Source organism: Nisaea sp. (assembly GCF_017640745.1).
Lineage (GTDB): Bacteria > Pseudomonadota > Alphaproteobacteria > Thalassobaculales > Thalassobaculaceae > Nisaea.
Window position 1 is genome coordinate 47,587 of record NZ_JAEPQA010000010.1, and the last position, 57,009, is coordinate 104,595.

Here is a 57,009-nt window from a genome sequence, read left to right on the forward strand (position 1 = left end):
CATTCAGCGGAGTCCGGAATTCATGGCTCACGTTCGCCAGCAGGACGCTCTTGGCGCGATCCATCTGCTCGATACGATGCGCGCGCGCCTGGGATTCGATCCGGGCACGCACCGCCTCGCCCACCTGCTCCGCCATGGTGTCTATGGCACTGGCAACGCGATCAAGCTCGACCGGCAGGATGACGCTTCGTGTCGCGACCGGTTCGTCAAAATCTCCGTCTGCGATCCGTGCCGCCGTCTCTTCGATCGGACGCACCCCGCGGGAGATCAGGCCGGCAATGAACCAAGCGGCAACCGTGATGAAGATCCCGACAGCGAGCGCCAGCCCGACGATCGCCTTCAGAAGTTCGTTCAAGGGGGCCACGATCTCTGAACGCGGCTGCGGCACCATCACGCCCCACCCTGGTCCGGAGACAGACGCGAATCCAGCCACCATTTCTGTATCCATTGCGGGCGAATAGAATTTCCCGATGCCGCTTTCACCCCGCGACATTGCCTGGACAACAGAGATCTCCGAGAGGTCCTTCCGCTCCCTCACCCAGTCGTCCAGCGGATGCGCGAGAACGCGCCCCTCTCGGTCCACGACCGCCGCGTGGCCTTTCTGACCGAATCTGATTGGTGACTGCAGTTCTTGAATGTAGCTGGCCGTCACCGATGCAACCGCGACGCCTTCGGCTCCAAGATCCTTCAGGAGAAAAAGTGTCGGGACGCCACCGGCAGCCTCGAGCACACCGGTCCAGACCCAATCCGGAGATCGAGCGGCCGTCTCGGACAGATAGGGTTTCAGGGCAGCACGCAAGCCGGGATCGATTTGGCCGACCGCGACGCAATCCGCTGCACAAAAGACGGAGCGAACATTTTCCGCGTCAGGCTCCAGTAATGCGACCGAACGGATTCTATGATCATCAAGCAGCGGCGAAATATCCAGCTTCAGAGCGGGCGCTTCGGTCAGACCGTTCCGGTTCGAGACGATGAATTCCGCGGCGCTGACCGCGTCGGCAGCAAATCTCTCAAGGGCGAGCGCAAGCGGCTGTGACAGCGCCCTGAGCCTGTCTCGCACCTCGTCCTCGATCCGGTCGCTCGCCGTCACGTAGGCCCATCCCGCGAATATCGCGATGGGGAACCAGGAAACGACGGCGAAGCCGACAAACAACCAGGTCCGAAGTGATAACGACCGCAGCATTTACGATTTGATTCCGAATCTTTTCCGCCTCTTTCCCATGAAGCGCGAACCGGTTTAAAAACTGATTAACTTTGATGCGTAATTCAGCGGCGCGTGACTACCGAATGGTGACCTCAGCCAGACATCGTCACCAAGACCTCGGCTATCTCCGGGGCCTTACCGCTTTCTCGCCGCATGAATGCAGCCGATCAATCGAGGCACAGAGAGGCGATGCGCTCCGGTTTGCCGCCGCCCGCCGCCGCGTCAAAATAACCTAGGAGTATCCGTTCAATTCCTCTGGTATTTTGTATCCCAGAGAGGCCATAATCCCCCGCGAAACGTCACCGGAAGCATTCGCCGCGCCACGAGAAGCGCGCTAGTCTCGGTGCATTGGGAGGAGTGAAGCAATGGGCAATCGCATCGAAACGGATCTTCCGTCAGATCTTGAAAAGGCAACGCTGCTCGGCCGCGTCGCGACTCCGGACGGACCGGCCGTCTGCACGGTTCGCGGCGACGAGGTGATCGATATCACCCACCGCCTCCCGACAATCACTCATGCACTGAAGGCGAACTGCCCGGCAAGCATCGTCCGGGGCTGCGAGGGCACTCCGCTCGGGAAGCTCACCGATATTCTCGATGCCAGTTTCGACTCGGCGGCGACCGGTCCGCGGCTGTTGTCGCCGATCGACCTGCAGGCGATCAAGGCCGCCGGCGTTACCTTCGCCAACAGTCTGATCGAGCGCGTCGTCGAGGAGATGACGAAAGGCAATCCGCTGAAGGCTGAAGAGGCGCGCCAGCAGCTTGCCCGCGATATCGGCGACGACGTCTTCTCAATTGTGCCGGGCTCGGAAGAGGCGATGAAGCTGCGCGAGACGCTGCTGGAGAAGGACCTCTGGTCGCCTTATCTCGAGGTCGGGTTCGGCGTCGACGCCGAGATCTTCACCAAGGCCCAGCCGATGTCCTCTGTCGGCCACGGCGCCCGGATCGGCCTGCACCCGCGCTCCGACTGGAACAATCCGGAGCCCGAGGTCGTGCTGGTCTGCGCTCCCGACGGCCGCATCGTCGGCGCGACCCTCGGCAACGACGTGAACCTGCGCGATTTCGAAGGCCGGAGCGCGTTGCTGCTTGGCCGTGCCAAGGACAACAACGCGTCGGCCAGCCTCGGCCCGTTCATCCGGCTGCTGGACGAGAATTTCACCATGACCGAGATCCGCAACGCGGATCTCTCTCTGGAGGTGACCGGCCCCGACGGGTATGTCCTGAGCGGCTCCAGCACCATGCGGGTGATCAGCCGTGACCCGGAAGATCTCGCCAACCAGCTGTTCGACAGCCACCAGTATCCGGACGGCGCCGTGCTCTATACCGGCACCCTCTTCGCGCCGACCGAGGACCGGGATGAGAACCGCCCGGGCGAGGGTTTCACGCACAAGCTGGGAGACCGGGTGCGGATCGCAAGTTCGCGCCTCGGTGCGCTGGAGAACGTGGTCGGCCGGTCGGATCAGCTGCCCGCGTGGGAAGACGGCGCCCTCGCCCTCTTCCGCTCGCTCTCCAAGCGCGGGATTTCGATCTGAGGCTTATTTCCCGAACGGAACAGGTCTTCGGGCCGCGACGGCCTTGCGCCACGCCGTATCCCGCGTAAGCTCCCTCCCCGGATCAAGGCCGGCGCGCACGGCACCGGCAGAAGAGAGGGAACACCCATGACACTGCACCGCAACCTTATTGGCGGCGAATGGGTCGAAGGCAGCAATGCCAGCGACAACATCAACCCGTCCAACACCAACGACGTGGTCGGCCAGTTCGCAATGGCGGATGCCGCCGCCACCGAGCAGGCGATCGACGCCGCCGTCGCCGCCTCGCACGCCTGGGCCCGCAGCCCGATCCAGCAGCGCCACGACATCCTCGCCGCCGCCTCGGCCGAGATCATGGCGCGCAAGGACGAGCTCGGCCGCCTGCTCTCCCGCGAGGAAGGCAAGACGCTGGCCGAGGGCATCGGCGAGACCATCCGAGCCGCGCAGATCTTCGATTTCTTCGCCGGCGAATGCCTGCGCCTCTCCGGCGAGAAGCTCGCATCGACCCGTCCGGGCCTGGATGTCGAGATCACCCGCGAGCCGGTCGGCGTGGTCGGCATCATCACGCCCTGGAACTTCCCGATCGCGATCCCGGCCTGGAAGATCGCGCCGGCGCTCTGCTACGGCAACACGGTGGTGTTCAAGCCGGCAGGCCTGGTGCCGGGTTGCGCCTGGGCCCTCGTCGAGATTCTGAAGAAGGCGGGCCTGCCGGACGGCGTTCTGAACCTCGTCATGGGCAGCGGCGGTACGGTCGGCGAGGCGATCCTGTCCAGCACGAAGATCCATGCCGTGACCTTCACCGGCTCGGTCTCGACCGGCGCCCATGTCGCGGCGAAATGCTCGGCGACGATGAAGAAGTACCAGCTCGAGATGGGCGGCAAGAACCCGATGGTGGTGCTTGACGACGCCGATCTCGCGACTGCGGTCGACGTTTCCGTAAACGGCGCCTTCTTCTCCACCGGCCAGCGCTGCACCGCCTCCTCGCGCCTGATCGTCACGGAAGGTATCCACGACAGGTTCGTCGCCGCCTGCATCGAGAAACTGCAGAGCCTGAATGTCGACGACGCGCTCAAGGCCGGGACCCATATTGGCCCTGTTGTGGACGAAAGCCAGCTGGCGCAGGACGAGAAATACATCCAGATCGGCAAGGACGAAGGCGCCAAGCTGGCCTGGGGTGGCGAACGGCTGAACCGCGAGACGCCGGGCTTCTATCTGCAGCCTGCCCTCTTCACCGAGACCACCAATTCCATGCGAATCAACCGCGAGGAAGTGTTCGGCCCGGTGGCGAGCGTCATCAAGGTGAAGGATTACGACGAGGCCCTCGCGGTCGCCAACGACACGACGTTCGGCCTCTCCTCGGGCATCTGCACATCGAGCCTCAAATATGCGAGCCACTTCAAGCGCAATTCGGAGGCCGGCATGGTCATGGTCAACCTGCCGACGGCGGGCGTAGACTATCATGTGCCGTTCGGCGGCCGGAAGGGCTCCAGCTACGGTTCGCGCGAGCAGGGCAGGTATGCAGCCGAGTTCTACACAACGGTGAAGACCGCCTATACACTTCCAATCTGACGCAGTTACGCGTCCAATCGCGCGGCCGGCACATCCCCGTGCCGGCCGTTCGTATTTCAGGAGAGAAGTCCCATGTACGTGCCGCCGCATTTCCGCGAACAGAGTCTCGACGTGCTGCATGAGACGATCCGACGAATTGCCCTCGGCACCGTCGTCACGCTCGGCCCGGACGGGCTGATCGGCAGCCATGTGCCGATGCTGCTCGACCCGACGAAGGGCGAGTTCGGCACCCTAACCGGCCATCTGGCGAAAGCGAACCTGCAGGCCAAGGGCGCAGACGAAAGCGTCGAGGCCTTGGCCATGTTCCTTGGGCCGGAGGCCTACATCACGCCGAACTGGTATGCGACCAAGCAGGAAAGCGGCAAGGTCGTACCGACATGGAACTACATCGCCGTCCATGCCTACGGCCCGATCACCTATCACGACGACGCGGATTGGCTGCGCGGCATGGTCTCGCGGCTGACGGACGTGCACGAAGCCTCGAACGCACAGCCCTGGGAAGTCTCGGACGCGCCGGAGCCTTTCATCCAGTCCCAGCTCAAAGGCATCATCGGTTTCGAGATCCCGATCACGCGGATCGAGGGCAAGTGGAAGCTGAGCCAGAACCGGCCGGCCGCCGACAAGGAGGGTGTCATGTCCGGACTCGAGGCTCGCGACGGCGCCGATGCTGAGATCACCAAGGTCACGCACGAACGCCTCAAGGCCTGAGCGGACAAAAAAGAACGGCCGCCTAGGGGGAAGCGGCCGTTCTATGGGGGAACGTCGGGTTGGGGGAGGTCGACGCTCTCGGTAGAACTCTCTGTCAGTTGTCGACGAGGTATGCGGTTCCGGCACCAACACCAGTACCGGCACCGACACCGCAAGACACACATCCGTCGGTCAGCGACGTACTCGGGCCAAGGCCGGAGCCGATAGCACCACCGTTCAGCACATAGCTCTCTGTCGCGCCCCCACCGACACAGGCGGAAAGCAACAGCATGCCTCCGGCAATGGCCGGCAGGATCAGAATGCGTCGCATGTCTTTGCTCCTCTCCTGTTTCGGGGGAGGCATCTCGCCTCGCTTGTATGGACAATGCGGCAGGACGGAAAAGGTTCCATGCAGGAAGAAATTATTCCGGCCCCCGAATGCACGAACGGCCGCCTGAGGGATGGCGGCCGTTCATCCGGAGGATGTCGGGAGATTGGAGAACTGTCGCTCTCCCGGACCTCAATCCGCTCCCTTCTCCTCGTTCTTGATCTTGTCGTGAATATAGCCCGCACCGGCACCGACGCCGGCACCGATCGCCGCTCCGCAGGAGACGCAACCGCCGGTCATCAGCGTACCGACGGCGCCGACACCCGCGCCGATCGCGCCGCCTGACAGCGTGCTCTGCTCCGTCGAATTCATGCCGGTACAGCCGGAGGCCAGGAGGCCGCCGGCAACCACCGCCGGTAGGATCATGGTGCGTCGCATTTCTCGTCTCCTCGAAGCAATCCAGAGGGAGGCATCCCGCCTCACTTGGAAGAGAACGGCTCTGGCGACAGATTGTTCCAGGACTGGCGGTGCTGCGTATGCAGGGCGCGGAACGATTATCGGGCGTCCAGCTTCCGCACGGAGCCCGCAACCTGTTCGATCTGGCGAGCCGTCGTATCCGTGCCGGAAACCCTGATCACCGGGCAAGGCAGCCTTGCCATCCACGTCTCATGCGCCCGCCGGCTGCGGGTTTCCAGTCCGGCCGTGTCGTAGGACGCCGCCCACTCGATGAAGGCCATATGCGCGTCATAATGCGCCCCGCCGGGTTGCAGCGCCTCGGCGCCGTAGCGCTCCTCCTCGCGCGCGATCAGGCGGTCCATGCGCAGATCGAAGGGCGTGTAGACGAAGACCACGAGATCGAACCGCTCGACCAGCGGCTCGCCCCAGGACACAAGCGAGCCGGTCAGGACCCAGCGTTCCGCCGCGTCCACCGCCTCCGTCAGCAGGCGGAGTCTCTCCGGCATCGGGCGTTTCTCGAGGAACCGCGGCTCGGTCGGCAGCCAGTAGAAATCGTCCGTATCAAGATGCAGATGGCCGAAACGCTCCGCCCAGGCCCGCCCGAAGGTTGACGTGCCGGAGCCCGAGGCGCCGAGCACGTGGACGCGCTGCGGAAGCGATGACGGATCCGTCACGGCCTCACGCGGATTTCGCGAGACGCGTCTCGACGAGACGGGACCAGTAGCTGGCACCGACGGTCAGCGCCTCGTCGTTGAAATCGTATTCCGGATGATGCAGGCCCGCCGTATCTCCGTTGCCGCACCAGATATAGGCGCCCGGCTTTTCCTGCAGCATGTAGGAGAAGTCCTCCGCGCCCATGCTCGGCGGCAGATCGCGGTCGACCTTGCCCGTACCGCCCGCGACCTCGGCGCAGATCCCGGCCGCGAAATCCGCTTCCTTCGACGTGTTCACCGTAGCCGGATATCCGGTAATGTAATTCAGCTCCGCCGTCGCGCCGTAGGTCGCCGCGATGCCGTTCGCGACCCGCCGGATCTGGTCCGGCAGACCGGCCTGGATCTCCGGGTTGAACACCCGGCAGGTGCCCCGCAGGATGATCTCGTCCGGAATGACGTTGAAGGCGTCGCCCGCATGGAACTGGGTGGCGCTGATCACGAGCGCCTCGGCCGGATCGGTGTTACGGCTGGTGATGGTCTGCAGCGCCATGACGATGTTCGCCCCGACGACGACCGGATCGATGCCCTGGTGCGGCATCGCCGCATGCGCGCCGCGGCCCTTGATGGCGATCTCCCAGTTGTCGCGGGCCGCCATGACCGGCCCCGCTGAGACGCCGAAACAGCCGACCGGCATTTCTGGCCGGTTGTGCATGCCGTAGACCTCGTCCACCGGAAACAGCTTGAAGAGACCGTCCTCGATCATCTTCTTGCCGCCGCCCTTGCCTTCCTCGGCAGGCTGGAAGATCAGGTGCACGGTGCCGGCGAAGTTTCGCGTCTCCGAGAGGTACTTCGCCGCGCCGAGCAGCATCGTGGTGTGCCCGTCATGACCGCAGGCATGCATCTTTCCGTCGTTTTTCGAGCGGTGCTTGGGCGTACCCTTCTCCTGGATCGGCAGCGCATCCATGTCCGCGCGCAGCCCGATCGCCGGACCGTCGCCGCCATTGCCCTTGATGGTCGCGACGACCCCCGTACCGCCGAGCCCGCGATGGATCTCAATGCCCATCTCCGTCAGCCGGGCGGCAACGAAATCGGCGGTCTCGAATTCCTCGAAGCCAAGCTCCGGGTTCTGATGGATGTGCCGCCGCCATCCCGTCAGCTCTGCATGGAAGTCGGCGATGCGATTGACGATAGGCATGGAAAGGCTCCTGGCGGGCGGATGATTTTAGGGATTAGGAAACGAGCCCACGATGGCGTGCTGCGCGATCCTGTCAAGTGCCGAGCGGGCGCGATTGACTTGGCTTCAGAGAACCAACCGGAAATGGCCATTTTCAAAGGCCATGGGCTATCCTCTCCGGCAAAATGGGGAGGACTTCAATGACCGACAAGACGCCACTGCTGTTCCAGCCGATCCAGCTCCGGGGCATCACCCTGCCGAACCGCATCGTGATCCCGCCGATGTGCATGTATTCGGCCGAGGACGGTTTCCCGACCGACTTCCATATGGCGCATCTCGGCAAGTTCGCCATCGGCGGCGCCGGCATGGTGATCCTGGAAGTGACGGCGGTCACCCGCGACGGACGGATCACCCATGGCGATCTCGGTATCTGGGACGATGAGCATGCGGCGAAGCTCGCTCCGCTTGCCGCCTTCCTGAAATCGGAAGGCTCGGTCCCGGCGATCCAGCTCGGCCATTCCGGGCGCAAGGGCAGCATGCAGCGCCCCTGGAAAGGCAACGGTCCCCTTACCCCGGAGGATATTGCCGGCGGCGATACGCCCTGGCAGCCGGAAGCGCCGAGCGCGGTGCCGCTGGCCGACGGCTGGCTCACCCCGCGCGAGCTCGACCTCTCTGACATGAAGCGCGTGCGGCAGGCTTTCGCCGACGCGACCAAGCGTTCGGTCGATGCCGGCTTCGAGTCCGTCGAGATCCATTGTGCGCACGGCTATCTGCTGCAGACCTTCCTCTCCCCGCTCGGCAACTTCCGCACTGATGCCTATGGCGGGGATCTTCAGGGACGCATGCGGCTGCCGCTGGAGATCGCCGAGGATGTCCGCGCCGCCCTGCCGGACAATCTCCCGCTTTTCGTACGCATCTCCGCAGTCGACGCCATCGACGGCGGTTGGGAGATGGAGGACAGCCTCGTCTTCGCCAAGGAACTGAAGGACCGCGGCGTCGACGTGATCGACTGCTCCTCCGGCGGACAGACGCCGAAGGGCGCGACCAACTTCAAGCTGAACCGCTCACCCGGCTACCAGGTGCCCTACGCCGCCGAGATCCGCCGCGATGTCGGGATCATGACCCAGGCGGTCGGCCTGATCACCGACCCGCACCATGCCGAGGAGATCCTCGAGGCCGGCGACGCCGACCTGATCGCGATCGGCCGCGAGGCGCTCTACAATCCGTTCTGGCCGCGCCACGCGGCGGACGCCTTCAAGCTCGACGAGGATTTCGAGAGCTGGCCGCCGCAATATGGCTGGTGGCTGCAGAAGCGGGCGCAGGGCCAGAGGGCGCAGGCAAAGGACTGACGCGTGCTCAGCCGCCTTTGGCGGCTTGCGCGTTGATCATGTCGTGACGCTGCCGGATTTCCGCCGGCCAGGTGCTCTTGATGAAGGAGAGCACGGCGAGGATTTCCCGGTCGCTGAGCACACCCTCGTAGCCCGGCATGTCGCTCTCGTAGCCGTTGCCGACGATCCGTGCCGGGCCGAACTTGGTAAGCGCGAAGAGCTGCTCGTCCGGATGGTGCCAGGTATGCCCGCTCGGATCGTGCGGCGGCGCCGGCAGACGTCCGTCCGGTTTGCGCTCGCGCCAGTTCGGCTGACCGTCGAGATTGAGCCCGTGACAGGCTGCGCATTCGCTCGCATAGACCTTTTTGCCCTCGGCGACGAGCCCGGTATCTCCGGGGCGGAGCCGGATCGCGGCCGATTTCTCCGCCTCGGCTGCGCCCGGGAGCACGCGGGAAAGGATCGACGGCCTCTCCGGATCCTGGATCCGGGAATAGCCGGCCAGCGCGAAAAGCAGCAGGACGGCTCCTCCGGAGAGCAGGATCTTCCAGTTCATTGCGAACCACCCGCGAGATCGTCGAGGATCGGGCAATCGGGGCGGTCATCGCCGTGGCAGGCACGCACCAGATGAGCGAGCGTGCCGCGCAGGCTCTGCAACTCGCGGATCTTGCGGTCGATCTCCTCCAGATGCGCCTCGGCAATGGCCCGGACATCCGCGCTTTCCCGCCCCTTCTCGTCATAGAGAGACAGCAGAGCGCGACAATCCTCTATGGAGAAGCCGAGCCCCCGTGCCCGCTGGAGGAAGCGGAGACGGTGAATATCCTCGTCCGAATAGTCACGATACCCATTCTCCCGGCGCTCCGGATGCACGAGGCCGATTTCCTCGTAATAGCGGATCGTCTTGGCCGGCAGCCCGGCGCTTTCGGCGACATCCCTGATCTGCATGACGCGTCTCCCCGTTAGAGCTTCGCGGTCCGCAAGCGCAGCGCGTTGCTGATGACCGAAACGGAACTGAGGCTCATCGCCGCCGCCGCCAGCATCGGGCTCAGGGTCATCCCCAGGAAGGGATAGAGCACGCCTGCCGCCACCGGCACGCCGAGCGCGTTGTAGATGAAGGCGAAGAACAGGTTCTGACGGATATTGCGCATGGTAGCCCGGCTGAGATGCCGCGCCTTCACCAGTCCGCGGATATCACCCTTCACCAGCGTCACCGCCGCGCTTTCCTTGGCGATGTCGGTGCCGGTGCCCATGGCGATACCGATATCGGCAAGCGCCAGCGCCGGCGCGTCGTTGATGCCGTCCCCGGCCATCGCCACCGTCCGCCCTTCGGCTTTCAGGTCGGCGATCAGGTCCGCCTTGTCTGCCGGCATCAGGCCGCCGCGCACTTCCTTGATCCCGAGCTCCCGGCCGATCGCGGCCGCCGCTTTCGGATTGTCGCCGGAGGCCATAACCACCCGGATCCCGTCCTTCTGCAGATCTGCAACCGCTTCCTTGGCGCCGTCCTTCACCCGATCACGCACCGCGAGCAGCCCGACGAGGCTGTCGCCTTTCGCGATATAGAGCAGCGTCGCACCGGAATTGGAGAAGCGATCGGCCTGCTCCGCGAGCGCCGCGATATCGACCCCGAGCGTTTCCATGAAGCGGGCGGAACCGGCGGCAACGATCTCTCCGTCGACCGTTCCCTTGAGCCCCATCCCGGTTTCGGCGGTCACGCCGCTCGCGGGCTTGTAGGTGACCGAACGCTTCTCGGCTGCCCGCAGCACTGCCGCAGACAAGGGATGCTCGCTGCCGCTTTCTACCGCCGCGGCAAGACGCAGGATTTCTTCCGCATCGGGACCGGCACTCGCCATATCGACCATTTCCGGGCGCCCCTCGGTCAGCGTTCCGGTCTTGTCGACCACCAGCGTGTCAACTTTCTCGAAGCCCTCGATCGCCTCGGCGTCGCGGATCAGGATACCTGCCGCGGCCCCGCGCCCCGCCCCGACCATGATCGACATCGGCGTCGCCAGACCGAGCGCGCAGGGACAGGCGATGATGAGAACCGAAACGGCGGCGATCACGCCGTGCGCAAGCGCCGGCTCAGGACCGATCAGCGCCCAGACTGCGAAAGCGGCGATCGCCGAGAGCACTACCGCCGGGACGAAATAGCCCGCCACCGCATCAGCCACCTTCTGCACCGGCGCACGGCTGCGCTGCGCGTCGGCAACCATCGCGACGATATGGGACAGCATGGTGTCGCGGCCGACCCGCTCCGCCTCCATGATCAGTGTCGCGTTACCGTTGAGCGTCCCGCCGACGAGGGCATCTCCTTCGCTTTTTTCGACCGGAAGCGGTTCCCCGGTCAGCATGGATTCATCCACCGACCCGGTCCCTTCGAGCAGGCGCCCGTCGACCGGGACACGCTCGCCCGGACGGATGCGCAGCCGGTCGCCGACTTCGATCGCCTCGATCTCGATCTCCTCGTCGCCTCCGTCGGCGGTAAGCCGCCGGGCCGTGAGCGGCGCAAGGCCAAGCAGGGCCTTTAGCGCATCCGACGTCTTCTCCCGCGCCCCGAGTTCCAGCACCTGCCCGAGCGCGACCAGTGTGATGATGACGGCCGCGGATTCGAAATAAAGCCCGACCGTTCCGTCGGCGCCGCGGAACCCTTCCGGGAACAGATCCGGCAGCAGCAGCGCCGCGACGCTGTAGAGCCAGGCCGCGCCGGTGCCGAGGGCAATCAGCGTGAACATGTTGAAATGTCCGCTCTTCAGCGAGTTCCAGCCGCGCTCGAAGAACGGGAAGCCGACCCAGAGCACAACCGGCGTCGCGAGCAGTGCCTGCACCCAAGGGTTCCAGGCTCCGGCGACCAGACGGTCAAGGCCCGGCACCATTTCCCCCATCGCCAGGATGAAGGCCGGCAGGGTCAGAACCGCGCCGACGGCAAAGCGGCGGCGCATGTCGATATATTCCGGATTGGGCGGCGTATCCCGGGTGATCATTTCCGGTTCGAGCGCCATGCCGCAGATCGGGCAATTGTCGGGTTCCGGGCTCCAGACGCTCGGGCACATCGGGCAGATATAACCGGGACCGGCGCCTTCGGGCTTGCCGGTCGTCACCGCCATGCCCGAGCTCTTCCCGCCGCCATGGCCGCAGCACGAATGCGCGGCGGGCTCGGCTTTCGCATGTCCGCAACAGGCGCTCGCAGCAGGTGCCGGAGCGGAATGTCCGCAGCAGGACGTCTCCGCCGGCTTGGCTTCGCCGTGGCAGCAGGAACTCTTGGTCTCGATTTTCTCATGCGCGTGACAGGACATGCGCGGGCTCCATCGGAACGGTAAAAACGGCCGAAAAACGGCCACTACCCCCCTTGATAAAGCCTCCAGTCACTAGAAGGTCAAGCGACAAACCTGCCGGACCTTCGGCCTTAATCTCCAAGCAGGTGGAGGACGATTTCCCGGCGGTGCGGCGCCCGGCGATGCTCGATCAGATAGATCCCCTGCCATGTCCCGAGCAACGGACGCCCGCCCCCGACGGGGATCGAGAGCGAAGTCTGCGTCAGCATGGTGCGAATATGCGCCGGCATGTCGTCCGGCCCCTCGATGCCGTGACGGTAACGGGCGGGATCCTCGGGAGCGATCTCTGCGAGATAGTCGGCGAGATCCGCCCGAACGTCCGGGTCGGCATTCTCCTGTATCGTGAGCGAGGCCGAGGTATGGCGCAGAAACAGGGTCAGCAGCCCGGTTCCGATTCTGGTAGCGCCGACCCAGTCACAGATCTCTCCGGTGACATCGTAGAAACCTCTGCCGCGGCTCTGCACCGGCAGGATGTCCTGTTCCTGTCTGGATACGTTCATGGTCGCCCCTTACCTGTCCGCCGCGGGCAAACTATGCTCGCCCGGCGGAGATTGGAACAGCGGGAAGCAGCGAATGAGCGGCAGCACGGAGCATGACGAAGGCCTGACCGCGGCGGTCGTGAAATTGGCGGCATGCGATGCCGATCTCCGTGCGGTCTATGAGCGGCTCGGCCCTCCGCCATCGCGCCGTGAGCCGCCGGGCTTCGCCTCGCTGATCCGCATTCTGACGGCGCAGCAGGTCTCCCTCGCCTCCGCGAGCGCGATCTGGACACGCCTGAACCAGGTCCTCGAGGTCACACCGCAGGCCATCGCCGGAGCAACCGACGAGGACTTCCGGGCTGTCGGCTTCAGCCGTCCAAAAGTCCGTTATGCACGAGCGCTTGCAGACCATGTCGTCTCCGGCCGGCTCGACCTCGATGCACTCCCCGAACTGCCCGACGATCAGGTGAGGATCGCGCTTACGGCAGTGCCGGGGATCGGCCGCTGGACCGCCGACATCTATCTCCTGTTCTGCCTCGGACGCCTCGACACCTGGCCGGGCGGCGATCTGGCGATCCAGGAGGCCCTGCGCGACGTCAAGCGGCTGGAAGCAAGACCGAACGAAAAGCAGGCCCGGCTGCTGGCGGAGAACTGGCAGCCATACCGCGGCGCAGCGGCACAGCTTCTGTGGCAGCATTACCGCCATCTGAAGTTCGGCAATAAATCCGGAGAAAATGCTGTCTTTCCCGTGACAGACGCAACATCGCCCTGATATCCTTTGAAAAATCGAAACGAAATCAGTGGCCAGTGCTGTTCCGGTTGGGTCATCTCCTGACCGACGATCGGCGGCATCACGATCGAGAATTCTAGCGGGACGGAGAGCCGGATTGACATCAAAGAGCCCGACGAAGTCTCGCCGCAGTGGCCAGACCGGGCAGCGAAACGACGCCACTGAAATGACCGCACTGGCCACCCTCCACAATGACCCCACCGAACTGCTCAAAGCACTCGAACAGCTCGAAGTCGGGCTTTGCCATTACGACAGGAATGGCCGGCTGACCTCGTGGAACCAGCAGTTCCTAAACCTCTATCCCGAGCTTGATGCGAACGAGATTTCCGGCAAAACGCTGGAGGAAATTCTCACTGCCGAACCGGTCCTCGCCCGCTGGGTGACGGATCCTGAGACCGAATGCGCGGAGAAATGGATTGAACGGCGCCTGTCACGGCATCGCGATCCGGGCGCTCCGGTTCTGATCCACGACAGCCGCGACCGCTGGGTCGAGGTCACCGAGTTCCGGACCGCCGGCGGCGGCCTGCTGAGTTTCCACCGCGATATCACGGAGGCGAAGGAGCAGCGCAAGCACGCCGAGGATCAGACCCTGCTCCTGCGCGCCACGCTCGACAGCATGGACCAGGCGATCGCGGTGTTCGATATGCGCATGACGCTCCGGGTCTGGAACGCCCGGCTGATCGAGCTGTTCGACTTCCCGGAACATCTGATGCGGGTCGGGACTCCTGTGTCCGAACTGGTCGATTTCATGCTGGCACGCGGAGATTTTGTCGAGCGCGACCGCGAGACCATTCTGAACGAGGTGATCGGTTATCTTCGCCTCGAGCGGTCGATGATCAGCAATCACAGGCTCTCGTCGGGCCGCATCCTCGAATACACCTTCACGCCGATGGCGAACGGCGACGTGATCCTGGCGGCGACCGACGTGACCTTGACCGAGACCGCGCGCCAGGGGCTGGCCGAAAGCGAGGAACGCTACGCGCTTTCCGCGGCCGGATCGAATGACGGGCTCTGGGACTGGGACCTGAGGCGGGAACGGATCTATCTCTCTCCGCGCTGGCGCGAAATGCTCGGCCTTGCCCATGAGGATGTCACCGACAATCCGGCCGAATGGTTCAGCCGCATCCATCCCGAAGACGTCGCCCGTGTAACCAAGCAGATAGACGCTCATCTATCCGGAACCCTGCCACATTTCGAATGCGAGTTTCGCGTCCGGCACGCCGACGGCAGCTATCTCTGGATGCTGACGCGCGGACTCGCGGTCCGCAGCGAGGATGGAACGGCGCTCCGCTTTGCCGGGAGCCAGACTGACATCACAGGACGCAAGCGGGCAGAGCAGCAGCTGGTGCATGACGCGTTGCACGATGCGCTCACCGGGTTGCCGAACCGCACGCTTTTCCTCGACCTGGTGCGCAAGGCACTGGCAAGACTACGGCGTGAGCCAGACGCCCGCTTCGCCGTCGCCTTCCTCGATCTAGACCGTTTCAAGATCGTGAACGAAAGCCTTGGCCACGTGCATGGCGACGACCTCATCGTCGCGACCGCGCGGCGCTTCGAAAACGCGCTCCGGGAAAGCGACACGGTCGCGCGGCTCGGCGGCGACGAATTCGCGATCCTGCTGGAGGAGATCGAGACGACGGAGGAGGCGACCCGGCTTTCCGAGAGCCTGCACCAGTCCCTCGCCTCCCCATTCCGCCTCGGCGGCAAGGAGATCTTCGTCTCCGCATCGCTCGGCGTGGCGCATTCGGATCAGGGATACGAGCGCCCGGAAGATATCCTGCGCGATGCCGAACTCGCGATGTATCAGGCGAAGGAGCGCGGCAAGGCGCAAAGCATCGCCTTCGACAATGAGATGCGCGTCTGGCCGGTGACGCCGCTGGATCTCGATTCCGATCTCCGGCGCGCGCTGGAACGCGACGAGATGCGGCTGCACTACCAGCCGATCATCGACATTCGGAGGGGTAAGCTCGCCGGATTCGAGGCGCTTCTGCGCTGGTTCCATGCCGAGCGCGGCGAGATTTCACCGGTCGAATTCATCCCGGTCGCTGAGGAGACCGGGACCATTTTCGCGCTCAGCCAGTGGGCGCTACGAACCGCGGCACAGCAGATGGCCGAGTGGAACGCAGCCCGTCCGTCAAACGAGAGACTGGAGATCAGCGTCAACCTCTCCGGCCGTCAGTTCGCCCGGCCTGATGCGGTCTCCGGGATCATAGAGTGCCTCGAAGGCGTGGGCCTCCCGGCCAGCCTGCTCAAGATCGAAATCACAGAAAGCACACTGATGGCGGATGTCGACCGGTCGACACAAATGCTCGACCGCCTGAAGGCCGCGGACATCAAGATCTGCGTCGACGATTTCGGAACCGGCTACTCGTCCCTTTCCTATCTGCACACCTTTCCGATCGACACCCTCAAGATCGACAAGTCCTTTATTCAGGACATGACAAGCAACTATCAGAACCTCGAGATCGTCCGGACGATTACCATGCTGGGACAGAACCTGCGGCTGGACGTGATCGCGGAGGGCGTCGAGACGCCGGAACAACTCGGACAGCTGCGCGCGCTTGACTGTCAGTATGCGCAAGGGTTCCTTTTCTCAAAGCCCATGAGCGCGGCGGACGCAACCGCGTTTCTTGCGGAAGACAAGTCCTGGTAGGCTAGGTATCATCACCCCGTCATGAAGCGATACGCGCATTATTTCCTCCAGTCCCGCCCCGCCACTGCACGCGGGGGACACTGGGAAACTCTCGAACAGGCCCGTGCCTATTCCGTCCTCAAATCCGGCCTCCTGCGCGAGATCGCGAACGATCGCGGCGCGGAGATCCGCTTGGTCGGCGCCTATCACGACGATGCGACCGGCGAATGGCAGTACGCGCAGCTTTTCTATCTCGATCAGAGCTCGGTGGAGCTGCCCGGCGCCGATGATGACGACTATGACGAGTACGACCGGGAGGAAGACGAGGACCGGGGCGGGTTCGACGACGATGCCGTAGACGGCTTCGGTACCGGATCGTCCCATGAGGATACGATCCAGGAAACGCAATACGAGGCGGAACCCGACAGCGAACCGCTGGAGACGGAGGCCGAAACCGGGACCGCGGATGGCGTGCCGTGGGCGTCGCGCGGCCGCGACAGTTCCGATGCCGATCGCTATGACGAACTTCCGCCGGTATTTCACAAACCGGTGCCGAAGCGGCGTTCGCCCGTAAAGGGTCTCGTTCTGCTGCTCCTGGTCCTGGTCCTGATCGGCGGCCTCGCCGCTTCGGTGCTGCTCTATCTGCAGCACCCGGCGATCCTCTCCCTCGCGGACAGAACCGGGCTCGGCGACTATGCGCGGATGTTCCCGCACGCCTCCGCCCCCGGAGAGACCGGGATGCCGGCGCCGACGGAAGAGCCGGTCGTGATGCCGCTGACGACAGGCAATGTCATAAACTACCGGGGCGTCGCACCGACTCTGGTCGGACGCTGGTCGCCGGACAATTGCATCGACAGCTATGTCGTCTTCACTGACGATGGGTATACCGTCACGCGCGATGGGAAAACGTCGCCGGAGACCGTCGAGGTCACCGAGACCATGGAAGACGATTTCCAGTACTATCTGAGGCGCTCGCCGTCTCTGGTGGAGCACCTGCAGAAACTGGGGCCGAACGACATCCAGATGGCCGGCTCGACGGGGACCGGCGGTTTCATGCCGAGCGGTAATTCGATCCAGATCCTGAGCCGCTGCCCGGCGCAGTAACCGCCCTAGAAGAGCGACCCCTGGCGCGGGGCCGGCATTTCATCTTCTTGCACGGCCGGCTCTTCCGGTTCCTCGACCGACTGCAGAAGTCCGGCATCGTCGTTGCGGACATTGCCGACCCGGCTTGAGACCGGCGTGAAGACAAGATCCTCGCCGTCATAAGCTTTCAGGACGGACTCACGTTCCGCAGCATCTCCCTCAAGCCAAGACGCGAACGCCGCGACCTCGGCCAGCATCACCGGCATGCGGTGATGAATATGCGCGATGCGCGGATCCGCGTCTGTCGTCAGCAAAATGAAGGTCTCGACCGGCTCCGCCCCCCTGCTCCAGCGCTCCCAGAGACCGGCGAAGGCAAAGGGCCGGTTGCCCTCGAGCGAGACCCGATAGGGCTGCTTGTCCCGGCCGAGCTTGCGCCATTCGTAAAACCCGTCCGCCGGCACGAGGCAGCGCCGTTTCTGGTAGGCGTCCCGAAAGGCGGGTTTCTCCGCGACGGTCTCCGAGCGGGCGTTGATCAGCGAGGCCGCACGGCTTTCGTCCGGCGCCCAGGACGGCACCAGGCCCCAGCGCAGCATGTCCATATGGCGGGCGCCGTCGCGCTCGCGGATCACCGGAGCGGACTGCATCGGCGCCATGTTGTAGCGCGGCTCCAGGTTGATCATGTCCGAGACCGCGAAGAGCCGCCGGATCGCTTCCGGCGCCGTGGTGATGCTGTAGCGTCCGCACATGCCTGTTCAAACCCGCCCGTTTCCAGTATTCAGGGACTGCCCGTGCGCCGAGCCTACGACCCGGCGGTACACATCTTCAACTCATCTCCCGGACCGGTCATGGACAAACAGTCGCTTCTTAACGAGATCATCCTGATTGCGCGCGAGGCCTCAACGCTGATCCTCAAATATTACGACGGTGAGATTGCGGTCGACGACAAGGCGGATGGATCGCCGGTGACCGCCGCCGACAGAGCCGCGGATAAGCTGATTGTCGCGGGACTCAAGAAGCTGACGCCGGAGATCCCGATCATCTCCGAGGAAGGCTTCGCCGCCGGCGCCAATCCGGACATCTCGGGCGGCACCTACTGGCTGGTCGATCCGCTCGACGGCACTAAGGAATTCATCAAGCGCAATGGCGACTTCACCGTGAATATCGCGCTGCTGGAAAAGTTCGAGCCGGTGCTTGGCGTCGTGCTCGCGCCGGTGACCGGGCTGGCTTCCGCCGGTGTCGTCGGCGAAGGTGCGTTCGACGAGGACGCGGACGGTAACCGGAAAAAGATCTCCGTGCGTCAGGCGAACCCGGAGAAGCTGACCGTGGTCGCCAGCCGCTCGCACCGCTCGCCGGAGCTGGAGGAGTATCTCGCCAAGCTGAAACCGGCGGAATCGATCTCCCGCGGTTCGGCATTGAAATTCTGCCTCGTCGCCCGCGGAGAAGCCGACCTCTATCCGCGCGTCGGCCCGACCTGCGAGTGGGATACGGCCGCCGGCCAGGCGGTCCTGATGGCCGCCGGCGGGATCATGACGGCGTTCGACGGCACGCCGTTCCGCTACGGCAAGGCCAGCGAGCGCTTCCTCAACGGAATGTTCATCGCCAAGGCGCCGGGCGCCTGATCGACAGCTGTTAGCCAGCCGCCTTCAGGGCGGCCTTTGCAAGGGCGGTGATCTCCTGCGCGGCGACGCTTCGCTTGGCCGCCTCGACCACGCCGAGACCGTCGGCCATGCTGCTTGCGAGGGCAACCCGGTTGCCGATCGTCACCTTCGAAAGCGGAACGTTGAGCTCGGCAATTGCGGCGCTCATCCGCTCGGTCAGGTTGGCGCGCGGCGGGACCCGGTTCAGCACCAGCAGTACCGGCGTCTTTTCGGCTGCGGCTATTTCGAGAGTCGGTTTGGTCGCCCAGACGTCCATAGGGCTCGGCTGCACCGGAAGCAGAGCCAGATGGGCGTTGCGGATCGCGATTTTCGCCTCCGTCTCCGCGTGCGGCGGGGAGTCGACAATGACCACGTCATGCTCCTTCGCCTGTCTCTCGATCTCGGCGGCGGCACGCCAGCCGGTGATCTGGACGATCTCAAGCGCCCCCTTGCCTTTGTAGGCGATCTCGCCATTGAGGGAGTTGCGCATCGCGAACCAGGTCGCGAGGCTCATCTGCGGGTCGATGTCGATCGCCGCAACCCGCTTGCCGGAATGCGCGAGCGCGACGGCAAGCTGGGCCGCGAGCGTCGTCTTGCCGGCCCCGCCCTTCTGCTGTGCGATGGTAATGATGGTTCCCGTCATGGCGGCACTCCCCGGCTGCATCACGACTGCGATTTCCCGTTCACGTTATCATCAATTTTGTGCGCCGCAACACGCGTCCGCCGCTTGACCCGCCCGATCCGACGGCCGATAAGCGGCAGCCATGACCGAGACCCGGATATTGAAACCGTCCGACGACGCCATCCGCGAGGCCGCAGACGCCCTTCGCCGAGGCGAACTCGTCGCCTTTCCGACGGAGACCGTCTACGGGCTCGGTGGCGACGCAACCGACGACCGGGCGGTGGCGAAGATCTTCGAGGCAAAGGCGCGGCCGAGTTTCAATCCGCTGATCTCGCACCTCCCCGATCCGGAATCCGCCTTTGATCACGGGATGTTCGACGATCGCGCCCGTATGGTTGCGAAGGCCTTCTGGCCGGGCCCGCTGACCCTCGTGGTCCCAAGGCGGAACGATTGCCGGATCTCGCTGCTTGCCAGCGCCGGGCTCGATACCGTCGCGCTTCGGGTTCCGTCGCACCCGATCGCCTCCGCTCTCCTTGCCGCCACAGGGCGGCCGATCGCCGCGCCCAGTGCCAATCCGTCCGGACGCGTCAGCCCGACGACGGCGGAGCACGTTCAGGCCGGTCTGAGCGGCCGCGTTTCCATCATTCTCGACGGTGGCCCCTGCTCCGTCGGCCTCGAATCGACGGTGCTCGACCTCTCCGGCGGAGCTCCGACGATCCTCCGCCCCGGTGCAGTGACCGCGGACATGCTGGAACCGCTGATCGGCCCGGTCGGATCTGCCGGACACGGAGCGAAGATCGCTGCTCCGGGCATGCTCGAAAGTCATTACGCGCCGGCCCTTCCCGTGCGCCTCGACGCGACGGCACCGGAGCCGGGGGAACTCTTCCTCGGTTTCGGCGCGGTCTCCGGCCCGGCAGGTTCGGAGACGCTCAGCGCGCGCGGCGACCTGACCGAAGCTGCCGCCAGGCTTTTCGCCCTGCTGCGCAGCCTCGACAGGCCGGGCGCCACAGGGATCGCCGTTGCGCCGATCCCAGAAACCGGCCTCGGCATCGCCATCAACGACCGTCTGCGGCGGGCTGCTGCGCCGCGCGCATAGGTGCCTTCGCTCATGAGCGGGTTGCCGTTCCGGTTTCCCTCACTAATATTGCCGCCTCGTTCGCTGCTATTGCCGATCTGGAGACACCGCCCATGTCCGCCCCGCGCACAACGGCCCTTTCCGATGCGCCCTATGTTCCGAGCCAGCAGGAATCTGCCGCCATCGCTCGGATCAAGGAACTTCTGGGTCCGAAAGGCTGGATCGACGATCCCGCCGACATGGAAGGGAACCTGATCGAGGATCGCGGTATCTATCACGGCCGCGCCATGCTGGTAGCGAAACCGGCGACGACCGAGGAAGTCTCCGGTGTCCTGAAGCTCTGCCACGAGGCCGGCATCCCGGTCGTACCCCAGGGCGGCAATACCAGCCTCTGCGGAGCATCCGTGCCCTACGAGACCGGAAACGAGATCGTCCTCTCGCTCGCCCGGATGAACCGGATCCGCTCGATCGATCCGCTGAATTACACGATGACGGTCGAGGCCGGCTGCGTGCTGCAGACGCTGCAGGAAGAAGCCGCCAAGGCCGACCGCTATTTCCCGCTCAGCCTCGCCGCCGAAGGGAGCTGCATGATCGGCGGCAATCTCGGCACCAATGCCGGCGGCACCAACGTGCTGCGCTACGGCAACGCGCGCGAACTGACGCTCGGCATTGAAGTGGTGCTGCCGGACGGGCGGATCTGGAACGGGCTCGGCAGCCTGCGCAAGGACAATACCGGCTACGACCTGAAGGATCTCTTCATCGGCTCCGAGGGCACGCTCGGCGTGATCACTGCGGCCGTCCTCAAACTGTTCCCGAAACCGCGCGACATCCGCACCGCCTTCTGCGCGGTCCGCGACATCGACGCGGCGCTGGAACTCCTGAAGCGGGCGCGGACGGAGAGCGGCGACAGCGTGGAAACCTTCGAGCTGATCCCGCGGCTGGTCATCGATCTCGTGCTGAAGCACATGCCGGACTGCGAGGATCCGCTCGAGACCCGCTACGACATGTACACGCTGATCGAACTGGTCACGACGCGGGACAATGACGACGGCATCGAGGAGCGCTTCGAGAGCATCCTCGGCCAGGCGATGGAAGACGGCCTGATCCTCGACGCGGCGCTGGCCCAGAACGAGCATCAGAGGCAGGAAATCTGGAAGCTGCGCGAGAACGCCTCGGAATCCCAGAAGATCGAGGGCGCCTCGATCAAGCACGACGTCTCCGTGCCGGTGGCGAGCGTTCCCGCCTTCTACAAGGCCGCCGCCGACGCGGTCTACAAGGTGAACCCGGACGCCCGCATCGTCGCCTTCGGCCATATGGGCGACGGCAACCTGCACTACAACGTGCAGGAGCCGGAAGGCGGCGACACCAAGGCCTTCGTCGAGAACTGGGACGCCTATAACCGCGCCGTGCACGACGTCGTCGTCTCTTTCGGCGGCTCGATCAGCGCCGAGCACGGCATCGGCCGGCTGAAGCGCGAGGAACTGGCGCACTACAAGAACCCGGTCGCACTCGACCTCATGCGCACAATCAAGGCCGCGATCGACCCGAAGGGGATCATGAACCCGGGCAAGGTGATCTGATAAGGCTGGCGTCCGGCGGCCGCTAGGACGCACCTTCCTTCTCGTCCTCGCGCAGGTCGCCCTGTTTGAAATAGTGGCTCGCCGACTGATACCAGGCGATCGCGTCGGCGATCAGGTCGTCGTCCGATTTCAACGGCCCGGATCCGGTGGCCACTGGGAGCCCGTCGGCAACCTCCGGCGCGCGGTTGACGTCGAGGATGACCAGACGGCCGTCGCTCAGATACCCGAGTTTCTGGTAGGTGCTGATGAAGGCGCGCTCGCGGCCTTCCTCCAGCGCGAAAATATCGTAGCCGAAAAAGCGGCTCGAATAGGACATCCCGAGCCAACCCATCAGGCTCGGACCGATATCGATCTGGCTCATCAGACGGTCCATCCGCGACGGCTCGATGATCTTCGGCGCGTACCAGATCATCGGGATGTGGTAGCGGTCGAGCGGCAGGTCGGTCTTGCCGGCGGCCTTCGAGGTGTGATCCGCCGTGATGATGAACAGCGTGTTGTCGAACCACGGCTTCGACGCGCTGCGGCGGATGAAATCGCCGATCGCCCAGTCGGTATATTTGACCGCGCCCTCGCGCTTGCCCTGCGGCAGGTCGATACGATCCTCCGGGAAAGTATAGGGACGGTGATTGGATGTGGTCATGACATGGGCGAAGAACCTCTGCCCCTCGGCATGCGCGCGATCGAGCGTCGCGATGGTGAGGGAAAAGAGGTCCTCGTCGGCGATCCCCCAGATGTTCTCCGCATGAGGCGTCAGCCCCGCCGCCTCCAGGTCGGTCCGGTCGACGACCTTGTAACCGTTGCTGCCGAAATAGGCGTTCATGTTGTCGAAGAAGCCGTAGCCGCCGTAGATCCAGTATGGCGTCCACCCGTTCTCGCCGAGTTCCTCGCCAAGATTTTCGAGGCTGTTGTTGTTCGGCCTGCGGACGATGCTCTGGCCCGGTGTCGGAGGCGTGCCGATTGACAGCGCCTCGAGCCCGCGGACGGTTCGGGTCCCGGTAGCGTAGAGGTGCGTGAACTCGAGCCCTGATGCGGCCAGCCGGTCGAGTTCGGGCGTAAGATTCTGGCTGTTCCCGAACCGGCCGAGGAACTCCGCCGAGAGGCTTTCGACGGACACCAGAACGACATTCAGATCCTTGCCGGCGACGCGCGCGCTCACCTCGCGCTCGATGCCCGTTTCCTGCTTGAAGGATGCGTTCGGCTGCGCGACCAGACGGCGGATCCGGCTGTCCGCCTCAGCAAGCGGGAGCGAGGGATAATACTTGTCGTAGTCCAGCTGATTGTGCCGGTAGGCATGCCCGAGAGAATAGATCCCGTTGCTGGAGAGCTGCGCGACGAACACATTCGGAGCGGCGTCGGCCAGATCCGTATCCAGGAAGACCGCCCCGGCGCCGGCCGCCGCCGAGAGAGCCGCCAAGATCCCGAGGCGCGGCCCCCAGCCAGACCGGGCCGGTCGTGCCATGCGGGGCCAGCTGAACCAGGTCACAATCCCCGCCCCTCCGGTAATGATCGCGAACCACAGGGCCACCGGGTAGCTTTCGCGGATATTGCCGATCACCTCGTGGGTATAGATCAGGTAGTCGACAGCGATGAAATCGAACCGGCTCGCAAACTCGGCCCAGAAGGCGAATTCCGCGATCGAAATCACGGCGAACAGGCTGAGATAGAGACCGGCCCAGGCCATGGCCCAGATCGCTTCCCAGCGCGCAAGGCGGCCGGAACGGGCAAGATCCGGCATGATCGCATCGTAGAGCGCCCAGGGCAGAAGCAGCCAGGGTGCGATCGCCAGATCGTAGATCGATCCGACCAAGACGATCCTGACCCATTGCCCGGCCTCGAAAGGCTGCCCGGAGAATATGGCGAGGCCGATCCGCGTCGTCAGGGACACAAGGAGAAATGCCGCGCCGATCCAAATCAGGCGCCTCATACCTCTGGTCACGGTGATTGCTTCCGATGTCGGTTGGTCCAGAGAACGGCTGGTACCGTTCGTCTGCACAGCATACCCCAAAGCCACGCGCGATGCCCGATGATGCGACCGATAGCGCGGGGCAGATCGTCGCATGGTTCCAAGCGATGTGCTGTCCACAATAGCTGAGTCAGCTTGACCCAGCTCAATGCATGAGCGCTGAGGCCTTCCTATATTTCCTTCATGAGTGTGCAACCGCCAGACTCATTGGAGGAAATCATGGGCGAAGTCACAGAGAAGAAAGCCACCGAACCCGCGCGCACATACACCGATCCCTTTGCCGCCTTCCGGGCGGAGATGGACCGGATGTTCCATAACTTTCTGCAGACACCGACCTTCTCGCTGCCCTTCGCAGGAGGCAACGGGATGGTTGTCCCGAGCGCCGACATGAAGGAAGGCGATAACGAGTATACGCTGAGCGCCGAGTTGCCGGGCATGGCCGAGGACGATATCGATCTGTCGGTCGCCAACGGCATGATCACGATCAAGGGCGAGAAGACCGAAGAGAAGAAGGACGAGAAGGAAAACTACCACCTGACGGAACGCCGCTACGGCTCGTTCCAGCGCTCCTTCCGCCTGCCGGACAATGTCGACGAGGCGAAGATCAAGGCAAGCTTCGACAAGGGCGTACTCACCGTCTCGATGCCGAAAAGCAAGGACGGCAAGCACCAGGAACGCAAGATCAAGATCGGCAGCTGAAAACCCGAGACACACCTCGCCCGGCCCCCCTCCAGGGGCCGGGCTTTGCATGCTCTTTTCCCGCCTCAACACGGCTCTATTTGGATTGCAACACCGGCGCCACGGACTAGACTGCGCCGAACAATGAAACCGTCCGTGAACCGCAATCCGGACGGCCAGTCGAGAGGAAACCCATGACCGTCTATTCCGCCCCCCTCGAGGATATGCGCTTCACGTTGCGCGACATTGTCGGCTTCGACAGGATCGCCGCCCTGCCCGGCTTCAGTGGTTCCGACGACGAGATCATGGAACAGGTCCTGGAAGAGGCCGGCAAGCTGGCGCGCGACGTGCTGGCGCCGCTGAACCCGGTTGGCGACAAAGAGAAGGCCAGGCTCGAGAACGGTGTTGTTCGCCCCGTCCCCGGCTTTGCCGATGCCTATGCGCAATTCTGGCAGGGCGGCTGGAACGCCATGCCGTTCGAGGAGGAATATGGCGGCCAGAACCTGCCGATCTCGCTGACCACCGCGGTCTGGGAGATGTGGAACGCCTCCAACCTCGCCTTCACGCTCTGCCCGCTTCTGACGCAGGCCGGCATCGAGGCGCTCTCGAAGCATGCGAGCCCGGAGCAGAAGGAAAAGTACCTGCACAAGCTGGTCTCCGGCGAATGGACCGGGACCATGAACCTGACCGAGCCGCAGTCCGGGACCGATCTCGGAGCGATCCGCACCAGTTCCCGGCGCAATGGTGACCACTATCTGCTCAAGGGCCAGAAAATCTACATCACCTGGGGCGACCACGACATGACGGACAATATCGTCCACATGGTGCTGGCCCGCTCGCCCGACGGACCTCCCGGCAGCAAGGGGCTCTCGCTCTTCATCGTGCCGAAATACCTCGTCAACGACGACGGCTCGCTCGGTGCGCGCAACGATGTTCGTCCGGTCTCGCTCGAGCACAAGCTCGGCATCCATGCTTCGCCGACCTGCGTCATGTCCTACGGCGACAACGAAGGCGCGGTCGCCTATCTCGTCGGCGAGGAAAACCGCGGCATCGAATACATGTTTGTGATGATGAACAACGCCCGTCTCGCGGTCGGCCTGCAGGGCCTCGCGATCGCGGAGCGCGCCTATCAGCAGGCCGTCGCCTTCGCCCGCGACCGGGTGCAGAGCCGTGCCATCCAAGGCAGCGAGGGACCGGTCGCTATCATCCAGCACCCGGACGTCCGGCGCATGCTGCTCGGCATGAAGAGCCAGATCGAGGGCATGCGGGCGCTCTGCTACTACACGGCAGCCGAGATCGACCGCGCGAACCGCGAGGCCGATCCGGACGCGGCGGCGAAAGCGCAGCGCCGGGTCGAGATCCTGATCCCGGTGGTGAAATCCTGGTGTACCGATACCGGCCTCGCCGTCACCTCGACCAACATCCAGATCCACGGTGGCATGGGGTTCATCGAGGAGACCGGCGCGGCACAGCACTACCGCGACGCGCGCATCACCACGATCTACGAGGGCACCAACGGCGTGCAGGCGATGGATCTGATCGGCCGCAAGGTTGCGCGCGACGGCGGCGAGGCGGCGAAAGAGCTGTTCGCCGACATCCGCACCGATCTGGAGCCGCTGCGCGGCAGTGACGAACTCGCCGCCCGGGCGCTTGTGAAGCATATGGATGCGGGACTCGCGGCCGCAGAGGACGCGGTGAAATGGCTGGTTGCTACCTTCCCGAAGGATCCCGGCACCGCGGCGAGCGGCGGTGTGCCGTTCCAGAACCTGATGGGGCTGCTTTGCGCCGGCTGGCTGCTCGCCCGCGGCGTGACCGCCGCGTCTGCCCAGAAGGCTGGAGCCAACGGCGATGCCGCGTTCCTGGAAGCGAAACTGACCACGGCGCGCTTCTTCGCCGATTATCACCTGAGCCAGGCGCCGTCGCTGCTGACGCAGATGACAGAGGCCGGCGAGAGCGTGATGGCAATGGCGCTGGATCGCTTCTGATCCAGCGCGGCTCGCCGGTTCACAGGATCAGAACTTGAACATTCCGATCCGGATCCCGTTCCCCTGCTCGTCCGGGTCGCGTTCCCGCTCGATCGGGAAGAGCTCCTGCATCGCGCCGCGCACGAGCGCCCGGAAAGCCTCGTCATCCACGTTGGACGGCGCGGGGCCGCGTGCAGTCGACGTACTGAGGGCCGCACCGCCGGTGCAGAAACCGGCCGTCAGCCTGAAGCCGTCGGCTCCCGCCGGGACGGGCGGCGGCAGCGGCTTGTCGTCGCAGAGTGCCGTCGTCGGAACGGAGACCGGCAGGTTCACCGCCATGACGACATAATAGTCCGCGTGTTTCGCCTCTGCGGGATTGGCGGTAAAGGCCGCCGTCGATCCGAAGATCGAACCGGTTGCATGCCGTGCCGCCGCGACCGAGGCCGCCGCATCGCCGCCCGGCAGGGACGAATTGACCACCCTCAGGTAAACCGGGGACTCCGCCGCCGCATAGGCGAGATATTCCCGTTTGCCTTCGTTATCGAGCTGCGAGTAGCCGGTTTGCGTGGTCACGCATCCGGCAAGGAGGCCGGCCGTCATCAGCGCACTCAGGGCCGTGGCCCTCATTCCAAAATTCTTCTGCACGCTATCTCTCCCGACTTGGACGCCCTATTGGCGCCTGTTTGGGGGCATATGGGGAGCGCCTGTGGGTACGCAATTGCGACAAAATGGCAGACTGCCGCTGTCTCAGAATATACCTTCGACCGGGTTCAGCTTGATTCGCGGCTCCGGCTCGAAGGTCAGGATGCCGAGGCTGCCCGTGTCGCCGGCTGACGCCTGGAACATCTGCCGGGCGCTCTGCCGCAGCATCTCACGGAACTTCGGATCGCGAACCGACGTTACCCGGTCGGCTTGGGTCCTCACGGCGGCGACCGGCACATCCTGGCGGCAGAACACCATGAAAAGGGTCTGTCGCGCCGGGCGCCGGTCGTAGCTGAGCGGGTTGGTCTCGCTCGCGGCGCAGATAGTCTCCGGGCCCGCCGAGGCCATGGGATCGAAAGCAAGACGGAAGCGGTATTGCGGCAGTCCGGCCTTCTGCGGATCGAGGGTGAAGCCCTTCGGCACCTCGCGGAACATCGGAGAAAGGATTTCCGCCGCGGCGACCGCGGTCTCACCACGCCCCTCGGCGAAATCGACATTGGAGACCTGCAGCAGCACCGGTCCCTGCTTGCCGGCGAAGGCCAGTACACGAGACTTGGCCTGCCCTGTGACGCCGGTCTGCTCCTGCACCACCGACGTGCCACAGGCCGCGAGTCCCGAAGCCAACGCAAGTGCGACGATCAGTTTCGGAAGGGACCGGATCATGAAAACTCCTCTGCCGCGCCATTTCGCGGCGACGTGACGGCTCCGCGTTTACGTTAACCCGCGCCGGGGTATATCGTTCGCGCTCGTAAAATGGAACATGGGCGTGACGATGCGGGATATCGAGCAGATACTGACCTTCTGGTTCGAGGAATGCACGGACAAGGAGCGTTTCGGCAAGGATGCCGCCTTCGATGCCGAAATCCGTCGCCGTTTCGGCGCCCTGGTCGAGGAGGCAATGCAGGGCGGGCTGACCGGCTGGTGCGATTCGACTGACGGCACGCTCGCCTACATCATCCTGCTCGACCAGTTCACCCGGAACATCTTCCGCGGCTCGCCGAAAGCCTTCGCCGCCGACCATCTGGCCCGCGCCGCTGCGGTCAGGGCGATCGATGCGGGCCTCGACGCCGGGCTGGCGGACGATCGCAAGACCTTCCTTTACCTGCCGCTCGAACATAGCGAGGATCTTGAAGACCAGGAGCGCTGCGTTGCGCTTTTCGAAGCAATGGGTGACGCCGAGAAAACAGATTACGCTGTGCGGCACCGCGATATTATCCAGCGTTTCGGGCGCTTCCCGCACCGGAACGAAACGCTTGGCCGGAAAAGTACAGATGCCGAGCTGGCCTTCCTGAAAGAACCGGGCTCGTCCTTCTGAGCAGCCGGAAAAGACAGTGATCGAGAGGAACCGACGCCGTGGCTGAGAAACCCCATGTTCTAATCCCGTCCCCTTTTTACAAGCCCGCAATGGACCGGCTCGACGAGATCGTCGTCACCCATCACCTCTATTCGGCCGCCGATCCGGACAAGGTGGTCGATGAAGTGGGAGACAAGTGCATCGCCTTCGCCACATTCATGAAATGCGAACCGGAGCTGATGGACCGGGCGCCGAATGCCAAGCTGATCGCCAACTTCGGCGTGGGCTACGATGCCATCAACATCGAAGAGGCGACGAAACGAGGCATCAAAGTCACCAATACGCCGGACGTGCTCAACGACTGCGTTGCCGACCTCGCGCTCGGCCTGCTGATCGCCGCCCGCCGCCATATCGTCGATGCAGACCGCTTCGTGCGCGCCGGTGAATGGCCGGTGAAGAAGCTCTACGGCTTCGTCAACAGAGTCCACCATTCCAAAGTCGGGATTGTTGGTCTCGGCCGCATCGGCGAGGAGATCGCCGCCCGCTGCGCCGGGTTCAAAATGGACATCTCCTACCACAACCGATCGATGAAGCCGGATGTGTCCTATCGCTATTATCCAGACCTCGTGGAGATGGCGCGCGACGTCGATATCATGGTCGTGATCACGCCGGGCGGGGCGGCGACAAAGAACCTGGTGAACGAGGAAGTGATGGAGGCGCTAGGCCCGGAGGGCCTGCTGGTCAACGTCGCCCGCGGATCCGTCGTGGACATGGATGCGCTGATTGCCTGCCTAAAGGACGGGCGGCTCGGCGGCGCCGCGCTTGACGTCTATCCGAATGAGCCGCACGTGCCCGAAGAACTCTTCGAGATCCGCCGGAACCTTGTGCTCACACCGCATATCGCCAGCGCCAGCCAAGATACCCGAATGGCCATGGGCATGCTGGTCTATGAAAACATCAAAGCTCGCATCGAAGGCCGCGAGCTGCTGACGCCGGTGAACTGAGGCGTCGCCGGACCTAGTCCTGCACCACCGGACCGGCGAGCGCGACGAGACCCTCGCGCTGGCCGTCCGGAATGCGCATGGATTTGCGCTCCTGCATGTCGAAGCAAACTCCGATCACCCGGGCGAGCCCCGCCAGTTCGCCGTCCTTGAAGATCCCTTGGCGGACGACGATGGAGCTGTTGCCGAGCTTCTCGATCCTCGTGCCGACCCGAACCGTCCCCGGATAGTGCATTTCCTTCAGGTAATCGACCTCGATACGGGCGACGACCCAGGATTGCCGACCCTCGCGGCCGCCATACATCTTGCCGGCGGCATCGGCGAAGAGCGTGACCCGGGCGCTTTCCAGATAGACTCCGATCGCATTGTTGTTCACGTGGCCGACGGGATCGAGATCGGCGAAGCGAATCTTCTCCTCGATCCAGTATCGGTAACTGGCGGCGTCGCGTTCGTTGAATTCCGCGCTCTCGGTCATCTCACCCTCATCTCCGGACACAGCTTGCGCCTGGCTCCATAAAGGACAGGCCGATCAGATTGAAGCTCTGATCGGCCTGCCGGCGGGAATATATGTCTTTGTGTCCCGTCAGGTTTCGCCAGTGCTCGGCGCCGTTTCCGCCGCCTCGCTCCGCTTCTTCAGCGCGAGATTGGTCGCAAAGACCAGGACCACCATCCCGAAGCCTATGAGGTCCGTCGTCAGGCCCGGCTTGATCAGCACCATGGCCGCGGCGACCAGCACGCCCCGCTGCCACCATTGGAGCGGCGCGACAAGAAACCCGGCCAGTCCGGAGGAGAGACACACCACGCCAATGATCGCCGTCGCCGCCGTGGTAACGATCGTACCCGGCTCGCCGATCAGCAGCAGGGACGGCCCGAAGACGAACATGAAGGGCACGATGTATCCGGTCGCGCCGAGCTTCACTGCCGCCACGCCGGTTTCCCAGAGCTTTGCTCCCGAGAGGCCGTTCGCGGCATAGACCGCAAGGGCGACCGGCGGGGTGATAGCCGAGAGGATGGCGAAATAGAGCGCGAACATATGTGCCGCTTCCAGCGCCACACCCAGCTTCACCAGCGCCGGAACCAGCAAGGCCACCTGCACGACATAGGCGGGCGTGGTCGGCAGCCCCATGCCGAGGATGATGCCCGCGCACATCGTCATGATCAGAGCGAGGATCAGCGTATCCTGCGAGACCTTCAGCACCAGGCTGGTGAATTCGATGCCGAGACCGGTCAGCGAGATCACGCCGATGACGATACCCGCACAGCCGCAGGCCAGCGCCACCGTGACCGTATTGCGGGCACCCGCGATGAAGCCCTCGATCACATTCTTCGGCGTCAGCTCCGAACGGGTGTTCTTGCGCAGCGCGGCGGAGATCAGCACCGAGGCGATTCCCGCCAGAGCCGAGTAAGGCGCGCTGTACCCCATGAAAAGGAAGGCGCAGATGACGACAAGCGGCAGGAACATATGTCCCCGCTCCTTCAGCACCTGCCCGAGACGCGGAAGGTCGGCCTTCGGCAGTCCGCGCATGCCGAGACGCCTTGCCTCGAAATGCACGCACATGAAGACCGCGAGGAAATAGAGCACCGCCGGGATCAGCGCGTAGCCGATAACGGTGATGTAGCTGATACCGAGGAAGTCGGCCATCACGAAGGCCACCGCGCCCATGATCGGCGGCATGATCTGGCCGCCTGTGGAGGCCACGGCCTCGACCGCCCCGGAAAAAGCCGGCGGATAGCCGATGCGCTTCATCAGCGGAATGGTGAAGGTGCCGGTGGTCATCACGTTGGCGACGGCACTGCCCGAGATGGTGCCGAACATGCCGCTGGTGATGCAGGCCACCTTGGCGGGGCCGCCGGCGGTATGGCCGGCAATGGCCATGGCGAAATCCATGAAGAGGCGGCCGGTACCGGTGCGCTCGACCATGGCGCCGAACAGAATGAACAGCATGACGTAGGTCGCCGACACGCTTACCGGGATGCCGAAGATACCCTCGGTGCCGAGATAGAGCTGCTCCATCAGCTGCGCCGGGTCGGCATTGCCGATCGTCGCGGCGTAAAGCAGGAAGACGCCGGCCGTGATCGGCAGGGCGAGGCCGACGGCCCGCCGGGTCGCCTCAAGCAGGAGCACGATCAGCAGCGTGCCGAGCACCCAGTCCTCACCGCGCAGATCGTCGACCATGATCATGCGGTTATCGATGTATTCCTGGGCGAAGAGGATATAGCCGCAGGCGACGATGCTGAGACCGGCGCAAAGAATGCCGGAGATGTCCGGCTTGTCGATCTCGGTGCCGCGTGCCGGAAAGATGAGAAAGGCCAGAACGAGGGCGAAAGCGACGTGCACTGCGCGGAAGGTCAGTGCGTCGGGTGCGCCGAACAATGCCGTGTAGATATGATAGGCGACCATCGCGAGAGCGACCGCCGACATCACCAACTTGGCGCCGCGCAACCAGTTCAACATGGTGGGCCTCCGGGGCCGGATATATGCCGATTGTATAAAAGCGAGCGAGGGCGGCCGTGACCGCCCTCGCTCCGGAAACGGGGTCCCGGGTTAGAGGACGCCTTTTTCCTTGTAGAACTTCGTGGCGCCCTTGTGCAGCGGAACGCCGGTCTCGACGGCCATGCTCTTCGGGTCGGCCTTGCCGACGGCCTTGGCGACGTTGGCGAGATCCGGAACGCTGGCGGCGAGGTTCTTCAGCACGTCATAGACCAGCTGCTCGTCAAGGTCGCAGCGGGCGATGATGTGTGTGGAATAGCCGATCGTCGGAACCGCGTCGGCCTGGCCGGGATAGCTGCCGGCCGGGACCATGATGCGCTGATAACCCGGGTTGATCTCTTTCATCTTCGCCAGCCCGTCGTCCGGAACCGGAACGATGGTGATGTCGCGGGCGGAGGCGAGATCCATGATGGCGCCCGCCGGGACCGTGGTGCCGAGGGTGAACCAGTCGGCATTGCCGTCTTTCAGCTGGTTGACCGAGTCGGTGTAGGAACCGTAGCTGACGCGGCTGAGATCGTCGTAGCTCATGCCATAGGCCTGCATCAGGTGAGACGTGATGGCCTCACCGGTGTTGCCTTTCTTCTGCGTGGTGAGGGCCTTGCCCTTCACGTCGGCCGGGGTGCTGATGCCGGAATCCTTCAGCGCCACGATCTGGAAGTACTGCGGATAGAGCGTCGCCACGTTACAGACGTTGACCGCCTTCTCGGTGAACGGCGCCTTGCCGTTGATCGCGTCAACGGTAGAGACCGAGTTGGCGAAGCCGAAATCGGCTTTGCCGGCCTCGACCGCCTTCACGTTGGCGATGCCGGCGCCCGGCAGAACCTGAACGCTGGAGCCGGAGACGTTGCTCTCGACGATGTTCTTGATCGCGCCGCCGAGCGGATACCAGGAACCGCCCTGCGGACCGGTCATCAGCTTGATATTGTCGGCATGGGCCGACGCGGCAAAACCGGCGGCGAGCACGCCGGCGGCAAGGGTACGGATTACAGTCGAAGACATTATTGCTTCCTCCTGATGCTGGAAAATTCGTTCTTCTTTTGCGGAACGATTTTGAAAGGTCGGTCACGCCGTCAATGCGGCGCGATCTCGGCCCACATACTCACGAACAACGACCTGCGGTGCAAGTCCGCCCCGCGCCGCCATTGCCTCGTTGTTGGAAAGACGGGCGGGGCATTTACGCATAAATCGTTCGGATCCGGGAAGATTCTCTGCAATCGTCCGCTGAGGCCATCTTCCGCAGACGTCGTCAGTGAATCTCCGGCTCCGGCGTCGGCTCCGTGCCTTCGAGCACGTCAAAATCGCAGCCTTTGTCAGCCTGGGTGATATGACTGGCATAGATTGCGCCGAAGCCGCGCTTGAATTTCGGCGTCGGCGCCACCCACGCGGCCTTGCGCGCGGCCATCTCCGCCTCGTCGACATGCAGCTCAAGCTTGCGCGCCGGGATATCGAGCGTGATCAGGTCGCCATCCTTGACCAGCGCCAGCGGACCGCCGACGAAACTTTCAGGCGCGACATGCAGCACGCAGGTGCCGTAGCTCGTGCCGCTCATCCGTGCGTCGGAGATCCGCACCATGTCGCGCACGCCCTCCTGAAGCAGCTTCTTCGGGATCGGCAGCATGCCCCATTCCGGCATGCCGGGGCCGCCCTGCGGGCCGGCATTCTGCAGCACCAGCACCGAGTCCTTGGTCACGTTCAGGTTCGGATCGTCGATCCGCGCCGACATGTCGTTATAGTCGCGGAACACCACGGCCGGGCCGGTATGCTTGTGCAGCGACGGATCGGCGGCGATGTGCTTGATGATCGCCCCGTCCGGCGCGAGGTTGCCGCGCAGAACCGCGAGCCCACCCTCGGCATTGAGCGCGTTGCCCCGGCGCCGGATGACGTCCTCGTTGTAGATGTCCTTGCCCTGGATGTTCTCGCCAAGGGTCTTGCCGTTCACCGTCATGCAGTCGAGATGCAGGATGTCCTTCAGCTCGTTCAGCAGCCCGGCAAGCCCGCCCGCATAGAAGAAATCCTCCATCAGGTACTTGCCGGACGGGCGGATGTTGGCGAGGAACGGGGTGCGCTTGGAGATCTCGTCGAAACGCTCGAGATCAAGCTCGACACCGAGCCGCCCGGCCATCGCGACCAGGTGCACGACCGCGTTGGTAGAGCCGCCCATCGCCATCACCGTGGTGATCGCGTTCTCGAAGGCCTCGTTGGTGAAGATGTCGGACGGCTTCACGTCTTCCCAGACCATCTCCACGATGCGCCGCCCGGTGCGGGTCGCCATGCGGGAATGGTTGCTGTCGGCGGCCGGGATCGAGCCCGCGTCTGCGAGCGTCAGGCCAAGTGCCTCGGCGGCGCACATCATGGTCGCCGCCGTGCCCATGGTCATGCAGGTGCCGGGGGTCCGGGCGATGCCGTCCTCGATCTCCTCCCAATCGTCCTCGGTGATGTTGCCGGCACGCAGCTCGGCCCAGTATTTCCAGGTATCGCTGCCGGAGCCGAGGGTCTTGCCGCGCCAGTTGCCGCGCAGCATTGGACCGGCCGGGACGAAAATCGACGGGATGTTCATGCTCGCCGCGCCCATGAAGAGCGCCGGCGTGGTCTTGTCGCAGCCGCCGAGCAGCACCGCGCCGTCACAGGGATAGGAGCGCAGCAGCTCCTCGGTCTCCAGCGCCAGCAGGTTGCGGTACATCATCGTGGTCGGCTTCTGGAACGGCTCGGAGAGCGAGATCGCGGGCATCTCCACAGGGAATCCGCCCGCCTGCCAGATACCGCGTTTCACCTCTTCCGCACGATCGCGGAAATGGGTGTGGCAGGGGTTGATGTCGGACCAGGTATTGATGATCGCGATCACCGGTTTGCCAGCCCAGTCCTCGCGGGCATAGCCCATCTGCTTGGCTCTGGAGCGGTGCCCGAAGGACCTGAGGTCGTCGACCCCGTACCAGCGATAGCTTCGCAAGTCCTTGTAGGATTTGCGCGTCATGACGTTCTCCCCTGTGTCCGTCCGGTTCGCCGGCGGCTTTTGTCAACTAGGTCAGCGATTCTTAAAGCGGTTTTTCGAGCACGATTTCGAGCGGATCGAAGCCGCAGCCACGGCAGGCTGCCAGCGCCGCCGCATTGCGCGCAAGAGAGTGGATTCTGAGGCGTCGCGCGCCCTGGGCGCGCAGATGGTTCTCGATCGCGCCCAGAAGCTGCTGCGCGATATCCTTTCCGCGCCAGCGCGAGAGCACATAGATGTCGGAGATGTAGCCGTGCGAGGCCAGCTCCGGGAAATTCAGCGGATCCTGGTCGACCGCCATCCAGCCGGCCACGAAACCGGCGATATCGTCGCCGACCCAGGCGATGAAAATCGCGCCGCCGCCCTCTTCCGCCGAATGAATCAGGTAATCGACATGATCGTCGGCGACACGGTCGCCGGGCTGCCGGGCCTGGTGCAGGTAGCGTTCGTAGTTCTTCAGCTCCCGGACCAGTTCGGTCAGCCCGTCCCGGTCACTCGCGCGGGCCGGCAAAATCTCCACTTCATCCATGACTTAGGCGAGCCCCCGGAATTGGCGCCGAACGCGGACCGCGCCCGGCACCGAAGTGAAACCGTGCAAGCCTGGCGAGTCAACAGATGCGCACATCCGGGTGAAGCGGCACTAGACCGCCGGCGCCGCCAGAACCCTGCAGTCCGGCGCCAGGGTCAGTTTCGGCTCGGTCAGTTCCTGCAGCGCTTCCAGCGTCATGCCATCCACCATCTCGCGCACGATCAGCCCGTCCGGCGTGACATCGATCACGGCCAGGTCTGTGAAGACCTTGGTGACGACGTTCTGAGCGGTCAGCGGGTAGCTGCATTTCTTGACCAGTTTCGGCTCGCCCTTGCGGGTGACGTGATCGGTCAGGACCCAGACCTGTTTCGCGCCGGCGGCGAGATCCATCGCCCCGCCGACGCCCGGCGGGAAATTGGGGTTTTCCGTCGTCCAGTTCGCCAGATCGCCGCTCTCCGAGACCTCGAACGCTCCGAGCAACGCGAGATCGATATGCCCTCCACGGATCATCACGAAGGCATCGGAATGGACAAAGAACGAGCCGCCCGGAACCAGCGTGATCGGATCCTTCGAGGCGTTGATCAGCTCCGGGTCTTCCTTGCCCGGCTCCGGTGCCGGACCGACGCCGAGGATACCGTTTTCACTATGCAAAACGATCTCACGGTCCGCAGGCATGAAATTCGCGCAAGTGGTCGGCAAACCGATCCCGAGATTGACGAAACTCCCGTCGGGAATCTCGTTGGCGGCCCGCCAAGCAACTTGATTTCGCGTCAGTTTTTTGACGGCCTCGTCCCGGGCTTCAGCTTCCAGTGCCATAACGGCGCTCCAGATTGGTTCGAATTTGGCGCCCATAATAACGGCAAATGCCTGATTTTGAAGTATTGCCGCTTTGCGCGGAGAAACTTATAACTCGGTCCGCACATCCCCGATAAGCGGGATTCTTCGCGGACCAACCCACGAAAATCGCGGATTGCGCCAGCCCCCGGTCGAGGAATGCCTCGTCCGCGGAGTGGCGCGACAGAACTGGGAGTACCCTTATGTCTTACAGCGTTCATCGCGGCCGGCACCTCCTGAACACCCCGGGCCCGACCAATGTGCCCGAACGCGTGCTGCGAGCTATGGCCCGCAATCCGATGGACCTGAGCGACCCGGTACCCCTTGCCGTGATCGATTCCTGTTTCCAGGACCTAAAGAAGATCTTCCAGACCGAGCACGAGATCTTCATGTACGCGGCCAACGGCCACGGCGCCTGGGAAGCCGCCCTCGTCAACACGATGTCGCCGGGCGACCTGCTGCTCGTGCCGGAACTCGGCAACTTCTCCACCGGCTGGGGCGAGATGGCGGAAGCGCTGCAGATGCGCACCGAGACCATCAAAGGCGACTGGCGCCGGGCGATCGACCCGGAGAAGATCCGCGAACGACTGGCCGCCGACAAGAATCACGAGATCAAAGGCCTGTTGATCGTCCAGACCGACACGGCGACGAGCGTGACCTGCGACGTCTCCGCGATCCGCAAGGCGATCGACGATGCCGGCCATCCGGCTCTGCTGCTGGTCGACACCATCCCGACGCTGGCGGTGACCGATTTCCGCATGGACGAATGGGGCGTGGACGTTGCCGTCACCGCCTCCCAGAAAGGCCTCATGATGCCGCCGGGTCTCGGCTTCGTCGCCGCCTCCCCGAAGGCTCTCGAGGTTCACAAGAAGGCAACTTCGCAGCGCCGCTACTGGGACTGGTCGCTGCGCCTCGCATCCGAAAGCTACCGTACTTTCTGCGGCACCAGCCCGCAGAGCCAGCTCTACGGCCTCCGTGCCGCGCTAGACATGCTGCTCGAGGAAGGCCTGGAGAACGTCTTCGCCCGCCACAAGCGTCTGGCCGAAGCGACCCGGCGCTGCGTCGAGCACTGGGGCAAGGCAGGCGCGATGGAACTGAATGCGGTGGTTCCGGAAGAACGCGCGGACGGCGTCACCACCATCCTCCTGAAGGAAGGCATCGACGGGAACCTGATCCGCAATGTCTGCCGGGACGAGATGCAGTGTGCCCTCGGCGGCGGTCTTCGCAACCTGAACGGCAAGGCGTTCCGGATCGGCCACATGGGCGACATGAACGAGCCCCTGCTCTACGGAGCTCTCTCCACAGTCGAGGCGACGCTGTCCTACCTCGACATTCCGCACGAGCCGGGCGGCGTCACAAAGGCGATCGACTATCTGGTCGGTGAGCGGAAGAAGAACCGGGACGCCTGATCCCGGTTCGGTTTCTCCGGCGGATCTCAGGCCGCGGTGGCGGCCTCCGCCGGGACGTGGAGCACGCGGTCGACGAAGATGCTCGGCGTGACAATGGTTTCCGGATTCATCTGGCCGAGTTCGACGATATTGCGCGCCTCGACGATGGTGAGTTCGGCAGCCATCGCCATGACCGGGCCGAAATTCCGCGCCGACTTGTTGTAGGTCAGGTTGCCCCAGCGGTCGGCATATTCCGCCTCGACCAGCGCGACATCGCCCTTCAGCGGATATTCGAGCACATATTCGCGCCCGTCGATCTCCCGGACTTCCTTACCCTCGGCGAGCTTCGTGCCGACCCCGGTCGGCGTATAGAAAGCGCCGATCCCGGCCCCGGCCGCCCGCATGCGCTCGCTGAGCGTCCCCTGCGGCACCAGTTCGAGCTCGATCTTGCCGGCAGCATATAGCTCGTCGAACGCGATCGATCCCGCCGAACGCGGATAGGAGCAGATGATCCGGCGCACCCGGCCTTCGCGCAGCAAGGCGGCAAGGCCCTTGTCCCCGGTTCCTGCGTTGTTCGACACCACGGTCAGGTCGCGCGATCCCTGGTCCAGCAGGGCATGGATCAGGTCCGTCGGAACGCCTGCATTCCCGAACCCCGAAATCAGCACCGTGCTTCCGTCCCCGATCCCCTGCACGGCTTCCGTGCGGGACTGGACGATCTTGTTAATCGCCACGACAGACCCTTTCCTAGTGAATTCAACGAGTACCGGGCGTCTTTATGACCGCGGACCGTCTCTGCGTCCAGAGACCTTTCGGGACACCGGTCGACCGACGCAAATTTTACAACCTTTAACCAAACATTAAGCGTGCTCCCATATTGTATGCTCATGAGCACCCTTCAATACATCTCCAAAGAGGCCCTGGAGCACGCGCTGCACCAGCATTGTCTTTGGTTGAACGACCCCACTGCCGGCCGGCCGGCAGACCTTTCGGAAACCAATCTCTTCGGAAGCGATTTGCGGCGGCTGAAGCTGCAGAAAGTGCTGATGCGCGGTGCGAACCTCCAGGGTGCCAATCTGGAAGGCGCGGACCTTTCGGGCGCCGATCTCACCGGCGCCGACCTTATGTCTGCCAACCTGCGCGGCGCCAAGCTGGAGAAGACGAACTTCAGCCACGCGATCATCGCGTCGGTCGATTTTACCGATGCCGACATGCGCGGAGCCAACCTCACCCGCACGCGCGGCCGCGTCGCCGAGACCACGTGGTCCGGCGTCGAGACCGAAGTGACCCCGCTCAATCTCTCGCACGCACGGCTGCATCACGCGAACATGGAGCGCGCGGACCTCTCCGGCGCGATTCTGGAAGACGCGGACCTTTCCGGCGCCAATCTCGAGCGGACCAATCTCTCCCACGCACGGCTCTGCGGCGCGACATTGCGCAATGCCAAGCTTGTCGGAGCCGCCCTCGACGCGGCCGACCTCAGCCGCTCGGTCGCAACCGGCGCGGATCTCTCCGGCGCGATCCTGAAAGGCGCTCTTCTGAAAGGCGCGAACATGATCGGCGCCCGGATCAAGAACACGGACCTCTCCGGCGTCGACATGTCCACGGTCCGCCTCCACGGGGCGATGGACCCGGTTTCGGTGGAGTTGCACAGGCGCCTGATCGAGCATGATTTCTGGGTCACCACAGGCGGGGCGCGCGGCGCGCGGGCGGATCTCGACGGCGCCAATCTGGACAATGCGGACCTGCGTAACCTCAACCTGAGCGGCGCACAGATGCGCGGCGTCAGCTTCCGGGGCGCGCAGTTCAACGGCTCGATGCTGATCCTCGCCGATCTTTCGAATTCGGATTTCGAGATGGCGAGCCTGAAAGGCTGCAATCTCTCCGGCGCAAGCCTGTGGGGCTGCAATCTGCGCGGTGCCGATCTGACGGATGCCGTGATCCAGCCGGCGCCGATCAGCACCAGCGACGGCAGCAAGGCCGGGCGGGTCCGCAAGACCAACCTGCGCGCCGCCAACCTCGAGAATGCCCTCCTCGCCCCCCTCGATCCGGAGCTCGTGCTCCTGGATGAGTCGCGGGCCGCGAGCTGACCTCTCAAGCCTCTCGAAAGCCGGCGGGTCCTATTCAGGCGGGCGGGCGGACCGCACGCGGTGACGCAATTCTGAAAGAGTCACGTTCGCCACGCTCTTCAGAGGCAGCAATCCCCCCAATCCCATCCGGAGCGTGTGCTCGATCTTGTCCTTCGAGTAACGCACGACCGGATCGCTGATAGCGATCACGAGAGCCGACGAGAGCGCCTGCTTGACCCGCGGCCGGTTGGCCAGGATCAGGTCAGCGATCTCGTTCTCATAGACATGGATATAGACGCGGCCGACGCATTCGAACTTGTCGACCGACGGATCCCCCGTGTTCGGCGACGCCACGATCTCGTCCGGAAACGGAAGGGCCTGCGCGGCGTTGGCGATGGCGACCATCCTCAGGCGCAGGACATGCGCGAGGACGGACATTCCGGCGAACACGCCCGTGACGCGCATGATCCCCATATAGTTCGGGGCGGCGAAGATCGGAGTATCGAACGCGAGTTCCGCGGCGAAATTCAGCACATAGATCCCGAGCGCCATGAGCATGCTGACGGAGGAAAGGATCGCCGTCGCAATAGTCGCCAGCCAGAGAAAATAGGTGAAGTCGACGCCCTCGACCTGCGATGCGTACGACCGGGCAGCGCTCGACGGCGCGGCGGACGTCGGCGCTTTAGCGGGTTTGGCGTTCGACCCTTCGGCCGGTTTCTCAAGTTCCTCGGACACCACTAGGCTTCCTCAGCGCTCAGCGGACGGTATCGCATCCACAGTCTACGATTGGGAACTGCCATTCTCTGTTGCACAGAGCCATTCATCTGACTCGCACTAGACCAGAATAGCCATATCCTGCTCAAGCTGGGCCGCATAGGGCCGGGCCTCCGACAGACGCTGTGCGACGGCATCGGGGTCGAGCGGCCGGTCGAACAAATAGCCTTGTGCCAGCTTGCAGCCATACTCGCGGATCTCGGTCAACTGAGCATGGGTTTCGACACCCTCCGCGATCGAGACCGCCCCCATCGCTGCCGTCATCGCGGTAATAGCCTGAACGATCGCCTTGCTGCCCTTGCTCGTTTCCATCGTCTGCACAAAGGATTTGTCGATCTTCACCACGCTGACCGGAAGGTCGGTGATGTGGACGAGCGAAGAATATCCGGTCCCGAAATCGTCAACCGCCGTCGTCAGCCCCATCGTGACCAGTTGTTCGAACAGCGTCTTGGCCGCCCGCATATCGGCAACAATGCTGGTCTCGGTGAGCTCGCATTCCAGGGCATTCGGCGCCAGATCCGCCGTGTGCAGCAGATTGCTCAGGAAAGGCACCACGCGGTTCTCGCGGACGTCGTCGGCGCCTATATTGAATGCGACCGGAACGGTGTTGAGACCGGCCGACTGCCACTTCTTGATCTGCCAGACCAGTTTTTCCAGGACGATGAAGGTGAGTTCGGAGGCAATTCCGGCCTGCCGGGCGACCGGGAAAAAATCATTTGGCGCAACCATACCCCGTTTCGGATGATTCCAGCGCAACAAGGCCTCGAGCCCAACGATATCGCCGGTATCGCAATCGACCTTCGGCTGATAGGCCAGCCAGAACTCGTCGGGCCGCTCGGAGATCGCGCGCCTCAGATCGTGCTCGACGACCAGATCGTGAACGGCCTTGCGATGGGTTTCGTCGCGATAGATCTCGACGCTGCCCATGGCTTTCTGCATGGCCGCATTCAGGGCGAACCGGGCCTTGCGGACAATATCCTCGGGATCGAGGTCCGGATCGTTGATACGGCTCACGCCGAAATGCGGGACGATGCGCGCGGCATTCTCGCTCGGCGAATAGCTGACCTCGACGCAGGCCCGCAGTCCCTCGACGATCTTGCCGAACTCGTCCGTCGCGCTTTTGACGGCCGCGACGACTCCGATCGTCGAGTCGTCCAGAAGCGCGACTTCGGAAACGGCATCGAGGCGGCGAAGCCGCTCGCCCGCCTCGCGTACGATCCGGGCCCGCGTCGCTTCACCGAGCGTCCCGGCAAAAAAACCGAGACGGCCGAGCGAAATCGCGATCACCATTTCCGTTCCGTCGGCGGCGAAATCTCCACCCTGGAGGCGCTGGCCGATACGGCTGCAGAAGCCGAGGAGATTGGGAAGTTTCGTCGCCGGATCGTTGAACGCGGCCCACACCAGTTTTTCTTCGAGGGCCACCCGGCTGCGCCGGTCGCGCAGGATGAGGAGAAACAAAGTCCTGCCGCCGCTATCGACCTCGGACATCCGCCCCTCTACGAGCATACCGGAACCGTCCGCGCGACGGCCGTTGATCTCCACGACGTCTCTGGTCCCGCTTTCGAACAATTTTTCGCAGTCGGGGAAATAATCGCTGAACGGCGTCCCGATGGTCCGCATATGGTCGCGCCCGATCATCTCGGTCCCGCTCTTGTTGACCGCGATGATGAGCCGGTTGGAATCCAGCAGAAACGCGCAGTCTTGGAGCAGCTCAAAAGCGTCGAACTGGTCGGCGATATTCGTCTTCGTCATGAACGGGTCCACCGGCCAGATCAAGTTCGGACACAACGACCCGGCAGCAGCGGTCGGGCCAAAGTTTCACGGACGCAGGATAATATTTGGTAGGACCCTAAGATTCCGTAAACGCAATGATTTAGGAACTCCGGGGTGCCGGTTCCGGCCATCGCCAAAGGCAATGGCCGTTTTCGTGGAATCAATCCAGTGAGGCAGGCCATCCATACGCTCGCGTCTATTTCCCGGCCTCCTCGAGCAGGGACGAAAGCTCATCCGGCATGTCCACCATGATGTCATGCCCGCAGGGCATTTCGCTTACTTTCCAGCCCGGAGCCCCCGTCAGCCTCTGGACGCAAGCATCGAATTGCGGCGCCTTGTACCCGGCGGCGCGAACATAGTGCTTCGGCGATATGGTGTCGACCCCACCGGTCAGATGGACGCGCTGGGTAAAGCAGGAAATCGGAAAATTCGTGCATTTCGCATCGACCCAGGCCTGATCGGCCTCATTGACGCGGAAGGATGCTGCGGGCGTCGGCGGCATCCACCATCCCTCGCCCACAGTGCGCACCTGCTCATAGGCCAGCTTGACCCGATCCGGCGGACGGGAATCCATCGCGCATTCCCCGTTCGCCGGGACGAAGGCATCGACATAGACCAGCGTCTTGATCCGCGCGCTCTGCCGGTCGGCGGCCCCGGTGATGACCATCCCGCCGTAGGAATGACCGCAGAGCACGACGTCCTCGAGATCTTCCCACTCGAGAAGGTTCGCGATATCGAGGATATGGGTCTGAAGGTTCACTGTCGGCGACAGCAGATGGGAGCGATCCGCCAACCCCGTCAGGGTCGGGGTGAAAACCTCGTGTCCGTCGGCGCGAAGACGGTCGGCGACGCGGCGCCAGCACCATCCCCCATGCCACGCTCCATGAACGAGAACAAAAGTCGTCATAAGAATTGCGTCCCGAATTCGCTTTCCGCCGCAGCAGGAGAGTTTGGCCTCGAAAGACTAGGGCTAGATGGTGGCACCGCGGTGTGTGCAGCACAAGGTCGCCGGAAGGCTTGGCGCATTCTTCCCCGAAACAGTTTCACTCCGCGGAAAGGACGCCTTTCCGAACGCGGCGAATCGCCTCGCCAGGCGTCACGGAATGCAAAGCGCCTCAAGTGAAGTTGACCTCGATTCTGCCGAGTTCGCCGAGGTCTGCCACACATCTTGCCGGCGCATCGAAATGAACGGTCTTCACGATACTGCCGAGCAGCACGAACTCTCCCGCGCGCAGCGGTCGGTCCTGCGTCTGCCGCAGATTGGCCAGCCACGCCAGCGCTTCGAACGGATGCCCGAGAATATCGGCGCCGCTGCCGGAGCCGGCCTCCTCGCCATCGATGTAAAGCGTTCCGGAGACGGCGCCGAGATCCAGATTGTCCCAGTTCAGAACCGGAGCTCCCAGGACAGCGCCGGAATTAAAGAAATTGTCCGCGATCAGCATCGGTACCGGGAGCGAGGGGTAATCCACGTAACGATCGTCCACCAGTTCCACGGCGGGAAGCACCGCTTCGACATATCCGCCGACGGATCCGCGGTCGAAGCGGTCCTCGCCGGTCAGGTCATGCGACAGCAAGGCGCCGATCTCCACTTCGATCCCGATCCGGTGGTAGAGATCGATCTGGACGTCGGCCTGCTCGTGGAACTCCATGGTCGCGAAGATCTCGCCGGCACAGGGCTGGTCAATCTTCATGTACTCCTGCATGACCTGCGTCGTGCAGCCGATCTTGTGGCCGACGACCGGCCCGAAGCCGGCCTGGGTCAGATGCGCGTTGAGACGATGCTGGAGGGCATATCCCTCCTCGATCGTCTGCGGCATCAGCTCGTCCGGCATCCGCTCGGTCGGGCCGCCGCCGAGACGCGCGGCCGCGAGCCACTCGACGGCATGCCTGGTCAGATCGCTATCCGTCATCAACTGCTCTCCCGGCGTGCTTTCAGGATGGAGGCCGCCGCGTCCGCCAACACCTGGCATCCGGCGACAATGTCCTCCTCGTGACTGTCTTCCGCGAAATCGTGGCTGATCCCCCCGATCGAGGGGATGAAAAGCATGGCGCAGGGCAATGCCTGGGTGAGCACCATCGGATCGTGCCCGGCGGCGCTCGGCATGCGGCGCCATTTGCCGGGCGAGGTCTTTTCGGCCGCGGCGGCGAGATGTTCCTGGAAACTCTCGTCCATGTCCGACGGCCGCACCGGGGTGCGGTTGCGCTCCGCAGACGCCTTCACCCGACCTTCCGCGTTGATCTCCCGGACGATGCCCTGGACGATCTCCTCGTATTTGTCGAGCAACGCGTCCTCGCTGTCACGGAACTGCAGGGTCAGCTCGGCATAGCCCGGCACGATGGAGGCCGCGCCCGGCTCGATCGAAACCCGGCCGATGGTCCAGACCGTGGTCGGCTTGGCATGTTTCGGGAATTCCTCGTGGATCCGGCTCGCCGCCCTGAAAAGCGCCGTCGCCGCGTCCTTGCGGCGGGCCATGGTGGTGGTGCCGGCGTGGTTCTGCTCGCCCTCGAAGCGCAGGGTCATGCCCCGGATACCGACGATGGAGGTCACGACGCCGATCTGCTCGCCGGCATCCTCGAGCCAGGCGCCCTGCTCGATATGGGCCTCGAGATAGCCGACATAGCGGCCCTCCTCCATGCGCGCGCGGGGCACGTCCGTCAGGCCCGCCGCCTTGAGCGCGTCGGTCAGCTTCACCCCGTCGCGGTCCACCGCCTTCGCCTCGACCTCCGGGTCGGCAACGCCGATCCAGGAGCGCGAGCCGAGGCAGCCATAGAACCGGCTCTCCTCGTCCTGCCAGGAGACGACATCCACCGCGAGATCCGACGTTTCCGGGTCCTCCGCCAGCGCCCGCGCGACCTCGAGGCCGTAGATCACGCCGAGCGCGCCGTCGAGCCAGCCGCCGCGCGGCTGGGTGTCGGAATGGGAGCCGACGATCAGCGCCGGCCCGTTCTTCGTCGAGCGGCCGATCACGTTGGCGACGCCGTCGAGCACGGTGTCGAGCCCGGCTTCCTCGAAGCGCTGCTTCAGCCAGCGCCGGGCCTCCAGATCCTTCTCGCTCAGCGCGGGGCGCACGACGCCGGTCTCCACGGCACCGATCGCACGCAGGTCCTTCAGGTCTTTCAGAAGACGTTCGGCATTGATCTTCGGCATGGGGGTCCCTCTGTTCCGGATGAGCCCGCATCCTAATGATCTAAGCCGTGCGGCATAACCCCGATAACCCGAAAGGGACCCTTCATGGCCTGCCGGCGCCACGGGACAAGGGATCGTGGACAAGGGATCGTTTATCGCGTCCCGGGCTTGGTGTAGCTTCCCCCGCGAGACACACCGGAAGGGATGGACAGAGATGAGCGCACCGAGCCTGACGACAGTTTCCGAAGCCAAGGCCTTCGGCGGCAAGCAGTTCGTCTATTCGCATTCCTCGAAAGAGACCGGCACGGAGATGCGCTTCGCCGCCTATCTGCCGCCTGAGGCCGACAAGGGCGACGTGCCCGTGCTCTGGTTTCTCTCCGGCCTGACCTGCACGGAAGAGAATTTCACCGTCAAGGCCGGTGCCCAGCGCGTCGCGGCGGAGCTCGGGATCGCGCTGATCGCGCCGGATACCAGCCCGCGCGGAGACGAAGTGCCGGACGACCCGGAAGGCGCCTACGATTTCGGCAAGGGCGCCGGCTTCTATGTCGACGCGACCGAGGCACCCTGGTCGGCGCATTACCGGATGCGGAGCTATATAGAGAAGGAACTGCCCGCCCTCGTCGGACAGGCGCTGCCGCTCGACATGAACCGCCAGGCGATCACCGGCCATTCCATGGGGGGGCACGGCGCCCTCACCATCGCGCTTCGCAATCCGGACCGGTTCAGGAGCGTCTCCGCCTTCGCGCCGATCTGCTCTCCCCTGCACTGCCCCTGGGGCGAGAAGGCGCTGACCGGCTATATCGGGCCGAACAGGGCGAAATGGCGGGAGTACGATGCCTGCGCCCTGATCGAGGACGGCGCGCGCGTGCCCGCAATTCTCGTCGACCAGGGCCTCGCCGACGGCTTCCTCGCGGAGCAGCTGAAGCCCGAACTGCTCGAAGCGGCCTGCGACGGGACCGGCATCGAGCTGACGCTGCGCCGCCAGGAAGGCTACGATCACTCGTACTATTTCATCGCCACCTTCATCGAGGACCATATGCGCTGGCATGCCGACCGTCTGGCAGGCTGACCGGCGCGGAAGCCTGACGTGACATCATGATCGCCAACGCCGCCATAGCCATCGGCGGGATCGGCCTGTTCCTGATCGGGATGCTGATCCTGACCGACGGCCTTAAGAGCCTGATCGGCAACAGCCAGCGCCGCCTGCTCGCGGGTTTCACCAGCAGTCCCGTCAGCGGCGCGGCGACCGGCGCGCTGACCACCGCCATCGTGCAGTCCTCGAGCGCCACGACCGTCACCGCCGTCGGTTTCGTCGGGGCCGGACTGCTGACTTTCCCGCAGGCCCTCGGCATCATCTTCGGCGCCAATGTCGGCACCACGATCACCGGCTGGATGGTCGCCCTGATCGGCTTCAAGCTGCATCTCGGCACGATGCTCTTCCCCGTGCTGCTGCTCGCCGTCCTGATCAAGCTCTTCGGCCGGGCGCGCACGGCGCAGGCGGGCTGGGCGCTCGCCGGGTTCTGCCTGATCTTCATCGGCCTCGACACGATGCAAAGCGGCATGGAGCTGTTCGAGGGCCTCGTCACGCCCGCCGATTTTCCGGCCGACAGCTTCTTCGGACGGCTCTTCCTCGTCGCCATCGGGATCGTCATCACGCTGGTCACGCAATCCTCCAGCGCCGGCGTCGCGACGGCGATGGTCGCGCTCGGCAGCGGCGCGATCACCCTGCCCCAGGCGGCGGCGATGGTGATCGGCATGAATATCGGCACGACCTTCTCGGCGATGCTCGCGACCGTCGGCGGCTCGGCCGCGATGCGGCAGACCGGGCTCGCACATGTCGTCTTCAACCTCATCGCCGGCGCAATGGCCTTCGCCCTGCTCACGCCCTTCGCGATACTCGCCGGGCCCCTCGTCGACCCGGCGGTGCCGGGCTCGGAACAGCTCGCGCTGGTGCTCTTCCACACCGCCTTCAACCTCTTGGGTGCGCTGATCTTCCTGCCCTTCACGCGGCAGTTCGCCCGCCTGATCCTCGCGGTGGTGCCGGAGGACAGCGCGAACCTCGCCCGGCATCTCGACAGCGCGCTCCTGAAGACGCCGGCGGCCGCCACCGACGCTCTGGCGGGGACGCTCAGCGACTGCTGCTACAAGCTCCTCGAACTGCTGCAGGCCGCCCTCGCCGGCACTCCCGAGCGCCGCGCGGCCTACGAGCTGGGCATGGTCGGCGAGGCGATCGGCAAGGCGGAGCACTACGCCGCCGACCTCCAGCTCCATCTCGACCCCGCGTCCGATCAGTCGCGCTTCGTCGCCGCGATGCATGCGCTCGACCATCTCCGGCGCCTGCACCGGCGCGTCGGGCAGACCCAGCGGATCCAGGACATCATCGAGGACGAGGAGCTGCAGGACGATCGGCACGAATTCCTCGCCGGTCTCGCCATCTTCACCCGCGACAGGGACACCGGGAAGGCCGAGGCGGATTTCGATGCGCTGCGCCGGAAACTCCGGGCGGAGCGCCGCAAGCTGCAGAAATCGGGAACGCTGGACGCGGCGCTTCTGCACCTGAGTGTGGAGGACGCCATCGCCCGGATCGACGGGACCCGATGGCTGCACCGCTGCGCCTATCACGTCTGGCGCATCGCCGTCCTGCTTGGCGCCAGCGTGACGACCGCCCCGCCCGGGGAGGCGGAAAGCCCGGAGAAGACCGCCGCGCGCGAAGCCGATCTCGACTGAACCGGCCCGCCCCTCCCGTCAGACGGGCGCCGTCAGCCCGGCACCCGGTAGCGGTAGATGTTGGCGTGCATCGCTTCCGAGACCACTTCCGTCTCCTCCGCCTCCCAGCCCGGCAGCGCGAAGGCATTGGCGATCACCACCGCCCCCGGCCGGAGGTCGGCGCTCAGCTTCCGCTCCAGCGTCCGCATGGGCGCCACCATGAGATAGCAGAGCAGCAGGTCCGCATCCGCGAGATCCGCCTTCAGGAAATCCGCCCGGCGGATCTCGAGATTGCGCCGGGGCTGGAGCAGCCGGCGGATATGGCAGACGAGCCAGGGGAGCGGCGAGAGCTCGATCGCGACCACCCGCGCGTCGGGAAACCGCGCGGCGAGTTCGAAGGCGATCCCGCCCCAGCCGCAGCCGAGCTCGTAGATCGTCGCCGGCCGCGCGTCCTCCGGGATCAGGCGGAACATCGCCCGCCGTGCGAAAGGGTTGGACGGCATCGGCGGCACCCCGGTGCGGATCGTGTACCAGAGGATCGAGAGCGCGGCGGCGAGCAGCAGCGCGAACAGCGCCGCCTCGAAGACGCCGTGCTGCACCAGTTCCTGGAACAGCAGGCCGAGCGACGGCGCCTCATTGCCGGTTTCAGCGCTCATGGTCTGGGTCCGCGCGCCCGGGGCCCGCACGCAGGGCGTCGAGATAGATCCGGACCGCGCTCTGCACATGGCGGAAGCGGTCGCCGCCGAGATGCTTGCCGCCGAACCAGCGCGTCACCACGACGATATGGTCCTGCAGCCCTTCGCGCTCCAGCATGCGCAGGATCACCATCCCCGCCCCCGCCTCGCCGTCGTCGTTCTTCGCCGCGCCGCCGGCCGAGAGCAGCGCCCAGGTGTTATGGGTCGCCTTGGCGAATTTCTTCCTGCCGCAGAGCGTCCGGACGAAGGCCTTCGCCTCCTCCTCGGACGCGCAGGGCCCGCCCGAGACCGCATATTTCGATCCGCGATCGCTGATGATGTTGTCGAGAATGCGCATGGCAGAGGCTTAGAGGCATCTGGCGATGCGGGCAAGATGAAGGGGCACTGTTCCGGAGCGCGTCACTCTACCGCGCCGTCGATATAGACCCAGCCCGCGCCCTCGCGGCGGAACCGGCTGGTCTCGGTCATCCGGCCCGTCTGCGGTCCCATGCGCCAGGTTGCGGTGAAGCGGACAATGGCGGTGTCGGGCCCGGTCGCCTCGTGCCGCTCGATTTTCAGCCCGGTCCAGACCTGCGCCGGGTCGAGCGTCAGCGCCAACGGCCGCGTCTCCGCCGCCCAGCTCTTCTGCAGGTAGGCCGTGTTGCCCCGCGCGAAAGCCGCATAGCGCGCGCGCATCAGCTCCTCCGCATCCCGCGCCGGGGTGCCGGAATGGAGCCTGCCGCAGCAGGCGAGATAGGTTTTGCCGCTAGCGCAGGGGCATGGTTCGAACAAGGGTGTCTCCGGGGGTTGAAAGGGTCGTGGAGGGCGGGATGTTGCCCCCGCTTTCATCGCTCTTTGTGTCAGGTGGCTGCATTCGACCCATAGCAGACGTTCTTAAACCTCCATTTGTCTGCAGTGCAACATTCTGAAATAATTCAATTATCGATTGATAGTGGTAGCCTTCAAGGCGCATCATTTATTCATGAAAGAACCGATTGATATCGAAGAATTCTTGGCACGGATGCAACCTCCTTCGATCCCGGATGAGACGTTCATACCTGAATACGAAGAACTGTTCCGTGTAAGTGGATGGAAGCGGAACTACGTCGCAACAATTCTCGCGTGTCTGACGACGATTCCTGATCTTCATGCCAATGGCATCAGACTAGATTGGCTCCAACGTCTGGTGATCGCGAAAGCAGAAGGTAAGAGAAAACCAAAAATTCGAGAGTTGGCGGCAGCTCTCAACTTAGGGCTGGAGAAAGCAGGGGTTCTTCGGCTTGAAGACCCAATTGAAGATCTGTTCTGTGAAATAGTGGCAACAAGACGCGGAAATTTCCGGATATTTCCGGGACAATGGGAAACTGCCGGCCCTTATACCCAAACGCTGCTAGCCGCTTTTGAACAACTTCCGGGAAGCCAATTCAAAACGGACGTACTGGAGTCCGTGTACGGTATACTTCGCATCAGCGATATGATTGCTGCAAGGAGCGACGTACATAGACAGACTGAATCAGGCGGAGTGGCGCAAGGCGAAATAAGAGTCCCCGGTGAGGCAGCGATCAACCGCATCTCTACCAGGGTGAAATTTACGGACAGGACACTGGAAGCGCTAGATATTCGAAAGGAAGCGCTGACACCATACTTTTTGTCGGCAGAGAATTATCCGTACGTTTCAGATAGGGAAGTCGGCGAAACGCCATTGGAATTTCACCCGTTTTTGGAGACTCCAAACGGGATTATTGTGGTCAGTCCGAACAATCTGTCGATAGCAGCTAGAGCTGTGATGATTCATGCTGCCGTCGAAGGCGGTGTTTCAGATTTGCTTCAGCAAATTTTGCTGCACGAACAGGAGATTTACGCAGAGCGGACGGGCTTCTGGCCGACAACTAATCTGAAGCTTTCGAGACCAAACGAATTCGGATTTAGAGCATCCATCTGCGAATTTGAAGAGGGTCGGTTTCTGCAAGTAATTCAATTGCCTACAACGTTTGACGGATTTCCGCGCAACGGGTTCGGTATCGTGCGACGAGCTGGCGAGGAAGCGAACAAATTTCTTGGAACGCAAATTGAAGGCTTTTGGAAGTTTGCAGCCAAACAAGAAAACGGTCGCCAATTTGTTTCCGTGCTTCTTACGAGTGGGTGGGGGGCGCCACACTCAATTTTTCCCGCGATAGACGAGAGCAAAGTGCCTGCCAATTGGCTGTATTTTCATCTCAGTTTCGCGGAGGCCGCTGTGCTTGGCGCCTGTGAAAACGGGAAGTTTCAAGACATATGTCGCCTCTTGAAACAAGAGCAATTGTTAGAGAACGCCGAATTTCACTTTCAGAACGCAAACGGCCTAACAAATCTATTTGGCTTTTGGCGTGTTACGGACGGGAACTTGATTCCTGAATATATGAGTGACATGGAACCGCCATGTAACTTGATGATTCCAACAGACGATCTGTATGCGCCCAGAATTGAAGCGGCCCGTAAGCAAAACCTACTCTCGCTCCCGTTTCCCGACGGGAGCCACAAATTGGTTCAGCATACTGATTTCGAGGAATATTGGGCGCTAGATCCGGTATTTGGTAGTTTGGAGGATCTATCCGAGCGGCGTCTTGTTGGCGCTGTAGCGCACGAGGAATACATTTGGTGGATTGAGGCCGTTCCTGACGAGGATAGCGTTGCACACCGGCAATACCGAATCTGGCAGGCAGCACTCCATTGGATAGCAGCAGTCGGTCGGCAAGTTGCGCGTACGTATCCAAAGTCTTTCCCCAAAGGTATTTTTCAAACGACGATCATTGTCCCGATCGACGATGGCTTAATGAGGATGGATAGGTCTTCATTCAACTCCACTCCTCTAGCCAAAACGGTTCAGACTCAAGGCCAAGAAGAAGTCCGTATTACCAATGGGTGGTTTCAGCACCTGTGGAGACCCGAGAACGATGCAGAAATCGAACTGACTGCCGCAATTCTGGAATCCGTCGCAGCTCGTCATGCGCCGCTTGAGCGCGATGTACTGAGGGAAGCGGTGAGGTCGGCCATTCCGTCGAGAGATTGGCGATGGCTGCACGCAAGTACGGCGGAAAGACCGATAGATCGGCTTAGAGCAACGGGGCTTGTAAGCGGCTTCCAGGAAATCCCGTGGTCAGCGACAACGTTGGCAAAATGCTGTTCGATATGGACCTTTCGCGATCGGAGTAATGGACTTCGTATAGAGGGCGAGCAAGATTGCAGCGCCTTTGTTTTGCTTTATGCACGCCAATTGCTGGGCACGTTGATCGAAAGAATTCGGCGATTTGACTGTAGGGCGCTAATCACACTGGCTGCGGACGGTTATCAAGCAGCACGCTTGGAGCAATCTCAATGGCGTGCGACTATTCTGGCGCTCCGCGCCATACACGGTGCGGAAGCAGATTCCCGAGCTTTTGAACGACAGAGCAACATTAACGCTGTCCAGCGTGCGGCGAAAGCGATTTGCGAAGTTGCTGCTTGCGAGTCCCCAACAGAGGGTGGTCTTAAACCTAGCCTAACAGATTTTCATGACTTATGTGCGCTCGTACTCCTTTTGGTAGGAAACGGCGATTTGCTGGGTGCAATAAAGTCCGGTCTTATAGCCCCTGAGATCCGTATAAGCCCTGCGGGCGATTTGCTTTCCGAGCGTTCGGTATTTGAAACGACATTGCGGCCCGGAGCCGAGTGGTTAAATGAGCGAGCGCTGAACGAGGCGGCAGAAACTTACAAAGAAGAACGTAAAGAAGAAGCAGCAACGCCGGAGAAACCCGGGGAATTGCAACTGCCTGCGGCGCTAAAGGATGCAATTCGCGCAGAATACGGGGTACCAGCCGAGGCTTTCTTTCGTTTTCAGTTTGCGACGGTCGAATTCGCCGCTGAGCGCGAACAAGCTGTATTATTCCTTAAGCGCTCTGAATTGGTGCAAGCGATGAGCGAGCGGATGGACACTCCGGTCGTGGAGGTCGCTCAATTATGCGAACGGCTGTCTCTCTCGAACAGACCGGATTGGTATGACTTATCTGGCGGGATACCTGCATCCAGTATCGATCTTACACGCTTTGATAGACCGATCTCTGTTATCAATCGGCCGCTGCTCTGTATCGATGCGGAAGAAGATCCAACCGTAGTCCTAGCGCCGGCATTCGTGAGTGATTCCACGATGTATTCGTTCTCGGGCCTGATGGAAGGCAGCCTGCAGGAGAAATATTGGGTTTCGAAAGAAGCGATCAGCTACGCGGGTGCACGCGCTCATGCGACTGGAGAAGAATTCGAAACTGATGTTGCAGAGCGACTGAAGGAGCTTGGTCTTAAGGCTTGGTCACGATGCAAGCTGTCCTGGGCGCTCAACCAGAAAGTAGATCCGTCTTTTGGGGATATTGATGTTCTCGCTGTCGACAAGAGCGGTAAGACAGTCTGGGTCATTGAAGCGAAGAACCTGAAACTTTGCAGAACCATTGGGGAGGTGGCTGCACGTTTGACAGAGTACCGAGGCCTGATGGTCAAAGATAGCAAAGGACGTGAGAAACCTGACAAATTGCTTCGTCATTTGAACCGTGTTCGGTTTCTCAGGGAGAACTGCAGAGCATTATGTCAGCGTTTAGATCTTGATGAAACGCCTGAGGTAAGGGGGCTCTTGATTGTCGACTCACCGCAACCGATGAATTTCCATATGATCGAAAAGATTGCAGACACCGATAGCACCTTTCTCGATCAAGTAGATAAGTTTGATTTTTGCGGATAGATGCCGGATTTGTATCAGCGAGATTGCAGCACACACAGACCTTGAATCTTGCAGTGCAGCGAATGCCCCCTATCGACCCATAGCTGATGCCACAGCGCAGTCTTTCCTCAACCCGCCTCCCATCACAGCCCCTGCCGGTCCCCACCCCCATCAAATATTTCCTCCCCCGCCCCCGCTCCCGCGATATCCTGCTCCCTCGTTCCGCCCCCTTTCTCAGGATCCCCCATGTCCCTTTCCGAGCGCCTGACCGGCGTCACCCTCAGGGAGAACATTCCGATCACGCTGGTCGGGCTCGGCCATGGCGCGATTCACTGGACGGCCGCGTGTTTCTACCTGCTGCTGCCGCCGCTCTCGATGGCACTCGGGCTCAGCTACACGGAGACCGGCGCGCTGGTCAGCGTGTTCCATGTCAGCTCCTTCGCCGCCAATTTCTTCAGCGGCCCGCTGATCGACATTTCCGGGCGCAAGGTGCTGTTCCAGATCCTCTCCGTCGCAATCGGCGCGCTGGCGCTGGCCGGGATCGGAATGGCGGCGAGTTTCCTCGCCATCGCGGGGCTCGTCGCGGTGATCGGCGTCACCGCCAATCTCTGGCACCCGCCGGCGATCTCCTTCCTCTCCGGGCGCTATCCGAAGAACCGGGGCTACGCGCTCTCGATCCACGGGCTCGGCGCCAGCACCGGCGACACGATCGCCCCGCTCGCGGCGGGCGCGCTGATCGCCGCGCTCGGCTGGCAGCAGGCGGCGGAAGTCTCCGCGCTCCCCGTGCTCGCGGTCGCGGCGATCCTCGCCGTGGGGCTGCTGCGCTACGAGACTGTGCGGCCGAAGACCGGCGCGGCGCACGGGGTCGGGCTCGGCGAATATCTCTCCGGGCTGAAGCGCGTCGTCGCCAACCGCGCGATCCTCGGGCTCTGCCTGATGAGCGGCTTCCGCTCGATGACCCAGCAGGGCCTGCTCGCCTTCCTGCCGCTCTATCTCGCGCATGACATGGGCTCGGGCCCGGTGATGATCGGCCTCGCCATGGCGGCGATGCAGGTCGGCGGGGTGATCGCGACGCCGGTCGCGGGCGTCTGGTCGGACCGGGCGGGACGGCGCACCGTGGTGCTGGCCGGGCTCGGCGCCTCGACGCTGATCATCGCCAGCCTCACCTTCCTCGGCAGCGAGACCGCCTTCATCGCCGGGATCTCCCTGCTCGGCTTCGTGCTCTTCGCGGTCCGGCCGGTGGTGCACAGCTGGATGATGGACCTGACGCCGCCCCATCTCGGCGGCTCGGCGACCAGCCTGATGTTCGGCACGCAGAGCGGCTTCGCCATGGTCATGCCGCTCGCCGGCGGCATGCTGGCGGACGCCTACGGGCTGGTCTCGGTGTTCTACATGCTGGCGGCCTCGATCCTGGTCACCAACCTGATCACGCTCCGCCTGCCGAAGGACAGGGCTTCGGCCGAAGCGGAGAGCCAGGACCGGGGAGCCTAGGTCAGGCGAGCCCGAGATTGCGCCGGATCGCGCCGGTCGCGTCGTCGATCAGCTCGTGCGCCTGGTCGACCATGCGGGTCAGGTTGATGAAGGCGTGGCAGACGCCGGGATAGAGCTTGTACTCGACCGGCACGCCCGCCGCCTCCATGCGTTCCTTCATCCGGATGGAATCGTCGCGCAGCGGGTCGAGCCCGGCGGGATAGAGCTGGGTCGGCGGCAGGCCCGCGAGATCCGCCCGGAGCGGGCAGGCATAGGGGTTCGTGGCGTCCGTATCGTCCCGCAGATAATGGTTCCAGTACCAGCGCATTGAGGCGGTCGAGAGGCCGAAGGATCCGTCGCCGAAGAGCGTGTGGGACTCCTCCTCCAGATCCCGGTCGAAGCAGCCGTAGAACAGGGTGAGAGAGCGGATCGGGCTCGCGCCCCGGTCGCGCAGGGTCAACGCCGAACCGAGCGCGAGATTGGCCCCCGCGCTGTCCCCGCCGACCGCGAGGCGCGACGGGTCGAGCCCCCAGGCGGCGCCGTTGGCGCTCACATGCTCGATGGCGGCGACGCAGTCTTCCAGCGGCACCGGGAACTTGTGCTCCGGCGCGAGGCGGTAATCGACCGCGGCGACGGCGCAGCCGCTCTTCAGCGCGAGGTAGCGCATCGCCCGGTGATGGGTCTCGAGCGAGCCGACGACCCAGCCGCCGCCGTGGAAATAGACCAGCACCGGCGCCGGGCGCGGCACATCGGGATAGAGCAGCCGCACCGGGATCGGCCCGTGCGGGCCCGGGATCGTCTCCTCGCGGACCTCGGCCATCTCCGGCAGTTCCCTGTTCCACCAGGCGCGTTCGGCCTCCATGCGGATGCGGGCTTCCGGCGGGGTCGGGTCGAGCGGGATGGGGCCGAGATTTTCTTCCTCGACGATCTCGACCATGCGCTCGATGGCCTTCGCCATCTGCGGGTCGATGGAATAATTGTCGGTCTCGCTCATGGTGCTCCCCGGAATGCCACCCGTTTTTCGCGGCAGCTTACCAGTCCGGCGAGAGTCCGGCCAAGATATCCCGCGGAACCGCTTCAGTAGCGATCCGCGAAGGATCGTTCGACCGGTCCGCGCGCGGTGATCTCGATCCCGGTCAGCGTCCGCTCGCTATTGGTCTGGCGCCAGGAGAGCATCGCCCGCGCGGCCGCCAGTTCCTCCGCCGCATAGTCCGGATGGCCCGAGAGATTGACCAGCTCCCCCGGGTCCGTCTCGAGATCGAAGAAGAGCGGCGGCAGGGCGGCGAAATGGACGTATTTGAAGCGCTCGCCGCGATGCACGGCGAGCTGGCACTGGTCGAGCTTGAGGCCGAGCGCCGCCTCCGGCTTGCCGCTGACGACCTCGCGGAAATCGAACTCCCAGTGCGCCGCCTCGCGCCAGTCGGCGGGTTCCCCGCCGCGGAGGAACGGCATAAGCGAGCGGCCGTCATATTGCAGCGGGACATCGATGCCGCTCCACTCGGCGAGCGTCGGCGCGATGTCGATGGATTCGGTGAATTTGCGCACCCGCGTGCCGCGCGGCCCGTCCGGCGCCCGGACGATCAGCGGGATGTGATAGCTGCCCTCGAAATAGCCGAGCTTCCCGAAGAGATGGTGCTCGCCCATCATCTCGCCATGGTCGCTGGTCAGCACGATCAGCGTGTTCTCGTAGGCGCCCGCCGCCTTCAGTCCGGCG

The 57,009-nt window shown here is 63.7% G+C and carries 51 protein-coding genes (1 of these 51 only partly in view); 20 read left to right on the forward strand and 31 right to left on the reverse strand.

The features are described 5' to 3' along the window. Positions 1–1,183 (reverse strand): hybrid sensor histidine kinase/response regulator (locus JJ959_RS08920; protein WP_292882309.1); only part of this gene is annotated, 1,183 nt, incomplete at its 3' end. A gap of 386 nt (positions 1,184–1,569) precedes the next feature. On the opposite strand from JJ959_RS08920, the gene JJ959_RS08925 reads away from it, so the two are divergent. The 3 genes from JJ959_RS08925 (at position 1,570) to JJ959_RS08935 (ending at position 5,007) form a co-directional block, all read left to right on the forward strand. Then, entirely contained in the window at positions 1,570–2,733 is a 1,164-nt protein-coding gene (locus tag JJ959_RS08925) for a fumarylacetoacetate hydrolase family protein (protein WP_292882312.1), read from the forward strand. Between the two features lie 126 nt (positions 2,734–2,859). Beyond that, a complete protein-coding gene (locus JJ959_RS08930; RefSeq protein ID WP_292882313.1) occupies positions 2,860–4,299 on the forward strand; it encodes an aldehyde dehydrogenase family protein in 1,440 nt (479 codons plus the stop codon). A gap of 72 nt (positions 4,300–4,371) precedes the next feature. Next, the gene (locus JJ959_RS08935; protein WP_292882315.1) at positions 4,372–5,007 is read left to right on the forward strand and encodes an FMN-binding negative transcriptional regulator; all 636 of its coding nucleotides are present in this window, start codon (positions 4,372–4,374) and stop codon (positions 5,005–5,007) included. Between the two features lie 94 nt (positions 5,008–5,101). Here JJ959_RS08935 and JJ959_RS08940 read toward each other — a convergent pair whose 3' ends face one another. The 4 genes from JJ959_RS08940 to JJ959_RS08955 form a co-directional block, all read right to left on the reverse strand. After that, the gene (locus JJ959_RS08940) at positions 5,102–5,317 is read right to left on the reverse strand and encodes a hypothetical protein (protein ID WP_292882318.1); all 216 of its coding nucleotides are present in this window, start codon (positions 5,315–5,317) and stop codon (positions 5,102–5,104) included. A 189-nt stretch (positions 5,318–5,506) separates the two neighbouring features. Next, a complete protein-coding gene (locus JJ959_RS08945; protein ID WP_292882321.1) occupies positions 5,507–5,752 on the reverse strand; it encodes a hypothetical protein in 246 nt (81 codons plus the stop codon). 116 nt (positions 5,753–5,868) lie between these two features. Further along, entirely contained in the window at positions 5,869–6,444 is a 576-nt protein-coding gene (locus JJ959_RS08950) for a hypothetical protein (RefSeq protein ID WP_292882324.1), read from the reverse strand. A 4-nt stretch (positions 6,445–6,448) separates the two neighbouring features. Continuing rightward, positions 6,449–7,618: a M20 aminoacylase family protein gene (locus tag JJ959_RS08955; RefSeq protein WP_292882326.1), complete on the reverse strand. Its 1,170-nt coding sequence runs from the start codon at positions 7,616–7,618 to the stop codon at positions 6,449–6,451. 179 nt (positions 7,619–7,797) lie between these two features. Here JJ959_RS08955 and JJ959_RS08960 point away from each other — a divergent pair, with 179 nt between their 5' ends. Further along, positions 7,798–8,946, forward strand: coding sequence for an NADH:flavin oxidoreductase/NADH oxidase (locus tag JJ959_RS08960; protein ID WP_292882328.1), 1,149 nt, complete (start codon positions 7,798–7,800; stop codon positions 8,944–8,946). A gap of 7 nt (positions 8,947–8,953) precedes the next feature. Here JJ959_RS08960 and JJ959_RS08965 read toward each other — a convergent pair whose 3' ends face one another. The 4 genes from JJ959_RS08965 to JJ959_RS08980 form a co-directional block, all read right to left on the reverse strand. After that, on the reverse strand, positions 8,954–9,478 hold the full coding sequence (locus tag JJ959_RS08965; RefSeq protein WP_292882331.1) for a cytochrome c: 525 nt from the start codon (positions 9,476–9,478) through the stop codon (positions 8,954–8,956). Further along, on the reverse strand, positions 9,475–9,867 hold the full coding sequence (gene cueR, locus JJ959_RS08970; protein WP_193181856.1) for a Cu(I)-responsive transcriptional regulator: 393 nt from the start codon (positions 9,865–9,867) through the stop codon (positions 9,475–9,477). Before cueR ends, JJ959_RS08965 begins: the two co-directional genes overlap by 4 nt. Positions 9,868–9,881: 14 nt before the next feature. Then, the gene (locus tag JJ959_RS08975) at positions 9,882–12,023 is read right to left on the reverse strand and encodes a copper-translocating P-type ATPase (RefSeq protein ID WP_292882335.1); all 2,142 of its coding nucleotides are present in this window, start codon (positions 12,021–12,023) and stop codon (positions 9,882–9,884) included. 299 nt (positions 12,024–12,322) lie between these two features. Next, positions 12,323–12,751: a secondary thiamine-phosphate synthase enzyme YjbQ gene (locus JJ959_RS08980; protein ID WP_292882336.1), complete on the reverse strand. Its 429-nt coding sequence runs from the start codon at positions 12,749–12,751 to the stop codon at positions 12,323–12,325. A 73-nt stretch (positions 12,752–12,824) separates the two neighbouring features. Here JJ959_RS08980 and JJ959_RS08985 point away from each other — a divergent pair, with 73 nt between their 5' ends. The 3 genes from JJ959_RS08985 (at position 12,825) to JJ959_RS08995 (ending at position 17,256) form a co-directional block, all read left to right on the forward strand. Further along, positions 12,825–13,502, forward strand: a complete 678-nt coding sequence (locus JJ959_RS08985; RefSeq protein WP_292882337.1) for a DNA-3-methyladenine glycosylase — start codon at positions 12,825–12,827, stop codon at positions 13,500–13,502. A 184-nt stretch (positions 13,503–13,686) separates the two neighbouring features. Next, on the forward strand, positions 13,687–16,173 hold the full coding sequence (locus JJ959_RS08990; RefSeq protein WP_292882338.1) for an EAL domain-containing protein: 2,487 nt from the start codon (positions 13,687–13,689) through the stop codon (positions 16,171–16,173). 21 nt (positions 16,174–16,194) lie between these two features. Beyond that, on the forward strand, positions 16,195–17,256 hold the full coding sequence (locus JJ959_RS08995; RefSeq protein WP_292882340.1) for a hypothetical protein: 1,062 nt from the start codon (positions 16,195–16,197) through the stop codon (positions 17,254–17,256). A 5-nt stretch (positions 17,257–17,261) separates the two neighbouring features. Here the strand turns inward: JJ959_RS08995 and JJ959_RS09000 are convergent, their stop codons facing one another. Then, positions 17,262–17,981 carry an SOS response-associated peptidase gene (locus tag JJ959_RS09000; RefSeq protein ID WP_292882342.1) on the reverse strand — a complete coding sequence of 240 codons (720 nt, stop codon included), beginning with the start codon at positions 17,979–17,981 and terminating at the stop codon, positions 17,262–17,264. A gap of 99 nt (positions 17,982–18,080) precedes the next feature. Here JJ959_RS09000 and cysQ point away from each other — a divergent pair, with 99 nt between their 5' ends. Next, positions 18,081–18,854 (forward strand): 3'(2'),5'-bisphosphate nucleotidase CysQ, encoded by a 774-nt coding sequence (gene cysQ / locus JJ959_RS09005; RefSeq protein WP_292882345.1) that lies wholly within the window; start codon positions 18,081–18,083, stop codon positions 18,852–18,854. A 10-nt stretch (positions 18,855–18,864) separates the two neighbouring features. On the opposite strand, the gene parA is transcribed toward cysQ, so the two are convergent. After that, positions 18,865–19,515 carry a ParA family partition ATPase gene (parA, locus tag JJ959_RS09010; RefSeq protein WP_292882348.1) on the reverse strand — a complete coding sequence of 217 codons (651 nt, stop codon included), beginning with the start codon at positions 19,513–19,515 and terminating at the stop codon, positions 18,865–18,867. 121 nt (positions 19,516–19,636) lie between these two features. Here parA and JJ959_RS09015 point away from each other — a divergent pair, with 121 nt between their 5' ends. Then, positions 19,637–20,590: an L-threonylcarbamoyladenylate synthase gene (locus JJ959_RS09015; protein ID WP_292882350.1), complete on the forward strand. Its 954-nt coding sequence runs from the start codon at positions 19,637–19,639 to the stop codon at positions 20,588–20,590. A 92-nt stretch (positions 20,591–20,682) separates the two neighbouring features. Beyond that, complete coding sequence (locus tag JJ959_RS09020; protein ID WP_292882353.1) at positions 20,683–22,149, forward strand: FAD-binding oxidoreductase; 1,467 nt, start codon at positions 20,683–20,685, stop codon at positions 22,147–22,149. Between the two features lie 22 nt (positions 22,150–22,171). Here JJ959_RS09020 and JJ959_RS09025 read toward each other — a convergent pair whose 3' ends face one another. Further along, a complete protein-coding gene (locus tag JJ959_RS09025; protein ID WP_292882356.1) occupies positions 22,172–24,073 on the reverse strand; it encodes an LTA synthase family protein in 1,902 nt (633 codons plus the stop codon). Between the two features lie 258 nt (positions 24,074–24,331). Between JJ959_RS09025 and JJ959_RS09030 the strand changes: the two genes are divergently transcribed. Both JJ959_RS09030 and JJ959_RS09035 read left to right on the forward strand, forming a co-directional pair. Continuing rightward, positions 24,332–24,811 carry an Hsp20/alpha crystallin family protein gene (locus tag JJ959_RS09030; protein WP_292882359.1) on the forward strand — a complete coding sequence of 160 codons (480 nt, stop codon included), beginning with the start codon at positions 24,332–24,334 and terminating at the stop codon, positions 24,809–24,811. 173 nt (positions 24,812–24,984) lie between these two features. Next, entirely contained in the window at positions 24,985–26,775 is a 1,791-nt protein-coding gene (locus JJ959_RS09035) for an acyl-CoA dehydrogenase (RefSeq protein ID WP_292882362.1), read from the forward strand. 27 nt (positions 26,776–26,802) lie between these two features. Here the strand turns inward: JJ959_RS09035 and JJ959_RS09040 are convergent, their stop codons facing one another. Both JJ959_RS09040 and JJ959_RS09045 read right to left on the reverse strand, forming a co-directional pair. Continuing rightward, on the reverse strand, positions 26,803–27,399 hold the full coding sequence (locus tag JJ959_RS09040; RefSeq protein ID WP_292882365.1) for a hypothetical protein: 597 nt from the start codon (positions 27,397–27,399) through the stop codon (positions 26,803–26,805). 102 nt (positions 27,400–27,501) lie between these two features. Continuing rightward, a complete protein-coding gene (locus tag JJ959_RS09045; RefSeq protein ID WP_292882367.1) occupies positions 27,502–28,119 on the reverse strand; it encodes a hypothetical protein in 618 nt (205 codons plus the stop codon). 109 nt (positions 28,120–28,228) lie between these two features. Between JJ959_RS09045 and JJ959_RS09050 the strand changes: the two genes are divergently transcribed. After that, on the forward strand, positions 28,229–28,771 hold the full coding sequence (locus tag JJ959_RS09050) for a DUF924 family protein (RefSeq protein WP_292882516.1): 543 nt from the start codon (positions 28,229–28,231) through the stop codon (positions 28,769–28,771). A gap of 38 nt (positions 28,772–28,809) precedes the next feature. After that, complete coding sequence (locus JJ959_RS09055; protein ID WP_292882370.1) at positions 28,810–29,754, forward strand: 2-hydroxyacid dehydrogenase; 945 nt, start codon at positions 28,810–28,812, stop codon at positions 29,752–29,754. Between the two features lie 13 nt (positions 29,755–29,767). On the opposite strand, the gene JJ959_RS09060 is transcribed toward JJ959_RS09055, so the two are convergent. The 6 genes from JJ959_RS09060 to JJ959_RS09085 form a co-directional block, all read right to left on the reverse strand. Beyond that, positions 29,768–30,226 carry a thioesterase family protein gene (locus JJ959_RS09060; protein ID WP_292882373.1) on the reverse strand — a complete coding sequence of 153 codons (459 nt, stop codon included), beginning with the start codon at positions 30,224–30,226 and terminating at the stop codon, positions 29,768–29,770. 108 nt (positions 30,227–30,334) lie between these two features. Then, positions 30,335–32,206: a TRAP transporter permease gene (locus tag JJ959_RS09065; protein WP_292882376.1), complete on the reverse strand. Its 1,872-nt coding sequence runs from the start codon at positions 32,204–32,206 to the stop codon at positions 30,335–30,337. A gap of 90 nt (positions 32,207–32,296) precedes the next feature. Then, a complete protein-coding gene (locus tag JJ959_RS09070) occupies positions 32,297–33,241 on the reverse strand; it encodes a TAXI family TRAP transporter solute-binding subunit (RefSeq protein WP_292882379.1) in 945 nt (314 codons plus the stop codon). A gap of 247 nt (positions 33,242–33,488) precedes the next feature. After that, on the reverse strand, positions 33,489–35,213 hold the full coding sequence (gene araD, locus JJ959_RS09075) for an L-arabinonate dehydratase (RefSeq protein WP_292882383.1): 1,725 nt from the start codon (positions 35,211–35,213) through the stop codon (positions 33,489–33,491). A 61-nt stretch (positions 35,214–35,274) separates the two neighbouring features. Continuing rightward, positions 35,275–35,757, reverse strand: coding sequence for a GNAT family N-acetyltransferase (locus tag JJ959_RS09080; RefSeq protein ID WP_292882386.1), 483 nt, complete (start codon positions 35,755–35,757; stop codon positions 35,275–35,277). Positions 35,758–35,868: 111 nt separating this feature from the next. Beyond that, complete coding sequence (locus tag JJ959_RS09085) at positions 35,869–36,573, reverse strand: 3-oxoacid CoA-transferase subunit B (protein WP_292882389.1); 705 nt, start codon at positions 36,571–36,573, stop codon at positions 35,869–35,871. A gap of 221 nt (positions 36,574–36,794) precedes the next feature. Here JJ959_RS09085 and JJ959_RS09090 point away from each other — a divergent pair, with 221 nt between their 5' ends. Continuing rightward, positions 36,795–38,000, forward strand: coding sequence for an aminotransferase class V-fold PLP-dependent enzyme (locus JJ959_RS09090; RefSeq protein WP_292882392.1), 1,206 nt, complete (start codon positions 36,795–36,797; stop codon positions 37,998–38,000). A gap of 26 nt (positions 38,001–38,026) precedes the next feature. On the opposite strand, the gene JJ959_RS09095 is transcribed toward JJ959_RS09090, so the two are convergent. Further along, positions 38,027–38,707 carry a 3-oxoacid CoA-transferase subunit A gene (locus JJ959_RS09095; RefSeq protein ID WP_366816954.1) on the reverse strand — a complete coding sequence of 227 codons (681 nt, stop codon included), beginning with the start codon at positions 38,705–38,707 and terminating at the stop codon, positions 38,027–38,029. Positions 38,708–38,866: 159 nt separating this feature from the next. Here JJ959_RS09095 and JJ959_RS09100 point away from each other — a divergent pair, with 159 nt between their 5' ends. Then, positions 38,867–40,069, forward strand: a complete 1,203-nt coding sequence (locus JJ959_RS09100; RefSeq protein ID WP_292882398.1) for a pentapeptide repeat-containing protein — start codon at positions 38,867–38,869, stop codon at positions 40,067–40,069. A gap of 30 nt (positions 40,070–40,099) precedes the next feature. Here JJ959_RS09100 and JJ959_RS09105 read toward each other — a convergent pair whose 3' ends face one another. The 5 genes from JJ959_RS09105 to JJ959_RS09125 form a co-directional block, all read right to left on the reverse strand. Continuing rightward, positions 40,100–40,783 (reverse strand): hypothetical protein, encoded by a 684-nt coding sequence (locus tag JJ959_RS09105; RefSeq protein ID WP_292882401.1) that lies wholly within the window; start codon positions 40,781–40,783, stop codon positions 40,100–40,102. Between the two features lie 99 nt (positions 40,784–40,882). Then, positions 40,883–42,574 (reverse strand): EAL domain-containing protein, encoded by a 1,692-nt coding sequence (locus JJ959_RS09110; protein ID WP_292882404.1) that lies wholly within the window; start codon positions 42,572–42,574, stop codon positions 40,883–40,885. 217 nt (positions 42,575–42,791) lie between these two features. Then, positions 42,792–43,502 carry an alpha/beta fold hydrolase gene (locus JJ959_RS09115; RefSeq protein WP_292882406.1) on the reverse strand — a complete coding sequence of 237 codons (711 nt, stop codon included), beginning with the start codon at positions 43,500–43,502 and terminating at the stop codon, positions 42,792–42,794. Between the two features lie 208 nt (positions 43,503–43,710). Continuing rightward, positions 43,711–44,505: a fumarylacetoacetate hydrolase family protein gene (locus JJ959_RS09120; protein WP_292882408.1), complete on the reverse strand. Its 795-nt coding sequence runs from the start codon at positions 44,503–44,505 to the stop codon at positions 43,711–43,713. Continuing rightward, positions 44,505–45,743 (reverse strand): Zn-dependent hydrolase, encoded by a 1,239-nt coding sequence (locus tag JJ959_RS09125; RefSeq protein ID WP_292882410.1) that lies wholly within the window; start codon positions 45,741–45,743, stop codon positions 44,505–44,507. The genes JJ959_RS09120 and JJ959_RS09125 overlap by 1 nt, the downstream gene beginning before the upstream one ends. A 193-nt stretch (positions 45,744–45,936) precedes the next feature. On the opposite strand from JJ959_RS09125, the gene fghA reads away from it, so the two are divergent. Further along, on the forward strand, positions 45,937–46,791 hold the full coding sequence (gene fghA, locus JJ959_RS09130; protein ID WP_292882413.1) for an S-formylglutathione hydrolase: 855 nt from the start codon (positions 45,937–45,939) through the stop codon (positions 46,789–46,791). Positions 46,792–46,817: 26 nt separating this feature from the next. After that, positions 46,818–48,449 carry a Na/Pi symporter gene (locus JJ959_RS09135; RefSeq protein WP_292882416.1) on the forward strand — a complete coding sequence of 544 codons (1,632 nt, stop codon included), beginning with the start codon at positions 46,818–46,820 and terminating at the stop codon, positions 48,447–48,449. Positions 48,450–48,481: 32 nt separating this feature from the next. Here JJ959_RS09135 and JJ959_RS09140 read toward each other — a convergent pair whose 3' ends face one another. The 3 genes from JJ959_RS09140 to JJ959_RS09150 all read right to left on the reverse strand — a co-directional run bounded on the left by JJ959_RS09140 (position 48,482) and on the right by JJ959_RS09150 (position 49,894). After that, positions 48,482–49,084 (reverse strand): class I SAM-dependent methyltransferase, encoded by a 603-nt coding sequence (locus JJ959_RS09140; protein ID WP_292882419.1) that lies wholly within the window; start codon positions 49,082–49,084, stop codon positions 48,482–48,484. Further along, a complete protein-coding gene (locus tag JJ959_RS09145; protein WP_292882422.1) occupies positions 49,074–49,460 on the reverse strand; it encodes a YigZ family protein in 387 nt (128 codons plus the stop codon). Before JJ959_RS09145 ends, JJ959_RS09140 begins: the two co-directional genes overlap by 11 nt. A gap of 62 nt (positions 49,461–49,522) precedes the next feature. Continuing rightward, the gene (locus tag JJ959_RS09150; protein WP_292882424.1) at positions 49,523–49,894 is read right to left on the reverse strand and encodes a YchJ family metal-binding protein; all 372 of its coding nucleotides are present in this window, start codon (positions 49,892–49,894) and stop codon (positions 49,523–49,525) included. A gap of 190 nt (positions 49,895–50,084) precedes the next feature. Between JJ959_RS09150 and JJ959_RS09155 the strand changes: the two genes are divergently transcribed. Further along, positions 50,085–53,846, forward strand: coding sequence for a hypothetical protein (locus tag JJ959_RS09155; RefSeq protein WP_292882427.1), 3,762 nt, complete (start codon positions 50,085–50,087; stop codon positions 53,844–53,846). 225 nt (positions 53,847–54,071) lie between these two features. After that, the gene (locus JJ959_RS09160; protein WP_292882429.1) at positions 54,072–55,316 is read left to right on the forward strand and encodes an MFS transporter; all 1,245 of its coding nucleotides are present in this window, start codon (positions 54,072–54,074) and stop codon (positions 55,314–55,316) included. A 1-nt stretch (position 55,317) separates the two neighbouring features. On the opposite strand, the gene JJ959_RS09165 is transcribed toward JJ959_RS09160, so the two are convergent. After that, positions 55,318–56,289: an alpha/beta hydrolase fold domain-containing protein gene (locus JJ959_RS09165; protein WP_292882431.1), complete on the reverse strand. Its 972-nt coding sequence runs from the start codon at positions 56,287–56,289 to the stop codon at positions 55,318–55,320. Positions 56,290–56,372: 83 nt separating this feature from the next. Continuing rightward, positions 56,373–57,009, reverse strand: the 3' end of a protein-coding gene (locus tag JJ959_RS09170) for an alkaline phosphatase family protein (RefSeq protein WP_292882434.1). Its footprint extends 902 nt past the window's final position; only the last 637 of its 1,539 coding nucleotides appear in the window; the start codon falls outside the window, past its right edge; the stop codon is at positions 56,373–56,375.

What these genes read in the sequence shown, in the direction of transcription:
- JJ959_RS08980 (WP_292882336.1), bottom strand. Translation starts at nt 12,751, where the DNA reads ATGAACGTATCCAGACAGGAACAGGACATCCTGCCGGTGCAGAGCCGC.
- JJ959_RS09030 (WP_292882359.1), top strand. Translation starts at nt 24,332, where the DNA reads ATGGGCGAAGTCACAGAGAAGAAAGCCACCGAACCCGCGCGCACATAC.
- JJ959_RS09085 (WP_292882389.1), bottom strand. Translation starts at nt 36,573, where the DNA reads ATGGCACTGGAAGCTGAAGCCCGGGACGAGGCCGTCAAAAAACTGACG.
- JJ959_RS09155 (WP_292882427.1), top strand. Translation starts at nt 50,085, where the DNA reads ATGAAAGAACCGATTGATATCGAAGAATTCTTGGCACGGATGCAACCT.
- JJ959_RS08985 (WP_292882337.1), top strand. Translation starts at nt 12,825, where the DNA reads ATGAGCGGCAGCACGGAGCATGACGAAGGCCTGACCGCGGCGGTCGTG.
- JJ959_RS08965 (WP_292882331.1), bottom strand. Translation starts at nt 9,478, where the DNA reads ATGAACTGGAAGATCCTGCTCTCCGGAGGAGCCGTCCTGCTGCTTTTC.
- JJ959_RS09110 (WP_292882404.1), bottom strand. Translation starts at nt 42,574, where the DNA reads ATGACGAAGACGAATATCGCCGACCAGTTCGACGCTTTTGAGCTGCTC.
- JJ959_RS08940 (WP_292882318.1), bottom strand. Translation starts at nt 5,317, where the DNA reads ATGCGACGCATTCTGATCCTGCCGGCCATTGCCGGAGGCATGCTGTTG.
- fghA (WP_292882413.1), top strand. Translation starts at nt 45,937, where the DNA reads ATGAGCGCACCGAGCCTGACGACAGTTTCCGAAGCCAAGGCCTTCGGC.
- JJ959_RS09090 (WP_292882392.1), top strand. Translation starts at nt 36,795, where the DNA reads ATGTCTTACAGCGTTCATCGCGGCCGGCACCTCCTGAACACCCCGGGC.
- JJ959_RS09060 (WP_292882373.1), bottom strand. Translation starts at nt 30,226, where the DNA reads ATGACCGAGAGCGCGGAATTCAACGAACGCGACGCCGCCAGTTACCGA.
- JJ959_RS09100 (WP_292882398.1), top strand. Translation starts at nt 38,867, where the DNA reads ATGAGCACCCTTCAATACATCTCCAAAGAGGCCCTGGAGCACGCGCTG.
- JJ959_RS08960 (WP_292882328.1), top strand. Translation starts at nt 7,798, where the DNA reads ATGACCGACAAGACGCCACTGCTGTTCCAGCCGATCCAGCTCCGGGGC.
- cysQ (WP_292882345.1), top strand. Translation starts at nt 18,081, where the DNA reads ATGGACAAACAGTCGCTTCTTAACGAGATCATCCTGATTGCGCGCGAG.
- araD (WP_292882383.1), bottom strand. Translation starts at nt 35,213, where the DNA reads ATGACGCGCAAATCCTACAAGGACTTGCGAAGCTATCGCTGGTACGGG.
- JJ959_RS08955 (WP_292882326.1), bottom strand. Translation starts at nt 7,618, where the DNA reads ATGCCTATCGTCAATCGCATCGCCGACTTCCATGCAGAGCTGACGGGA.
- JJ959_RS09140 (WP_292882419.1), bottom strand. Translation starts at nt 49,084, where the DNA reads ATGAGCGCTGAAACCGGCAATGAGGCGCCGTCGCTCGGCCTGCTGTTC.
- JJ959_RS09070 (WP_292882379.1), bottom strand. Translation starts at nt 33,241, where the DNA reads ATGTCTTCGACTGTAATCCGTACCCTTGCCGCCGGCGTGCTCGCCGCC.
- JJ959_RS08935 (WP_292882315.1), top strand. Translation starts at nt 4,372, where the DNA reads ATGTACGTGCCGCCGCATTTCCGCGAACAGAGTCTCGACGTGCTGCAT.
- JJ959_RS08945 (WP_292882321.1), bottom strand. Translation starts at nt 5,752, where the DNA reads ATGCGACGCACCATGATCCTACCGGCGGTGGTTGCCGGCGGCCTCCTG.
- JJ959_RS09165 (WP_292882431.1), bottom strand. Translation starts at nt 56,289, where the DNA reads ATGAGCGAGACCGACAATTATTCCATCGACCCGCAGATGGCGAAGGCC.
- JJ959_RS09035 (WP_292882362.1), top strand. Translation starts at nt 24,985, where the DNA reads ATGACCGTCTATTCCGCCCCCCTCGAGGATATGCGCTTCACGTTGCGC.
- JJ959_RS09015 (WP_292882350.1), top strand. Translation starts at nt 19,637, where the DNA reads ATGACCGAGACCCGGATATTGAAACCGTCCGACGACGCCATCCGCGAG.
- JJ959_RS09050 (WP_292882516.1), top strand. Translation starts at nt 28,229, where the DNA reads ATGCGGGATATCGAGCAGATACTGACCTTCTGGTTCGAGGAATGCACG.
- JJ959_RS09115 (WP_292882406.1), bottom strand. Translation starts at nt 43,502, where the DNA reads ATGACGACTTTTGTTCTCGTTCATGGAGCGTGGCATGGGGGATGGTGC.
- JJ959_RS09135 (WP_292882416.1), top strand. Translation starts at nt 46,818, where the DNA reads ATGATCGCCAACGCCGCCATAGCCATCGGCGGGATCGGCCTGTTCCTG.
- JJ959_RS08925 (WP_292882312.1), top strand. Translation starts at nt 1,570, where the DNA reads ATGGGCAATCGCATCGAAACGGATCTTCCGTCAGATCTTGAAAAGGCA.
- cueR (WP_193181856.1), bottom strand. Translation starts at nt 9,867, where the DNA reads ATGCAGATCAGGGATGTCGCCGAAAGCGCCGGGCTGCCGGCCAAGACG.
- JJ959_RS08930 (WP_292882313.1), top strand. Translation starts at nt 2,860, where the DNA reads ATGACACTGCACCGCAACCTTATTGGCGGCGAATGGGTCGAAGGCAGC.
- JJ959_RS09025 (WP_292882356.1), bottom strand. Translation starts at nt 24,073, where the DNA reads ATGAGGCGCCTGATTTGGATCGGCGCGGCATTTCTCCTTGTGTCCCTG.
- parA (WP_292882348.1), bottom strand. Translation starts at nt 19,515, where the DNA reads ATGACGGGAACCATCATTACCATCGCACAGCAGAAGGGCGGGGCCGGC.
- JJ959_RS08995 (WP_292882340.1), top strand. Translation starts at nt 16,195, where the DNA reads ATGAAGCGATACGCGCATTATTTCCTCCAGTCCCGCCCCGCCACTGCA.
- JJ959_RS09065 (WP_292882376.1), bottom strand. Translation starts at nt 32,206, where the DNA reads ATGTTGAACTGGTTGCGCGGCGCCAAGTTGGTGATGTCGGCGGTCGCT.
- JJ959_RS09145 (WP_292882422.1), bottom strand. Translation starts at nt 49,460, where the DNA reads ATGCGCATTCTCGACAACATCATCAGCGATCGCGGATCGAAATATGCG.
- JJ959_RS09160 (WP_292882429.1), top strand. Translation starts at nt 54,072, where the DNA reads ATGTCCCTTTCCGAGCGCCTGACCGGCGTCACCCTCAGGGAGAACATT.
- JJ959_RS09125 (WP_292882410.1), bottom strand. Translation starts at nt 45,743, where the DNA reads ATGCCGAAGATCAATGCCGAACGTCTTCTGAAAGACCTGAAGGACCTG.
- JJ959_RS08975 (WP_292882335.1), bottom strand. Translation starts at nt 12,023, where the DNA reads ATGGCGGTGACGACCGGCAAGCCCGAAGGCGCCGGTCCCGGTTATATC.
- JJ959_RS09000 (WP_292882342.1), bottom strand. Translation starts at nt 17,981, where the DNA reads ATGTGCGGACGCTACAGCATCACCACGGCGCCGGAAGCGATCCGGCGG.
- JJ959_RS09020 (WP_292882353.1), top strand. Translation starts at nt 20,683, where the DNA reads ATGTCCGCCCCGCGCACAACGGCCCTTTCCGATGCGCCCTATGTTCCG.
- JJ959_RS09045 (WP_292882367.1), bottom strand. Translation starts at nt 28,119, where the DNA reads ATGATCCGGTCCCTTCCGAAACTGATCGTCGCACTTGCGTTGGCTTCG.
- JJ959_RS09120 (WP_292882408.1), bottom strand. Translation starts at nt 44,505, where the DNA reads ATGACGGATAGCGATCTGACCAGGCATGCCGTCGAGTGGCTCGCGGCC.
- JJ959_RS08990 (WP_292882338.1), top strand. Translation starts at nt 13,687, where the DNA reads ATGACCGCACTGGCCACCCTCCACAATGACCCCACCGAACTGCTCAAA.
- JJ959_RS09080 (WP_292882386.1), bottom strand. Translation starts at nt 35,757, where the DNA reads ATGGATGAAGTGGAGATTTTGCCGGCCCGCGCGAGTGACCGGGACGGG.